The following is a 56,394-nucleotide window of genomic DNA, read 5'->3' as shown; positions in this document are numbered from 1 at the left end:
TCGCTCCCGCGATCGCCGTGCGCCGGCGTACGAGCTTGGTCTTGCCCCTGCGGATCACCTCTGAGGTGTGGATCCGCGACGCCGGCTCGTTCTCCAGCAGATCACGCAACGCGGCGAGGCCCTTGGCGGCCTGACTCTTCACCGTGCCCTCCGTCCTGCCGAGGATGCGGGCGGTCTCGGTGATGCTCAGGTCCTCCCAGTACCGCAGCACGACGACAGCGCGTTGTCCCGGAGGCAACGTGTCGAGGGCCTCGCGCAGGTCCAGGTCGGACGTCGAGTCCGCGACGGCGCGTTCGGGCACGGCGTCGACGGTGCGTTCGCGCTGGAAGAACCCGCGCCGGGTCTCGTCGATGGCGGTGCGCACGAGCACCTTGCGGGCGTAGGCGTCGACGCTGTCCTTTCGGACGCGCGACCAGGCCACGTACATCTTGATCAGCGCGGTCTGGACGATGTCCTCCGCGCAGTGCCAGTCGCCGCACAGCAGGTATGCCGTGCGGCGCATGACGAGCGCACGGGCGTCGACGAACTCCCCGAACTCGCGGTCGCGGTCCAAGTGCCCCCTCCTCGGTCGCCGCTTAGTACGCGACGACCGTCTCAGGAGGTTGCCTCAGAAACGCGGGTGGTCGCCGACGAGCTTGGCGCCGCCCTCGGCGGACTTGGTGATCTCGCCGAGCACCCACGCCGGGACGTGGCGGGCGGTCAGCACGGCCAGCGCGCGGTCGACGTCCTCCGGCGCGACGACGGCGACCATGCCGACGCCCATGTTGAACGCCTTCTCCATCTCCTCGCGCTCGACCCGGCCGCGCTGGGCGATGAGCTGGAAGACGGGCGCGGGCGTCCAGGTGCCGCGGTCCAGCGTCGCGTGCAGGCCCTCCGGCAGCACGCGGGCCAGGTTCGCGGCCAGGCCACCACCGGTGACGTGCGAGAAGCAGCGGACCTCGGTCTCGGCGATCAGCGCCAGGCAGTCCTTGGCGTAGATCTTGGTCGGCTCCAGCATCTCCTCGCCGAGGGTGCGGCCGAACTCCTCGACGTGGCCCTCCAGCGGCATGCGCGCGATCTCCAGCAGCACGTGCCTGGCGAGCGAGTAGCCGTTGGAGTGCAGGCCGGACGAGCCCATCGCGATCACGACGTCGCCGTCGCGGACGCGGTCGGGGCCGAGCAGCTTGGAGTGCTCGACCACGCCGACGCCGGTGCCGGAGACGTCGTAGTCGTCGTCGCCCATCAGGCCGGGGTGCTCCGCGGTCTCGCCGCCGAGCAGCGCGCAACCGGCCTGGACACAGCCGTCGGCGATGCCCTTGACCAGCGCCGCGATCTTGTCCGGGACGACCTTGCCGACCGCGATGTAGTCCTGCACGAACAACGGCTCGGCGCCGCACACGACCAGGTCGTCGACGATCATGGCGACGAGGTCGATGCCGATGGTGTCGTGCTTGTCGAGCGCCTGCGCGATCGCGATCTTGGTGCCGACGCCGTCCGTGGAGGACGCGAGGATCGGCTCCTTCCAGCGGTCGAGCTTGAGCTGGAACAGGCCGGCGAAGCCACCGATGCCACCGAGCACCTCGGGCCGATGCGCCTTGGCCGCCCACGGCTTGAGCTTCTCCACCGCCTCGTCACCTGCGGCGATACTGACTCCGGCGGCGGCGTAGGTGGCCTTGGCGCTGTCGGTCACGTCAACTTCTTCCACTTGGATCTGGGTGCTCAGGGACGACGCAGGGCGTCTTCGGCACCATAGCCGCTCGCCAGGACGGGAGCGGCTGAGCCCGACACGCCCTTGAGGCCCTCGAGCAGGTGCTTGCCGATGAGCGCGTCCTGCGGCAGTTCGATCGGGTACTCGCCGTCGAAGCACGCCGAGCACAGCCGCGACTTGGGCTGCTCGGTCGCCGCGACGAGCTGCTCCAGCGACACGTACCCGAGTGAGTCGGCGCCGACCGAGCGACGGATGCCGTCGTCGTCCAGGCCGTTCGCGATGAGCTCCGCGCGTGAGGCGAAGTCGATGCCGTAGAAGCACGGCCACTTGACGGGCGGCGAGGCGATCCGCACGTGCACTTCGAGCGCACCGGCCTCGCGCAGCATGCGGACGAGCGCGCGCTGGGTGTTGCCGCGCACGATCGAGTCGTCCACGACGACCAGCCGCTTGCCGCGGATGACGTCGCGCAACGGGTTCAGCTTCAGCCGGATGCCCAGCTGACGGATGGTCTGCGACGGCTGGATGAACGTCCGGCCGACGTAGGCGTTCTTGACCAGGCCCGATCCGTACGGGATGCCGCTGGCCTGCGCGTAGCCGATGGCGGCGGGCGTGCCGGACTCCGGCACCGGGATCACCAGGTCGGCCTCGACCGGGTGCTCCTTGGCGAGCCGGCGGCCGATCTCGACGCGCGTCGCGTGGACGCCGCGGCCGGAGATCGTCGTGTCCGGGCGCGCCAGGTAGACGTACTCGAAGATGCAGCCCTTGGGCTCTGGCGTCGCGAACCGGGTGGAACGCAGGCCGTCGCCGTCGATCGCGATCAGCTCACCGGGCTCGACCTCGCGCACGAAGCTCGCGCCGACGATGTCGAGTGCCGCGGTCTCGCTCGCCACGACCCAGCCGCGTTCCAGCCGGCCGAGCACCAGCGGGCGGACACCGTGCGGGTCGCGCGCCGCGTACAGCGTGGACTCGTCGGAGAACGTCAGGCAGTACGCGCCCTTGACGGTCGGCAGCAGTTCCAGCGCGGCCTGCTCGATGCCCTTGTCGGCCGCCGCGTGGGCGAGCAGGCCGCAGAGGATGTCCGAGTCGGTGGTGGCGCCGTTGCGCTCGACGATACCGAGGGACTTGGCCTTCTCCAACAGCTCGGCGGTGTTCACGAGGTTGCCGTTGTGGCCGAGGCTCAGACCGGACCCGGCGGCGGTGGTGCGGAACGTGGGCTGCGCGTTCTCCCAGGTCGTGGACCCGGTGGTGGAGTAGCGGCAGTGGCCGACGGCCACGTGGCCCTTGAGGCTCTGCAGGACCTGCTCGTCGAACACCTGGCTGACGAGTCCGAGGTCCTTGAAGACGACGACCTGCGCCCCGTCTCCGACCGAGATGCCCGCTGCCTCCTGGCCGCGGTGCTGCAGGGCGTAGAGCCCGTAGTAGGTCATCTTCGAGACGTCTTCACCGGGAGCCCAGACGCCGAAGACGCCACACTCCTCACGGGGTTCCTGTTCGGACTGGGAATGGTCGTCGACCACCGAATTGGCTCCCTCACGATGGGGCTGGCTGCAACCCGAGTGTAAGTGGAGCAGGGGGCCAACTACCCCCTCCAGACCCCTGGTGAGGTGATGAAACTCATGCCATCCGGCACTTCGAGAGCTGCAGCGGGTTCCCGTTGAGGTACTCGAAGCCCTCGGACTGTTCCTGGCCCACGCAGATGATCTCGTCGCCCACCGCCACCTGGTCGCGCACCTTCGACTCGTCCTCGAAGTCGTCCGGCTCCACGAAGGCACCCTTGAAGGAGCTCTTGTCCGGTGCGCCGCCTGGCAGGTTGCCCACGAGGTCGAGGTAGATGCGGGTCGCGCAGATCACGTCGCTGTAGCCGTCGTAGCAGTTGTTGATGCTGGTGACCTTGAAGCGAATCTCGCCTTCCCAGCGGCCGAGCCCGCAGCCGGTCAGCACCAGACAGGCCGCGAGCACCGCGATGATCTTGCGCATCAAGCCTTTTTGCAGTTCTTGAGATGCGTCACGACGTTCGAGTTCCCGAACGCGTTGCCCTTCTCCTGGTCGACGGCGCAGAGCACCTCGTCGCCGATCTGGCCGCCTTTGATCTCCGTGGTCTGCATGAAGTGCCACTTCAACTGTTCCGGTTCCAGCGCACCCTTGGGCGCGTCACCCACCAGTTCGAGTCTGAAGTACTCGGTTGGGGTGTCGTTGTCCACCGAAACGATCTTGTACCGAACCTCCTGCTGCCAGTTCGCCGCACATCCGGTGAGCAACAGGCATCCCAGCACTGCCACCGCGAGCTTGCGCATCAGTGCCCCCGTCCGACCTGGAGGACGTCCAGCACGCGGCGGTCGCCGGTCATCTCCTTGAAGGACATCCTGTTCCAGAGCCAGAAGTAGACGACCTCGGCCTCGCCGGTCACCTGCGCGTCGCCCTCCTCACCGGGGGCCGCGGCACGGACTTCGGGCACCTCACCAGCTACGAGGGAGATCAACCAGGATTCCGGTACGTCGGTGGGACGCACGACCGCGGTGCCGGTCACGGTGTTCGGCACGTCGCCGTCGAGATTGGCCGCGACGATCGTGGTCAGCACCTCGTCGATGCCGTCGGCGCAGAGGTCGGCGTCCGTGGCCACGACCTGACGGACGACCGTCTGCGCGTCGAACCGGCGCAGCACCGTCTCGTGCGCGATCCGGCGGTGCCACACCCAGGCCAGGTCGGGCGCGGCCGGTGAGAACGTCCACACCGGGCGGTTTCCCGGCACGGCCGTCAGGATCTCCGCGGCTGCGGTCAGTTGCAGGTCGAGGTACTGCAACGGCGTCAGACCGGCCTGCGGGGGCGGCGGTGCCATCGCGGTGCGGCTGCCGGTGCGCAGGTACTCGGTGGAGGTCTCCAGGAACCGCCCGAGGTGGATGACCAGGTCCTGCACGGTCCAGCCGGGGCGTGTCGGCACCGGAGCGGCAGGGTCCGCGTCTGCCACTGCCTTGCGGAACAACTCCGCCTGCTCGATGAACACAGCGGTCCACCGCTGGGCCGTCCACCCTGTCTGCACCATGAACGACATCGTGCCCGAAACCGCCCATCGATGAGTGGGGAACCGGCCATCATGTATCTGCGTCGCATTGATCGGTGACCAACAGGGGGTGGCGATGTTCGGCGTTGAGCCAGAGCTGCTGCGCACCGCGTCCAAGGAGTTCGGCAACGGCTCCGACGCGGTGCGCGAGGCAGCGGAGATGATCTCGATGCTCCAGCTCGACGCGGGTGCGTTCGGGGAGGTCGACGCCGCCGCGGAGTTCGCGGACGCGCTGTCGAGGTTCGTCGGGACCCACTCCCAGGACCTGCAGCGCGGTTCCTCCTGGTTCACCGACGCGGCAGAGGGTCTCGTGTCGAACGCCGAGGCCTACCAGCGCACCGACGAGGACCACGCGGCCGCTCTGAAGAAGCTCTTCTCGGGACTTGGGGGCGGTCAGTGAGCTACACGGATCCCGAGAGCCTGTACGGCAGGCTCGCGTCCGGCGACGTCGGCCGGATCGCTGCCGCCGCAGACCCGATCACCGGTGCGATCAGTGCGGTCGGCCGTGCAGGCGAGTCCGTCGCGAACGGTGGCAAGACCGCCGTCAGCAACTGGACCGGCGACGCCGCCTCGAAGTTCACCGCGCGCGCCCAGCTGTCCGCCACCGCTGCCAAGGCCGCTGCGGAACGACTCGGCGCCGGCGTTGACATCGTGCAGGCCGCTTCCCGTGCCTACGGCCAGATGCGCGGCGCCGCTGACCACGCGATCGGCGTGTGGCGCGGCCGTCCGCCCGGCATGGACGCCGAGCAGACCCGTCAGCTCGCCAACCAGGTCAACGAGCACCTGGACAAGGTGAAGTCGGGCTACAACAACGTCCTGCGCTCCTACGCCAATGCGCTGACCAAGATCCCGCCGGGCTTCGAGGAGTCAGCCCGCACGGACTGCGGCTGGGACCGCGCCGCCCAGCGTGGAGGTGCGGGCGGTGCTCTGCCGCCGGTGCCGCCGCCGGGCAGCGACCCGAAGGCCGTCGCCGACTGGTGGAAGTCCCTGAGCAAGGACCAGCAGGAAGCGCTCAAGAACACCAAGTACCAGGAGCTGGGCCAGCTCCGCGGTTTGCCCGCCGACGTGCTGGACGCCGCGAACCGCAAGCGGATCCCGGAGGACATGGCCCGGTTCAACGCGGAGAAGGACCAGCTCAAGCAGCAGTTGGCAGACCGTGCCCGCGAGCTCGGCGTCGATCCGAACTCGTCAGAGGGCCAGCGCGCTCTGCGCAACGACGCCCAGGGTTCGCAGCTGATGTCGCAGTACGACGAAGCGGCACGTCGCGCGAAGAACGCGGAGGACGCGAACGGGGCGTTGGGAGAAGCCAGGAAGCTGAGCGAGGAGACCGGCAAGAAGGCGTACGTCCTGGCCTGGAGCCCGGACGGTGCCGGTGCCAAGGAAGGCGCCATCGCCGTCGCGTTCGGCAACCCGGACACCGCGAAGAACCTCGCGGTGTGCGTGCCCGGCACCACGTCCACGCTCAGCAGCTTCGGCCTGGACCAGGCCTCGAACCTCAGCGCGAAGATGGGCCCGGACGGCGCCGCGATCCAGTGGCTCGGCTACGACGCACCGGAGTTCCTGCCCGGTCAGGTGAACGACCCCCAGCAGGCGATCGAGGGTGGGCAGATCCTGGCGAAGGACGTCGACGGTTACCGCGTCGCGAACCCCAACGCGCACGTCACGGTGATCGGCCACAGCTACGGCAGCACGGTCGTCGGCTACTCCGCGATGGACAACGGCCTGAAGGCGGACGACATCGTGTTCGTCGGCTCGCCGGGTGTCGGCGCGTCCAACGTCGACCAGCTGTCGGCCGGCGGCGGGCACGTCTACGTCGGTGGCACGGAGCACGACCCGGTGATCCAGGCGACGAGTGGTGACTGGTTCACCAAGGACGGGTCGTCGACCGGTCCGTACGACTCCTCGTTCGGCGCGAAGACGTTCGGCACGTCCGGCGAGTCCTGGATCGGGCACGCCCACTCGTCGTACTACGACAAGGACTCCGAGTCGCTCGGCAACCTCGCCAGGATCGCCAACGGCGATGGCGGCAGCGTCACCGAGCAGCGCTGGCAGGACGCGCCCACGCCGCGTGAGGTGCCCGGTTCGGACCTGCCCGGTGTCGGCCCGGTCATCGACTGGGGCGTCAACACCGGCAAGGAGGTCGTCGACATGGGCGAGGACGTCTGGCGCGGCGGCGGTCAGGTCGCGGACGACATCTCGAACGGCCGCTGGGGTGACGCGGCCGGGCACGCGGTGGACACCGTCGGCGAGGTCGCGAGCGATGTCGGTGACGTCGTGGTCGACACCGTGGGCAACGCGGTGGAGCTCGGAGCCGACGTCGTCGACGGTGTCGGCGGCGCGATCAAGAAGATCGGCTCGTGGTTCTAGAACCTCACGACCGGCAGCAGGTGTGAGAGGTCGGCTCGGGTCCCCGACGCGGTGACCCGGGCTCCGTCCAGCGCGTCGGCCCACGCCAGGCCGCCGGTGGCCAGTTCGAGCCAGGTGCGGGGGTCGGTCTCCACGACGTTCGGGGGCGTGCCGCGGGTGTGACGCGGCCCTTCGACGCACTGCACGGCGGCGAACGGCGGAACGCGCACCTCGACGCTGCGGCCGGGCGCGATCTGTTCGAGGGTGCGCAGGCTCAGCCGGACGGCGGCGGCGAGCACGGGACGTTCTGGCTGGTCAGCCTCACCGCGCAGCCAGGGGAGCACGGCCTGCACGGCGGCGCGCATCTCGGCGGGGTCGACGGCTTTGGCTGGCACGTCGCCCACATTAGCGAAGGGGCAGCGGCGTTCCCGGGGCTGTTGGTATATCTGGGGCGTGATCAGGAACTTCGCCGTCGTCGGTCCCGGGCAGGCGACCAGGGAACGGCTGACGGCGGCTCTCGCGGCCGCGCCGGACATGGCCGTCTACCGGATCGGGCGGGGCGCGGACCCGTTGCCCGTCTCGGCGACCTTCGACCCGGCGGACCAGCCGGGCTGCCGCAGCCTGCTGGACTGGTTCGAGCGGGGTGCGCCGTCGGGCGCGGTGCTGCTGGTGGACGACTGGGGGCTGTGCTTCGACCTCGACCGGGAACTCGACAGAACCGTCGAGTGGATCGCCGCGTTCGGTCCGGCACGGGGCGTGCAGGTCGTCGTCACGGCGCGGAAGTGGTCGGCTCTGCCGGACCGGTTGCGGCGGCACCTGCACGGTGAGGCGACGGACTTCCTCGCGTTGCACGGCATCGAGCCCGATCTGGGCAACAAGCACCAGCGCCACGATCTGAAGACCGCCATCGGTTCCAACGACCGCGGCTGGCCGGTCTACCTGGACATCGGCGTGAACGGACCGAACGGCGCGTACATCGGCGCGGCCGCTGTTCGCGAGCAGAGGCTCCTCGCCGCGCTGCTGGGCCTCATGGTCACGCACTCGTCGAAGGACCTGAACCTCGGTTTGATCGACATGAGGAACATCGGCGTGTTCGACGGACTGGACGCGGCCCCGCACGTGTCGTTCGCGCTGACCGGCGAAAGCGACAACGAGCTGTTCGAGCGGTTCCAGGACGGTCTCGCCGGCGAACTCGACCGCCGCCGGCGGCTCGCCGGGTCCGGCGAAGCCCTCACAGCACTGCTGATCTGCGTGGACAGTGCCGAAGTGCTGGTCGAACGGTTCCCAGGCTTCCAGAACGTGCTGGAGTCCCTCATCCGCGCCGACCCCGCGCTGGGCGTCCACGTGCTCTGTTCCGGTGACGTCCTCCCGGCTTCCCTGCCGTTCCAGCTCCCCGAGTGGCCGTCCGCGATTCCGCCGTACGACATCGAGGAGTGGGCGGAGGTCCTGCCGCGGGGTCTGATCGGCTCCGGCCCTGCGGCGCATGCTCTCGTGCTGCCGCTACTGCACAAGACCAACGTCGACCTCCAGCTGGAAATGCTGCCACCAGGCGGAATCGGCGTGATCGACAAGCCGTTGGAGCAACGTCGCGACGTCCTCTTCCCCGCGTTCACCGAAGAGCTCCGTCACGGCGCCATCGTCGGCAAACCAGGCATGGGCAAGAGCACGACACTGCGCACCCTCGCCACGGTCCTCGGCAACGATGTCGTTCGCTACCAACTGCTCGACGGCCCCGGCGAACCGCTCGACCCGCAACGCCACATCGTCGTGACCGCCCGCTCGTGGGACCAGGTGCCGCCGTTCATCAGGAACAGCCTGGCCTTCGCCGTCGAGTTCCGCCTGGACGACCCGGCCACGTCGCTCGTCGACCCCCGCCTGGCCGCCCGCGTGCCGGACCGGCCCGGCTTCGGTCTCTCCGTGCCCCACCGCCTCCACGCACAGATCGCGCTCCCGTGAACCACCTCGCCCTCATCGGCCCGCCCGACGCCGTCGCGTCCCGAATCGCTGCGATGCAAGGGGTTTACCGCATCGGCAAGGGTGACCTCGCGGGCGTCGCGAGGAGCTTCGAGCCCGGTGACGAGCGGCGGCGGCAGAACCTGCTGGCGTGGTTCGAACGAGGTGCGGAGCCTGGCGCGACCCTGCTGGTCGACGACTGGAAGTACTGCGCGGAGAACGATCCCGGGCTCGCGGACTCGGTCAGGTGGATCGCGGCGAGGGTGTGGAACGTGCGGGTGATCATCACCGCGCGGTCGGTGGACGAGCTGCCGGAGCGGGTTCCGGTGCGGATCGAGGTGCTGGACTTCCTCGCGCTGCACGGGTTGAGGCGCTTCACCAAGGCGCTCGCCTGGAAGGGCCGGTGGTGGAAGGTTCCGGTCGGCGTCGGCTCGGACGGCAGGCCGGTGGTCGTGGAGCTGACGCACTTCGCCGACGGCAAGTGGCGCACGGGATCGCATCTGAGCGTCACGACGCCGGAGGCGTTCCGGAGTCTGGTGCTCGGGCTGATGACCACGCACTCGCCGAAGTTGTTCCAGGCGGTCTTCATCGACGCACACGACACGGGTGCGTTCGCCGGGCTTGATCAGGCGCCGCACGTGCAGGCTCATCATCGGGACGCCGCAAGGGATCCCGCGCGGATCGCCGAAGCTCTGCTGGCCGAGTCGGAACGGCGGTTGGAGATCGTCGGCAACACCTGGACGATCTTCGACCACCGCGGCTTCGACCTGGTGCTGCCGCAGCTCCTCATCTGCGTCAGCGGTTTCGCGGAACTCGAAGCCACCGAACTCGGGGCGGCGCTCGTGACCATCGCGCAGGACGTCGGCCAGTCCGGGATGCAGTTGCTCCTCGACAGTCCGCACGACGTGGCGGACCTGCTGATCGACGACTGCGTGGCGCCGGCGAACCTCGACGAGGTGGCGGAGTCGTTGCCGCGGTCGATGCTCCAGGAGGAACCCGCGCCGGACTTCTTCGCGCTGCACGACGTGCCGAACAAGCACGTGTGGCGGCCGCGGCCGGTCAAGCTGCAGTACCGGGTCGCGGTGGGTGTGGACGAGTACGGGCAACGGGTCGAGATCGACCTGAAGTCCAAGCACCTGCAGGACGGGATGGGTCCGCACGGCGAAGTGACCGCGCCGGAGAAGCGACGGGCGGAAGGCATCCGCGCAGTGGTACTCGGGCAGATGCTGCGCCACTCGCCGGACGAGCTTCAGGTCGTCCTCATCGACTTCCACGGCAACGGCATGTTCGCGGGCCTGGACGGCGCCCCGCACGTGCGGCACGGGCTCGTGGACCTGTTGGAAGACCACGAGCAGCGCCTCAGGAAGCTGGTGGACAGCGGCAACTACCGGAACATCTGGGACTACCGGGCGGCGGGACTCGGCCCGTTGCCGGAACTTTTGGTCTGCGTCGACGGTGTGCAGGGCCTGGTGCGGGAACGCCCGGAGTTCTTGAAGGTGCTGCAGACCCTGAGCAGGGACGGGCGCACCTACGGCCAGCACCTGCTGCTGTCCGACACGACACCCAGCGAACTGGAGGGCGTCCACACGTCGTACCGGCTGGAACTCACCGACGAGGGCTGGACGCGGCGGATCGGGAGGTCGGTGGAGAGCGTCGTGCTCCCCACCGACCTGCACGACGTGGTGTGGTCGCTGCCTGTGGCGATGGCTAACTCTTGACCTCTCTCCCAGCTGAAGCAGGGAGATTCTTCCCTCGCGGGTCGAGTTTTCTGCTTCGCAACCCGTTGCCGCCTGGGTTACCAGCACAGGGACGGTGTACCGCCCACGGTCTTACACAAGCTCCACAGACCTGACATCCCACCAGCCCGGCGGTAGACCCGGCCGACTTGGCTATCGCCTGCCCCGCAGGCTCCGATTCCTCCACGGCCTGAAGGCCGGGGGATCCACGGAGGAATCCCGACTAACGGCGCAACTTCCGTTGTGCGTCATAGAGGTTGCGCGGTGTCACGGTGGTCGTGCCGTAGAGCTCCAGGCGGGAGTTCAGCTCGCCGGTGAAGTCCGGCTTGTCGATCTGACCGAAGTCGCGGACCTCGGAGATCGCGACCGTGGCGCTGCACGGCGCGACCTGGTCGATGCGGACGTTGCCGGCGCGCTGGTTGGTGACGGTGACGTTCCAGTGCGCGAAACGGGCGCCGTACAACGGACCCGCGTTCGCGCTGCCGCCGTGCGCGCCGACGTTGTTGATGGTGATCTCGGTGCGGACGTTGGCGAACGGCAGGCCGCGGTGGGTGTCGAAGACGTCGTGGTCCATGCGGCCTCGGGTCCAGACGTTGCCGCAGGACAGGCCTTCGACGTTCAGGCCGTGGTTGCCGGCGCCCGCCTGCGAGGGTTCGGACGGCGCCTCGATCACGAAGCCGTCGGTCAGGTTGTCGTGCGACTGCTCGCGCACCGCGTACGCGTGGTGGTGGCCGCGGCCGGACACGTGCGTGTTCAGCAGCGAGATTCCCTTGGAGGACACCAGGAGAAAGCCGTTGTCGACGTCCTGGACGTGCACGTCGTCGGCCCAGCAGTCCCACGCGCACTGGAACGCGAGACCGTTGTACCCCTTGTCCAGCAGGTGTTTCGGTGTCGGCACCTTGAACATCTCGATCTTGATGCCCTCGACGCCCGCACCCGTGACGACCGGAGCCATCGTGGTCAGGCGCGCCTTCCACTCCGGGCGGATCTCCAGCGGCAACGGCTGCGCGAGCTTGACCCTGTTGCCGCGCACCCACTCCACGCGCACCGGCCACAGGAACGGGAAGTACGACAGGAGCTTGTCCTTGTCGTCCCACCTGTAGGTCTGCGTGCCGGGGACGTCGCCGCACATGTGCTTGGGCAGCGAGTACTCGGAGTCGTCCAGTCGCAGCAGAACCCGCTGACCGGCGCGCAACGACCGTCCGTTCTCGACGGTCACGACGAACGAACCCCGTGCCGCGGCACCGGTCACGGCCGTCAGCGTCGAGCCCTGCTCCAGCTCGTTGCCCGTCCAGCCCTCGAACGGCCACTTGCGAGCCTTGATCGCGTCGACCAGCGGCTGGTAGCGGTCGCGGTGACAGACCCACACCAGGCCGCCCGACCAGCTCCACGCCGAGTTCTCCGAGCCGTAACGGCTGCGGTTGATGCCGACGATCTCCTCCAGCGACCGGGTCGCGTAGAAGGTCGTCTTCGCGCTGCCCGCGCCACGCAACACCACGTTGTCGTAGCCGATGCGGACGATGTCGTCGATCCGGTAGCGGCCCGGTGGCACGTACACGGTGCCGCCGCCCAGCCTGCCGACGAACTCGATCGCCTTGTTGATCGCCGCGGACGCGTCGGCCGAACCGTCGCGGCGCGCGCCGAAGAAGAGGACGTTGGCGAGAACGGGACGACGGGCGGGCTTCTCACCCGTCTTGTAGCCCGCGAACGAGATGTTCGGGATCTGAGGGTGGTTGTACGGGTTGGCAACGAACTCCTGCCACAGCGAGGCGGAGGACTGCGCGGAGGCAGTCCCCGTCAACGCTGACGACCCGACCAGTGCAGCCCCTGTAGCCAGCAGGAACTGCCTTCTGTCGATGCTCATTTCGCCGTCTCCAAGGGGTCTTGGCCACGGCGGCGGTGGTCAGATCAAACCAGACATCAGGCCCCGGCGGAACGAACCGCCTCGGAGATCAGCTCGTCCACCTGGTGCAGCATCCGGCGGCCGTCGGTCGGCGTGAACGTGCTCCACGGCGGCTGGCCGTTCGAGGAACGGCGTTGCTGCAGGTAGCGGCCCTCTTCGGTGTCGAAGAACGCGACCACGCGCTCGGGCCGCCAGCGCTTGCCGTACTTGTCCCGGGCGGCCGCGCCGAAGTTCCCGGTGTGCACGATCCCGGTGAACATCTTCACCAGCGCCTTCGCGTCGTCCTCGCGCAGCCCGATGTTGCGGAACGCGGCCTCCGTCGACTTCGGCGAGCCGTCGGTCTGCGCGATCGCCTTCTCGATGTCAGCGCTCGGCAACGTCACCGAGAGACCTGTTCCGGCGGGGTGCGCGGGAAGCTGCGACAGCACCGCCGAGGCGAGCCCGGAGCCCTCCCACGGCTGGAACGTCAGCTGGTCGTCCCGCAACGTCGCGAGCGCACCCCAGTCGCCGTTCGCCACGGCGAGGACGCGCAGGCTGTGGCCGAGCCAGAGGCGGCCGTCCGCCTCCCGCTCGGGCTTCACGAACATCCGCAGCAACCCGTCCAACTGGGACGAGAGGCCGCGCGAGTTGCCCAGGCGCCGGTGGTCCAACTGCTGGTAGACGCGGTTCTCGAGCTGGATGCGCTCGTCCCGCGTCTTGCCAGGTGTGGGAACTTTGAGCACGAGCGGCATGGGGCCGACGTTCATGCGTTCCCACAGCACGTCGAACTCCTCGGCGGAGAGAGTGATCGGCTCTCTCTCCGCCGGAGCGCCGAACAGGCTCACTCTGACAGGCCGCCAATGACCGGCGGCGCGACCATGCGCTCGTCGCCGAACACGTCGTCGGTCTCGACCAGGTAGTCGGCCGCCTTGTGCTCGATGTCGTCCTCGCCCTCGCCCTTCTGGCCGTGAGCGCCGGCGCCACCTGCACCGGCCTTGCCGGCACCAGCGCCCGCACCGGAGCCCAGGGCGCCGCCGCGCATGCCCTCAGGGCCGGAGCCCATTCCGGACATGCCACCCGGCATGCCGCCGGGCTTCATCGAGCCGGCCTGGCCGGACGCGCCGAGCGAGCCGGACATCGGCCCGAACGCCTTGCCGCCACCGAGCTGACCGCCGCGAACGCCACCGGAGCCGCCGGGACGGCCGGAGCCGCCAGGGCCACCGGGACCGCCGGTGCCGGGCCGGGTGAACACCGGACCGCCGGGGGTCGGCGTCGGCGTGGGCGTCGGGTGCGGGACGTTCGTGGGCGGCGGGGTGTACGTGGGAGGAGGAGTCGGCGTCGTTGTCGGAGGCTGCGTCCACGACGTGTGCGTGGTGTCGGTGGGCGGCGGCGTCCAGCCGGTCGAGACCTGCTGCGGGGTCGGCTGGGGCTGCGTCCACGACGGGTTGGTCGTGCCGGTGTTCGTGCCGGACGGCCCGCCGGGGCCGGTCGAGCTGTAACCGACGCGCGTGCTGCCGGTGCCCGTGTCCGCGGGAGGCGGCGTGTCGATCACGACCTGCGGCGGCGTCGGGAAGTCACCGAGCGTCGAGGAGTTCCAGCGGCTGTCCGACTGGTAGTCCTCCATGACCTGGACGGCCTTGGCGGCGGCGTTGTCCGCGGCGGCTTCCTGCCGCTCGTGGTCCACCTGCTGGCCGACGACGTGGGCCATGCCGACGGGACCGGTCAGCGCGCCGGCCGCGATGTCGAGCAGGCCGGGCTTCTCGGTCGTGATCGGGACGACCTCGGGCATCTTCTTGCGCGCGTCGGCGATGTACTCGCCCTGCAGGCGAGCGGAGCTCTCCATGGTCGTGGCGCCGGTCTCGGCGAAACCGGCCCACTGAGCCAGCGGCGACAGCGCGCCCTGGGCGGCGTCGGCGGCGTCGGACTCCCAGTCCGCGCCCATCTTCGACAGGCCGGTGTGCAGGTCGGCGTCGATCTGCGCGAGCGTCGCGGCGATCTTCTTCCAGCCCTGCTCCACCGGGATGGAGGCGGAGACGCCGGGACCGGAGTTGATCATCTTGTACAGCTCGGGGTGTCCGTACCCCTGGAAGCGGTGGTCAGTCATCGGTCAGTCCCCCTCTCAGTCCTGGTCTCGCAGGTGCTTGCCCCACATGGCCTCGTTGTCGCCCTCGGTCATGCGGTACTGCTCCTCGATCATCTTGAGCTGATCGATCACGCCGACGAGCTGCTTCTTGTAGAAGGTCAGCGCGGCGAGCGCCTTGTCGGAGGTCTGGTCGTTGAACGCCTTCGAGGTCTCACTGGAGATCGGGTCAGCCGCCCACGGCCTGGTGGGCAGGTCGGCGACCGCCGGGGCGATCTTCTCCTCGAACTCCGCCAGCGCCTGCTCGAAGGCCTTCCTCGCCTGGGGAATGGCGGACGGGTCCACCTTCAGCTTGCGCTGCCCGAACTCGGGCGGCGACGACGCGCCTCCACCACCATCCGCGAGAAACACGGCACACCCTCCTCAGTAACGGCCCCCCAGAAAATCGGGCCGTGTGTGCTTTTGGGACGACCTTAGCTCTGATGCATTACGCGAGTGACCGGTTCCCGGTACAAGGTGCGTACTTCTACTCAACTGTCATTTGGTGGCGAGAACGGCACCAGCGGCCTCCGCCAGCGCCTTCGCCCGCTCGCACGCGCCGTCCACGGTGGCACTGTCCTCACCGAGCCCCGCGATACCGCTGACCAGCAACAACTGGCCGTCGTTCGCGTCGATGTAGATCTCACACGCACCAGCGGTACCTGGCGACTCCGTCCGCGTGAGGTAGGCGGGATATCCCACTACCTGAAGTGTGGTGAGCTTGGACTCACCCGTCGTCTTCTTGAGCCTGTCCACACCGCCGTTGAGCAGCGTGTGGATGTCGGCGGTGTACTTGTGGTCCACGTAGGTCTGGTTGCATCGCTTGCTGCCCTCCCCGTATTCGGGCCGGGGGATACCCGCTTTGACGGCGTTGAAACCCAGAGCGGTCTTCTGCTCCGGCGTGATCAGGGAGCACGGGTCGAGAGTGGCGAGGTCGACGGCTTTCGGCCTGTTCACCGGAGCGGTCCCGGCAGAAGTTCCGGTCGTCGGCGCGGAGCCCGTCTGATCCCCCGCGGAGGGCTTCCCCTGCTCTGTGGACGAACACCCGGTCAGGACCGCTGCCAGCAGGAACGGGACGGCAAGTCGACGCATGGCGGCCAAAATATCGGATCGCCGGGCACGGAGGGTGGCGAACGACGTGTCCCGCGTCACCCATAAGGTCCATTGCCGCCGACCTCACAAAAAGGAAACCTTCTTTACGATACCCTGAAGCGCCGCCGCCCCGATGCGTCGAGGAGCGACATGCTGCGCAACCGACCACTACCGACTCTGGTCGTGGCGGCGGTGGGTCTGGCCCTGCTGGTGCCAGGTACCTCAGCCAACGCGGGCCCCGTGCCCGGCACCGGAGCGGCGCTCAAGGTGGCCGCCGCCCCAGGACAGACCTCCACCATCCCCGACTGGCGCATGCAGAGCAGCGCCAGCGCCACCCAGGCCGGCAGCGTGATCTCCGGCCCGGCGTACTCGGACACCGGCTGGCTGACCGTGCCCGCGCGGTCGACCGTGATGGCCGGTCTGATCGCGAACAACAAGTACGGGGACGTCAACTACTCGGAAAACCTGAAGAAGGCCAAGACCGGCGACTTCAAGGTGCCGTGGTGGTACCGCAAGGTCTTCCAGGCCGACCCGCAGCCGGGCGTGAACACGTTCCTCAAGCTCAACGGCGGCGTGATCTCCCGCGGTGAGGTGTGGCTGAACGGGACGAAGGTCGCCGGCACGGACACCGTCATCGGCGCGTACCCGACGTTCGAGTTCAACGTCACCAGCCTGCTGCGCAAGGGCGACAACGCGCTCGCCATCAAGGCGTCGCCGTCCGACCCGGCCAAGGACCTGGTGATCCACTTCATCGACTGGTCCCAGCTCCCGCCCGACCGCAACCAGGGCCTCTTCCGCGACGTCGACATCGCGCAGAGCGGCGCGGTCTCGCTGCGCGGCCTGCACGTGCTGAGCGACCTGCCGCTGCCCAGCCTGAACACCGCCACGGTCACCGTGAAGGTCGACGCGCGCAACAACACCGGCAGCGCGGTCACCACGACCGTCGCCGGCAGCGCGGCGGGCCAGAACTACAGCCAGAACGTCAGCCTGGCCGCGAACGAGACGAAGACCGTCACGTTCCCGCTCACCGTCGCCAACCCGCAGATCTGGTGGCCGTACCAGATGGGTGCGCAGCCGCTGTACGAGGCGACGACGAACGCGACGGTGGCCGGTGCCGCGTCGGACCAGCAGAAGACGACGTTCGGCATCCGCGAGGTCACCTCGAAGATGATCAGCGGCAACATCCAGTACCAGATCAACGGCAAGCCGATCCTGATCCGCGGCGGCGGCTGGGCGTCGGACCTCTTCCTGCGCACCAACGTGCAGAAGATCGCCGACGAGATCCAGCTGACGAAGTCCATGGGCCTCAACACGATCCGTCTTGAAGGCAAGCCCGAGAACGACGAGCTCTACGACATGGCCGACCGCGCGGGCATCCTGCTGATGACCGGCTGGGAGTGCTGCTCGAAGTGGCAGAACACCGGCGGGTTCTCGGCGGAGGACAAGAGGGTCGCCGGCGCGTCCGCCGAGGGCGAGGCCAAGCGGATCCGCAACCACCCCAGCGTGTTCACGTTCCTGATCGGATCGGACGAGGCCCCGGTGGCCGCCGTCGAGACGATCTACCTGGACGCGTTGAAGCGCGCCGACTGGCAGACGCCGATCGTCACGGCCGCCGCGCGTCGCAGCTCACCGCAACTCGGTGACTCGGGCATGAAGATGGACGGCCCGTACTGGTGGGAGCCGCCGGTCTATTGGTACAACAACCAGAAGGGCGGCTCGGCGGGCTTCGCGTCCGAGATCGGCCCCGGCCTCGCGATCCCGGAGATGGACGAGCTCAAGAAGTTCCTGAGCCAGGCCGAGATCAACAAGCTGACGGACTACAACGCGTCGCAGTACCACCTGTCGCCGTCCGGCAACTTCAGCAAGATCGGCTTCTGGGGCACCGCGCTCGACAACCGCTACGGCAAGCCCGCAGGCGTGGACGACTTCGTCAAGAAGTCGCAGCTGCAGCAGTACGAGACGAACCGCGCGCAGTTCGAGGCGTTCGGCCGCGACTTCTCCGACACCGGCGCGAACCAGGCGCAGGGCGTCATCTACTGGATGCAGAACGACCCGTGGCCCAAGCTGTTCTGGCACCTCTACAACTACAACCTCGCGACCGCGGGGTCGTACTTCGGCGCCAAGACGGCGAACAAGGCGCTGCACGCGCAGTACTCCTACGACGACAAGTCGCTCGCCGTGGTGAACATGGGCCTGGAAGCCAAGCAGGGTCTGCAGTTGCAGGTGACGGTCTTCAACTCCGACGGCACGCAGAAGGCGAACGAGACGCGTTCGGTTCCGGCCAAGGCCAACGGTTCGGTGCGGGTCGGCACCCTCCCGCAGCCGTCCGGGCTCTCGTCGGCGTACTTCGTGCGGCTGCTGCTGAAGGACGCGAACGGCAACGAGGTCGACCGCAACGTCTACTGGCTGTCCACCAAGGCGGACACGCTGAACTACAACGGCGGCGACTGGTACTACACGCCGCAGGCCCAGTACACGGACCTGAAGTCGTTGAGCAGCCTGAAGGCGGGCCAGGTGTCGGTGTCCACCACCACGACGCCGGGCACGAACGGCAAGCAGGCCACCAGCGTGACCATCAAGAACACCGGCACGTCCGTGGCGTTCTTCCTGCGCGCGTCGCTGCGCAAGGGCCAGGGTGGTCCCGAGGTGCTGCCCGCCGACTGGTCCGACAACTACATCACGCTGTTCCCCGGTGAGACGCAGACGATCCAGGCCGAGTACCGGACGTCCGACCTCGGCGGCGCGCAGCCGGTGGTCGAGGTGTCCGGGCACAACGTGAGCAAGCGCTAGCGCGAGTAGCGGTCCGCGACGACGGCGGGTCGTTCCACGGGACGGCCCGCGTCCAGCGACCACGCCAGCCGCACGTACTGCGCGTGCGTCCAGGCGAGTGGGGTGGCCGAGCCGGTACCTCGGCCATTCCACACCTGTTCCGGCAGCATGAGGCCGGTGTTCGCGGTCGCGGCGATCTCCCTGAGCCGCTGGGCGGCGCTGGCCCTGTCACCGGCGAGCAGCTCGTACTCGCCGCGTTCGCCGGACAGCAACGGCCACAACCTGCCGTACGTCCTGGTCGGTGTCGGCCAGTTGATGCCCCACGGCCTGCCGTCCGCGGTCTCGCCGTAGCCGTCCTGCGTGAACCGGTGCCAGTAGCCCTGTTCCTTCAGCTGCTGGTCCACGACGGTGACGGTGTTGCGGATGACCGGGTCGTCGGCACGCTTGACGCCGAGCCGCACCAGTTCGAGGAAGCTCGGGTCCACGACCGCGCGCTGGTCGATGTCGGTCGGATTGTTGTCGCCCAGGTTGTACTTGGTGCCCTGATCGGGCCTTCCGTCCTTGGTGAGCCGCAGGTAGTACGGCTTCGGCGAGTACGGCCCGGTCCGCGTCGCGGTCCAGCCCTCCACCTGCCGCTGCCACGCGTCGGCGGCCGCGAGGTAGCGGTCAGCGTTCTCCCCGTTGCGCCGCAACAGATCCGCGTAGCACACCAGCCCGGCGACCGCCGAGGCGATCGTGGCGGGCGAATAGCCGTCCTGGTTCTCCCACCGCTCCTGCTCGCTGAACGGCGAGTTCGGGTAGCTCAGCAGGTAGTCCGCCGAGCGGCGCAATGCGTCCATTGTGGACTTGTCCTGCCGGTCCAGGTGCCAGGCCAGCAGCAGCGGTGCCGCGGTCTGGTCGAGCTGGACCTTGGTCCACACCGGCGTGCCGTCGACCCGCGTGTTCTGCGGCAGGTGCCCGTCCGGTTCCTGTTGCTCGCGCAGCATGAAGTCCAGTGCGCGCTGGGCGAAGCCGCGATCTCCTGCCGCGATCATGGCCGTGGACACGTGGTACAGGTCGCGCGGCCACACCAGCGCGTACGGGCCGAGTTCCGGCGCCAGTTCCCGGTCGAACCCGAAGGCCCACGGGAAGCTCGGCGACGCGATCGACGCGCCGGGGTGGGCCTTGTCCTCCGTCGCCGCCAGCACCATGACGGACATGTCGTAGAGCCGCCGGTCCGCCGACTTCGGGCGCTTGAGCCCGTCGAGGTAGGAGTGCCAGCCCTGCGCGTACTCCCTGGCGGCGGAACGGAATCCGCGGTCCAGCGCGGCCTGGGCGACGCCCTCACCGAACCCGACCGCGAACGTGCCGTGCGCGCGTCGCACCGGCTCCGTCGGCAACGAGCTGGCCACCGAACTGGAGCCCTTCATCGGCACGTGCTCGACCGACAACCGGACCGGACGCTGAGCCGTGAGCGCCACGTCCGCGAGCACGGCGGCGCGCTGCGGATCGGTGACGTAGGTGATCTCGGCCTGCCAGCCGTCGCCGCGCAGCTTCTGCCGGAACGTCAGCGACCTGTCGTCGGCGGGCTCGGTGTACGCCCGGCCGGGTTTTCCGTCCACCAGCAACCGCGTCTCGCGGGTCGCGGGCGTGCTGAGGTCGGGGTGGAAGATCTCGGAGAGGCCCTGGTGGCCGAGGGTGAACCACACCGGGCTGGCCGCGGACCTGGCTGTGCCGAACGCCTGTTTGTCCGCGGGCAGGGGAACCACTTCGGCCGCGCGAGCGACCGGGGCCGACATGACCAGCAGCAGCACGACCAGGGCCAATGACTTCATGCCCTGGGGTGTTCCCCGAGCTAGAGATCACCACGCAGAAGACTGTCGATGTTCTCCGGCGGGCCCGGCCGCGCGAAGAACCAGCCCTGCCCCGTGTCGCAGCCCAGCCGCAACAACCGCGCGGCCTGCGCGGGCGTCTCCACACCTTCGGCCGTGACGCCCAAGGACAACGCGTGCGCGAGCTGCACCAGCGTCGCCACGATCTGCGAGTCGACCGGGTCTTCCTCGTTCTCGGCGCGCAGCCCCTCCATGAACGACCCGGCGATCTTCAACTCGTGCACGGGCAGGTGCTTGAGGTAGGCCAGGTTCGAGTAGCCGGTGCCGAAGTCGTCGATCGCGATGCGCACACCCATGTCGCACAACGCCCGCAGCGCTTCCAGCGGCTCGTCGGCGGTGCCCATGATCGCCGACTCGGTGAGCTCCAGCTGCAGGTGGTGCGGCGGCAGCGCGCACTCGTCCAGGATCTGCTTGACGTCGCGCACCAGCTCGGGGTCGCGCGACTGCCGCACGGCCAGGTTCACCGACACGAACGGGGCCGCGTCGCCGAACTCCTCCAGCCAGCGCCGGGCCTCCTCGCACGCCTTGCGCAGCACCCACCGTCCCAAGGGGACGATCAGGCCGGTCTCCTCGGCGAGTTCGATGAACCGGTCCGGCGCGAGCCGCCCGAACTCCGGGTGCTGCCAGCGGACCAGGGCCTCGACACCGGTGACGGTGGAGTCCTCCAGGCGCACCAGCGGCTGGTACTCGACGTAGAACTCACCGCGTTCCAACGCGCGTGGCATCGTGGCGGACAACGTGAACCTGGCGACCTCGCGGGCGTTGCGCTCCGGGTCGTACAACGCCCAGCGCGCCTTGCCGTCGGCTTTGGCCCAGTACAGCGTGATGTCCGCGTCGCGCATCATGTCCGCCGACGTCGTGCCGGACAGCTGCCGTTCGACGATGCCGATCGACGCGGACACCGACAGCTCGTGGCCGGCGATGCGGATCGGCACCTCCAGCTCGGTCAGCACCCTGCCCGCCACGTCGACGATGTCCTGCTCGCCGGAGGAGCCCTCGACCAGGATCACGAACTCGTCGCCGCCCATGCGCGCGACCAGCTTGCCCTCGCCGGACACCGAGTGGTCGAGCCGGCGGCCGACCTCGACCAGCAGCTGATCCCCTGTGTCGTGGCCCAGCGAGTCGTTGATGACCTTGAAACCGTCGAGGTCGAGGTAGCAGAGACCGGCCCGGACGTGCTTGGCGCGGTTGTTGAACACGCGCCCGAGGCGTTCGAGGAACAGCGCCCGGTTCGGCAGGCCGGTCAACGGGTCGTGCAGGGCCTGGTAGCGCAGGCGGTTCTGCAGCAGGTGGCGGTCGGTGACGTCCTCGATCATCGCGACCTGGTACTGCGGCTCGCCGTGGTCGTCGCGGACCAGCGACAACGTCAGGTGCGTCCACACCTGCTCGCCGTCGGCCCGGTGGAAGCGCTTCTCGGCCCGATAGTGGTCGCACTCGCCCGCGATGAGCTGGTCGTAGAGCCGCCACACGCTGCCCGCGTCCTCGGGGTGCATGAGGTCGCGCACGTTGTACTGGCGCATCTCCTCGACGCTGAACCCGAGCATGTCCTGCAACGCCTGGTTGACGTCGAGGATCCGGCCGTCGATGGCCGCGATGCCGATGCCGATCGCGGCCTCGGTGAACATCGCGCGGAACCGGGCCTCCGAGGCCCGCAGCGCCGCCTCCGCCTGGTCGCGGGCGTCCAGGACGGCCGCCCTGATCGCCTCCTGCTCGGCGAGGGTGCGTTCCCGCAAAGCGCGGGCGTAGCCGGCGGCCAGCGCGCCCTGCAGGGCCGCCAGGCGGGACTGCAGCCGCTCGTCGCCGGGGAAGCCCAGTTCGGCCAGCAGGTCGTCGCCGAGCAGCTGCACGGTGCGGCCCAGCGTGTCGGTGCCGGTGAAGTGGGCGTCGACCAGCCGTGAGCCGATCTCGTAGCCGGGGGCGGTGCGGAACGGGCTGGCGAACAGCGCCTCGACCAGCAACTCGGTGAGGTCCTGGAGGTGCTGCGCGACCTCGGCCCTGGTCATGGGCACGTAGCTCGACCCGATGACGGCCGTGGCCCAGCTGCGCGCGAACGACTCGGCACCGGCCAGTACGGCCGGGCTCAAAGGAGAGCGTTCCTCACGCACCCGCTGGTCAACCCGATCGGTCATCTTCTCGGCCCTAACCCCACGAACGCGCAGCATACGGCCGGTCGCCGTCCGGAGTCATCTCTGAGCCTTCCGGCCCAGCGCGGCGAAGCCGGGGAAGCGCATACCGGACTCCGCGACGTCGGCCGGTGACTCGGGACGCCAGGCGGGCACCCTGACCAGCCCCGGCTCGACCAGCGTGAACCCGTCGAACAGGCGGGTGAGCTCTGATCTGTCCCTGAACGTCGTGCGCGTGACGTCGCGGTTGTAGATCTTGCGGGCCTCCCGCGAGGCGTCCGTCTCCTCGTCCGCCTCGTAACCGGCGTGGGAGAGCGCGAGGAAACTGCCGGGGGCCAGGCGGTCGCGATAGCCGCCGATCATGCCCCACGGGTCGTCGTCGTCCGACACGAAGTGCAGCAGCGCGATCATCAGCACGGCGACCGGCTCGTCGAAGTCGAGCTGCTTGTCGACCTCGGGCGAGCCCAGCACGTTCGCCGGGTCGCGGACGTCGGCCTGCAGCACGCTCACGTGCCCGTTGCTGTTGAGGATCGAGCGGCTGTGCGCGACGGCGACCGGGTCGATGTCGACGTAGACGATCCGGGCCTCGGGATCGGCGGCCTGGGCGATCTCGTGCACGTTGCCGACGGTCGGGATGCCGGAACCGAGGTCGAGGAACTGCCGGACGCCCTGGCCGAGCAGGTAGCGGACGGCCCTGCGCAGGAACGCGCGGTGGTTGAGGACGACGTCCCGGATCTCCGGCATCGTCTCCAGGGTCTTCTGGGCGACGGCCCTGTCCGCGGCGAAGTTGTGCGCGCCGCCGAGCCAGTAGTCGTACACGCGCGCGACACTCGGCCGTTCCAGGTCGATGTCCCCCGGGGCCCAGTTCGGCCGCTCCACCCGCTCACCCCACCCGCGTTCGTACCGTTCGCGCCCATCATGCACCCGCCGCTTGGCAGAATGCCGACCTCGTGAGGAAAAGTTTGCTCCTGTCGACCATTCTCGCGTCCATCGGCGCGTTCGTGCTGGTCGGCGGCGTGCTCCTGCTCTTGGACCCCGGCGCGCCCAAGCACGAGGCGATCAAGACGGGTGGTCTCGCGGGCGGCGCGATCGTCGCCCTCTACGCGTTGTGGCTGAACGACCGGCGCCGCAAGGTCGAGGAGGCGCGCCAGGAGCTCGAGAGCCAGCGCATCGAGCACGACCGGTCCCGCGTGGCCGACGAACGGTTCGCACGCGCCGTGGAGCTGCTCGGCCACGAGACCGCCCAGGTGCGGGTGGGCGCCATGCACGCGCTCGCCGGCCTCGCGAAGTCCAGGATCGAGTACACGCAGACCGTGCTCGACATCCTCTGCGCGTACCTGCGCCAGCCGTACAAGAAGACGCGCAACGACCCCGAGGAGATCGAGCTGGAGGTCCGGCTCACCTCGCAGCGCCTCATCGAGGACCTGCTGCCGCGTCTGGAGGAGAAGAACCCGCCGATCTACGACCTCAACCTGACCAAGGCGCACCTCGAGTTCATGGACCTGTCGTACCGGCAGGTCGGCGACCTCTACATCCGCGTCGCCCACTTCGAGGACTCGAACTCGTTCCACCACATGAAGATCCACGGCCACTTCTACGTCACCGAGGCCACCATGAACGGCCGGTTCCACATGCACCACACGGAGATCGTGGGCAGGGCCTGGTTCAGCAGGTTCAAGGCCCAGGGGATCGCCATCTTCACGGACACGAAGTTCGGCGGCGAGACCAAGTTCGCGAACTCGGAGTGGGCCGAGGTGAAGGCGGACGGCTGTACGTTCGCCGTGCAACCCGATCTTCCCGAAGCGTGGAGGAACTGACGTGCGCTGGTTCATCGCGGTGCTGCTCGCCGCTGCCGTGACGGCGGGCACCGGCTATGCGCTGTTCCTCGTCAACGCGCCCGCCATCGAACTGGTGAAGACCGCCGGCGTGGCAGGTGGCGCCATCGTCGCGCTGTACGCGTTGTGGCTCAACGACCGCAAGCACTACCTGGAGAGCGAGAAGGTCGCCGACGAACGGTTCGCGCGTTCGGTCGAGCTGCTGGGCAACGAGGCCGACCAGGTGCGGGTGGGCGCGATGCACGCGCTGGCGTGGCTCGCCAAGTCGACACCCCGCTACCGGCAGACCGTCCTCGACGTGCTGTGCGCCTACCTGCGCCGCCCGTTCGACTACCCGCCGCACCAGAGGTTGCCGGGGGACCCGGATCAGGACTTCACCCCGGTGGAGGACGAGAAGCGGCAGGAGCACCAGGTCCGGCTGACCGCGCAACGGCTGATCAAGGACACCCTGTCGTGGGGGAAGAAGCGCAGGCACAAGTCCTTCGACCTGGACCTGACGGGCGCGACCCTGGAGTACTTCTCATTGGACGGCCGGTACGTGAACCGGTTCGTCGCCCGGCGTGCGCAGTTCTACGGCATCACGAACCTGCGGAACGTCCGCGTCAAGAGCGTGACGCTGTTCTCCGGCGGCACCTTCCACGGCAGGCTGCAGTTGGAGAACGCCACGTTCACGGGCGGGATCTCCTTCGAGGAGACGACGTTCGCCGGTGTGGTCAACCTGGGCAACAAGAAGATGGGGTTCGCCAGGGTGGGCAGGTTCTTCCACCCGTCCCCTAAACCTCCCGCCGAGCAGGACGGCGAGATGAAGGTTCTGGAGGAGACCGAGTTCCGCAGGCCCGCGACCGGCTGGCACCTAACCGGCAGCACGGAGGCGGCCGGCCCTGGCTTCGAGAACCATGTCGAGGAGGACGCTCGCGGCGGCGCCGACGGTGTTCGCGGTGACGACGACGGTCTCGGCGACGGGCACCGTCCCGCGAAGGCCGACGAAGTGCGCGCGGTCAGTTTTGAGGGCGAAGGACTGCGGGACTAGCGCGACACCTAGTCCGAACGCGACGAAGTCCAGCAGGGAGTGCACGTCGTTGACCTCGACGGCGACTTTGCGCTCGACACCGGCGGCGGCCAGCGCCCGGTCTGCCTCGTCACGCGTGCCCCAGTCGGCGTTGAAGTCGACGAACGGCTGACCGTCCAGCTCCGCCAGTTCGACGGACTCCCTTGCGGCGAAAGGACTTCCCGGCGCACACGCGAGCACGAGCGGCTCACTGGCCAAAGTGGACATTCGCAGGTCGTCGGCGATCTTCGGCTGCCTCGTGACGAACGCGAGGTCGAGCCGGCCCGCCCGGACGTCCTCGACCAGTTCGGCGTTGCCGGACTGGCGCATCCTGATCTCCACGCCGGAGTGCAGCTCGTGGAACCGCGACAGCACCGCGGGCAGGTGCACCACGTGCAGGCACTGCAGGCTGCCGACGGACAACGTGCCGCGCAGCAGCCCCTGGACGGCGGCGACGGCGTCCCTGGCCGACTCGACACTGCCCAACGCTCGACGCGCCTCGGGCAGCAGCGCCCGTCCGGCCTGGGTCAGCTCGACCTGACGGGTGGTGCGCAGGAACAGCGGCGCGCCGAGCTCCACCTCCAGCGCCCTGATCGACGCCGACAGCGCGGACTGGGTGACGTGCATCCGGCCCGCCGCCCTGGTGAAGTGGCAGTCCTCGGCGACCGCGATGAAGTACTGAAGCTGCCTGAGTTCCACGATTCATCACCGTCGCTGCTGAATGAGATCACTTCTCTGTGTTGGACAGCTTAATCGTCAGGGTCCAGAGTGGAGGACATGCAGAAGCGCCGCATCGGAGAAGTGGAAGTCAGCGCCATCGGTCTGGGCGGCATGCCCATCTCCGTCCAGGGGAGGCCAGAGCGCGCACAGGCGATCGAGACCATTCACGCCGCGCTGGACGCGGGCGTGACGTTCATCGACACCGCCGACGCCTACTCGCTCGACGACACCGACTTCGGCCACAACGAGTCGCTCATCGCCGAAGGGCTGCGCGGCCGTTCCGAAGAGGTGTTCGTGGCGACCAAGGGCGGGCACACGCGCGTGCCGGGCGGCGGCTGGGAGCTCGACGGACGGCCGGAGTACCTGTTCAAGGCCGTCGACGGGTCGCTGCGGCGGCTCGGGGTGGACCAGATCTTCCTCTACCAGTTCCACCGGCCGGACCCGAAGACGCCGATCGAGGAGTCGGTCGGGGCTCTGAAGGAGATCCTGGACAGCGGCAAGATCCGCTACGCGGGCGTCTCGAACTTCAACCCCGAGGAGATCGTGCTCGCCAACGAGATCCTCGGCGGACGGCTCGCGGCCGTGCAGAACCAGTTCTCACCGTCGTTCCGATCGAGTGAGCCCGAACTGGAGCTGTGCGACAAGCTCGGCATCGCCTTCCTGCCGTGGAGCCCGTTCGGCGGCATCGGCAAGGCGGGCGCGCTGGCGGGTCCGTTCAAGGAGGTCGGCGAGGCGCACGGTGTGAGCCCCCACCAGGTCTGTCTCGCGTGGATGCTCGCGAAGTCGGAAGTGGTAGTCCCCATTCCGGGTGCTTCTCGACCGGCGAGCATCTCGGATTCGGCCGCGGCCACCCACCTGGAGTTGTCCGCCGAGGAGTTGTCCCGCCTGGACGGGTGACCCCGGTAGCAAATTGCGACAAATGGTCGCACGATCTAACCCATGCGGACCTTGATCAGCATCGTGGCGATCGTCGCCGGCATGACGCCGGCACCCGCGTCCGCGGCGCCCTTGCCCGAGGGCTCCGCGGACCACACAGCGGGATCCCAGATCCTCAAACACGAGGGCGCCGGCACCCTTCGTGCGGAGGAGTCCCCGCCCACCGAGGGCAAAGTCCCCGGCATGGACGTGAGCAGCCACCAGGGCGATGTCGACTGGAGTTCCTCCTGGGACAAAGGCGCCCGGTTCTCCTACGTCAAGGCGACCGAGGGCGTCCACTACCGGAACCCGAAGTTCACCCAGCAGTACGACGGTTCCTACGGCGTCGGCATGATCCGCGGCGCCTACCACTTCGCGCTGCCGGACCGCGCGAACGGCGTGGCGCAGGCGAACTTCTTCGTCGACAACGGCGGCGGCTGGTCACCCGACGGCAGGACGCTGCCACCCGCGCTCGACATGGAGTACAACCCGTACGGCGACACCTGCTACAACATGAACCAGACTGCGATGACCGCGTGGGTGAAGGAGTTCAGCGACACGGTCTTCGCCCGCACCAGGCGTTATCCGGCGATCTACACGTCCACGAGCTGGTGGAACAAGTGCGTCGGCGGCTCGGTGAAGTTCGGCGACACCAACCCGTTGTGGATCGCGCACTACACCTCGAAGCTCGGGCCGCTGCCGGTCGGGTTCGACTTCCACACGATCTGGCAGTGGCAGGCGGCCGGGCTCTTCCCCGGCGACCAGAACCTGTTCAACGGCCAGTTCGAGCAGCTCCAGCGCATCGCCACGAGCTGAGAAGGGCCCCGCCGGCGACGGGGCCCTTGGTGCTCAGTCGAACAGGGCCGGGAGGGTGCCCTCCCAGGCCTCGCGGAGCTCGTCCAGCGGGAGTTCGCCGAGGCCCTGGATCTCCAGGGCGTTCGACTCCGGGTCGACCACACCGACCTTGCGCCACGGCAGCCTGCGCGCGGTGCACATGTCGGTGAAGCGCTGCTCCTCGGTGCGCGGCACGGCGACCAGCACGCGGCCAGCGGACTCGCTGAACAGCGCGGTGAACAGGTCGCCTTCGAGGAAGACCCGCGCACCCACCTCACCGATCAGGCACGTCTCGACCAGCGTCTGGGCCAGGCCGCCCTCGGACAGGTCGTGCGCGGCGGAGACCATGCCGTCACGGGAGCCCGCGACCAGGACCTGGCTGAGCAGCTTCTCGCGTTGCAGATCAGCCTTCGGCGGCAGTCCGCCCAGGTGGCCGTGGACGTGGTGCGCCCACTCCGACCCGCCGAACTCGTCGCGCGTCTCGCCGAGCAGCAGCAGCGTCTCGCCGGCCTCGGCCCCGATCCCGGTGGGGATGCGGCGCCGCACGTCGTCGATCACGCCCAGCACGCCCACGACCGGCGTCGGCAGGATCGCCGTGGAGCCGGTCTGGTTGTAGAAGCTGACGTTGCCGCCGGTCACCGGGATGCCCAGCTCCGCGCAGCCGTCCGCGAGACCCTTCACGGCCTGCTCGAACTGCCACATGACCGCCGGGTCCTCGGGCGAGCCGAAGTTGAGGCAGTTCGTGACGGCCACGGGCGTCGCACCGGTCGCTGAGACGTTCCGGTACGCCTCGGCCAGCGCCAGCTTCGCACCTTCGTACGGGTCGAGCTTCGTGTAGCGGCCGTTGCAGTCGGTCGAGAGAGCCACACCGCGGCCCGTCTCCTCGTCGATCCGGATCATGCCGCCGTCGCTGGGCTGCGCGAGCACCGTGCCGCCGCGGACGTACCGGTCGTACTGCTGGGTGACCCACTTCTTGGAAGCCAGGTTGGGGCTGGCCGCCATGATCTTGATCAGTTCCAGCAGGTTCTCGGGCCTCGGGAGACTGTCCGGCGTGTTCGCCTGCAGCTCGTCCTGGTCGGCGGGACGCTGGATCGGCCGGTGGTAGACCGGCCCCTCGTGGGCGACGGTGCGCGGAGGCACGTCGACGACGACCTCGTCGTGGTAGGTGATGACCAGGCGGTCGCCTTCGGTCACCTCACCGATCTCGGTGGCGATGACGTCCCACTTCGCGCAGACCTCCATGAACGCCTCGACGTTGGCCGGCTCGACCACCGCGCACATGCGTTCCTGGGACTCGCTGGAGAGGATCTCGGCCGGGGTCATGTTCTTCGCCCTGAGCGGGACGCGGTCGAGCCACACGTGCATGCCGCCGTCACCCGCGGACGCCAGTTCGCTCGTCGCGCAGGACAGGCCCGCACCGCCGAGGTCCTGGATGCCCGCGACGATGCCCTTCTCGAAGAGCTCCAGCGAGCACTCGATCAGCACCTTCTCCGTGAACGGGTCGCCGACCTGCACGCTCGGCAGCTTCTTGCGCTTGCCGGCGGAGTCGTCGAACGTCTCGCTCGCGAGGACACTCACGCCACCGATGCCGTCGAGACCGGTGCGCGCGCCGTAGAGGATGACCTTGTTGCCGGTGCCGCTCGCGTGCGCGAGATGCAGGTCCTCGACCCGCATCGCACCGACGCACAGGGCGTTGACCAGCGGGTTGCCCTGGTAGGACTCGTCGAACACGACCTCGCCGCCGATGTTCGGCAGGCCGAGGCAGTTCCCGTAGCCGCCGACGCCCGCGACGATGCCGGGCAGGACGCGCTTCGTGTCATCGGCGTCGGGCTTGCCGAACCGCAGCGGGTCCATGACCGCGAGCGGCCGCGCGCCCATCGCGAGGATGTCCCTGACGATGCCGCCCACACCCGTCGCGGCGCCCTGGTAGGGCTCGACGTACGACGGGTGGTTGTGGCTCTCGGCCTTGAACGTGACGGCCCAGCCGTCGCCGATGTCGACGACGCCGGCGTTCTCGCCGATGCCCGCGAGCATCTTGCTGCGCATCTCGTCGGTCGTGGTGTCGCCGAAGTACTTCAGGTGCACCTTGGACGACTTGTAGGAGCAGTGCTCGCTCCACATGACCGAGTACATCGCCAGTTCGGCGTCGGTCGGGCGGCGCTGCAGGATCTCCTTGATGCGCGCGTACTCGTCGTCCTTGAGGCCCAGCTCCTTGTAGGGCTGCTCCTGGTCGGGCGTCGCCTCGGCGTTCTTGACGGTGTCGATCACGCGTTCACCACCGTGTCGAGCAGGGACAGGAACACGCCCAGACCGTCGTCCGTGGGGCCGGTGAGCGCGTCGATGGCGTGCTCGGGGTGCGGCATGAGGCCGACGACGTTGCCCCTTGCGTTGGTGATGCCGGCGATGTTGTTGCGGCTGCCGTTCGGGTTCTCACCGACGTACCGGAACACGACCCTCTGGTTGTCCTCGAGCTCCTTGAGGGTGTCCTCGTCGGCCTGGTAGCCGCCCTCGCCCGACTTCAGCGGCACGAGGATCTCGGCGTTCAGGTCGTACCGGCCGGTCCAGGCCGTGGTGTTGTTCTCGACCTTCAGCCACTGGTCGCGGCACACGAAGTGCAGCTTGTGGTTGCGGGTGAGCGCGCCGGGCAGCAGATGGGCCTCGGCGAGGATCTGGAAACCGTTGCAGATGCCCAGAACCGGCATCCCCTTGTTCGCGGCCTCGATCACTTCCTGCATGACGGGCGCGAACCGCGCGATGGCGCCACACCGCAGATAGTCGCCGTAGGAGAACCCACCGGGCACGACGACGGCGTCAACGCCCTTCAGGTCGTGATCCCCGTGCCACAACGGCACGGCTTCCCCGTCGGCGTATCGGACGGCCCGCTGCGCGTCGACGTCGTCGAGAGTGCCGGGGAAGGTGATGACACCGACCCTCATGCCTCGACCCTGCGCACGGTCCAGTCCTCGATCACGGGGTTGGCGAGGAAGGTCTCGGCGATCTTGGCGAGCGTGGCGTCGTCGACGTCGTCGGCGACCTCCAGCTCGAAGTGCTTGCCCTGACGGACGGCGGTGATGCCGTCGAAGCCGAGACGAGGCAGCGCGTTCGCCACCGCCTGGCCTTGGGGGTCGAGAATTTCGGGCTTCGGCATGACGTCGACGACGACTCGGGCCACGACAGACTGCTCCCGGGATCAGAGGGGCTGGCGGTACCTCGAGAGCCTATCTGACCTGTGCGTTCATCCTCCCGACACGTGTTCGGGGGCACATCGTCACCGGTCCACCTTCGGGTGAACGAGCTTGTCTCGGCGGTGGGGTTTGGTACAGTGGTATCAGCCGAGGCCCGTAAGCCGAGGAAGTGTACCCAGCCCACGTCCGGACGGTCGACGGCTGGGTATCGCGCTTTATAGGGGTAATCCAGGTCGACGATCGACTCGACGACGGGCATCACCCGCTCCCGCCACTCACCGCCGGAGCCGTAGCACCAGGCCACGAAATCAGCGATCCACAGCAGCTCCTCGTTGCTGCTGCGGCAGTGCTCGTAGACGAGGTTCGTGGACAAGGCGACGCGGCCGAGGGACGTGCGGATCGTCAAGAGGTCATGCAGGTCTCGTTGGGCACGAGAATCAAGGACGAGCCGATGAGCGCCGGCCTTCAGCAGATCCTCGACGAGCCGCCGGACGCACGTTTGGCGCGCCTGCTCGTCACCCTGGTCACAGCTGCGCTTGTACAGCCGCACGGAGACCTGCGCGTCCACCATTCGGGACGCGATCGCTTTGCGACGGCTGGAAGTCTCCTTCTTGCAATGCAGCTCCCGCTGTCCTGGCATCAGCAGACAGCGCAGGGTCTTGCGGAACTTGTGGAGCTGGCCGGGCGGCACCAGGGCCACCGCCAGCAGGTACGTGTTGTTTCGTCGCGACTCGTCGACGAAGGCGTGCAGACTCACGGAACGTCCATCGGCAGAACCTGAACAACAGTTCATCAAGTCCAACTGATCGGATCCGAACGACCCGATATTGGACCTATTCCAACAAGCTATTTCGCCGAAAGCGAGACCTGTGGCAGCCGAGCCCGATCGGACGGATGCTGGAGATCATGAAGATCCTCGTGCTCGGCGGAACCGTGTTCCTCAGCAAGGCCATCACGGCGGAGGCCGTCCGCCGCGGCCACGACGTGGTCTGCGCTGCCCGCGGTGCCTCCGGCGGGGTGCCCGAGGGAGCCACGCTCGTCCCGGTCGACAGGAACAGGCCCGGTGCGTTCGACGCACTGGCCGGCGAGCAGTTCGACTCGGTGATCGACGTGTCGAAGTACTCGGTGAACTGGGTTCGGGACGCGCTGGAGGCGTTCGGGGCGACCACGCCGCACTGGACGTTCGTGTCCAGCATCTCCGTCTACGCGGACCATTCGACGGGCAGTGACGAGCTGTTGCCGCCGTTGGAGGACGACCCGGCCGAGGAGTTCACGGCCGAGCGGTACGGCAGCGTCAAGGTGGCCAGCGAGATCGCGGTGCGCGAGGCCGTGGCGAGCCGCGAGTTCATCGTCAGAGCCGGGCTCATCACCGGGCCCGACGACCCGAGCGACCGGTTCGGGTACTGGCCGGGGCGGATGGCCCAGGGTGGGCGCGTGGTCGTGCCGGACAGCCCCGACCTGGGGTTCCAGCACATCGACGCGCGGGATCTGGCGCAGTGGATCGTGTTCGCGGCCGAGGAGCGGGTGACGGGCACGTACGACTCGACCGGTCCGGTCATGCCGTTCCAGATGGCCATCGGCGAGATCGCCGGGGCCACCGCACAGCCGGGGACGCAGCTCGTACCGGTGCCGGAGAGCGTGTTGAAGGAGCTCAACGTCAACCCGTGGGCCGGGCCGCGGTCGCTGCCGCTGTGGCTGCCGCAGGAGTGGGCCAAGATGGTCGGCCGCGACGTCAGCAACGCGCTGGCGAACGGGCTGCGCGTCAGGCCGCTGGCCGAGACCGCGCTCGACTCGCTGAAGTACGAGCGCGGCCTCGGGCTGGACCGGCCCCGCAAGGCGGGACTCACCCAGCAGGAAGAGCAGGAAATCCTTACAGCAGTGAGTTGATCTGCGCGGCGACGAGGTCGATGCGCACGCCCTGGTTCGGGCAGCCGCCGAAGTGGTGGAGCCCGATCACCTTGTGCGTGCGCCTCGACAGCACCGGCGAACCGGACGAGCCGCCTTCGGTGTCGCACATGTAGCTGATGTCGGACTGCGACGAACTGCCGTTCACCCGCACGGCACGCACGACGCAGTAGCCGCCGCCGTTGTTGTTGTCGCGCAACGACAGCTTCTTCAGCTTCCCGGCCGGGTGGCCGACGATGTACATCTCCTCATCCACGGCCGGAACGCGCGCGTCCAGTTCGAGGTAACCGAACGAGCTGATGGACGCGAAGTTGTTCACGGTGAAGAGGGTGTAGTCCAGCGCGGCGTCGGTCTTGAGGACCTGGGCCGCCAGCACCTTGGTGACGGTGGCCGTAGCCGTGCCGCCGCAGGTCGGGCACTGGTAGTTGAACCACACCTCGATGCCGCTGACGCTGGTGAAGCAGTGGTTGTTGGTCAGCAGGCGGTTGTTGGGGCCGACGCGCCACGCCGTGCACAGCGAACTGCCGTTGCGCAGCAGCTTCGCCACGGACGCGGTCTTGCCCCACTCGGTGGGGTTGCTGGACTGGTAGCAGACCGCGTCCTTGTAGTCGTTCGTGCCGCAGATGCTCTGCACGGACGGCTGCGAGGACATCTCGGCGTCGGTGTAGCCGCGCGTGAGCTTGTCGATCCGCACGCGCGACAGCGGGTTCGTCACGGAGACGACCGCGCGGTCGCCCGTGATCGACATGGCCCAGAAGCCGGACGCGTCGAGCGTCGCGGTCAGCGAGGACTTCAGATCTCTCGTGTACGTGTACTTCTCGGTGCCGTCAGGGTTCGACACCGTGAGCACGTCGCCGGGCAGGATCCGCAGGTCCGTGAAATGCAGCTTCACGTAACCGGACCCCGGTCGTTCGATCGACGTCGAACGATTCGCGCCACCCACGCGGACTGAGACGTTTTCCTCAGTTCCGATCTCCTGCGTCTGCGGCGACGAGGCCTCAGCAGGTGTAGAGGTGGTGATAGCAGGGACGATGGTCGTCATCGGCAGGGCAAGCGCCAGTGCCGTGAGGAGTTGCAGGGTTTTCCTCATGCCTTTTGATACTTCCGACGTCACCTGACTGTGTCAGCCCGCCAAAAGTCGGTAATGGAGGAATCCGTGCAACTTGTCCATTTCGGCCATGCCTGTGTGCTTCTGGAGTCGGGATCGACGCGAATCCTGATCGACCCCGGCACGTTCTCGGCCGGGTTCGAAGAGGTCCGCGACCTGGACGCCGTGCTGGTCACCCACCAGCACCTCGACCACCTCGACGAGGAACGGCTGCCGGCGCTGCTGAAGGCCAACCCGCAGGCGCAGCTGATCGTGGACGAGGGCAGCGCGCCCAAGGTCGAGAACCCGACCGTCGCCCGGCCGGGTGACGTGCTCAAGGTCGGCGACATCACCGTGAAGGTCGTCAACGGCACGCACGCGGTGATCCACGAGGACATCCCGGTCATCCCGAACGCCGGTTACGTGATCAACGACGGCGCGTTCTACCACCCCGGAGACGCCCTGTTCGTGCCGGACGAGGACGTCGACGTGCTCGGCCTGCCCACCATGGCTCCGTGGATGCGCCTCGGCGAGACCGTCGACTTCCTGCGCGCTGTCCGCCCGCGGGTGGCCGTGCCCATCCACGAGAAGCTGCTGGCCATGCCCGCGTTCGCCTACGGCATGATCTCGAACCTCAAGCCGGAGGGCACCGAGTTCAGGCCGCTGACGCCAGGCGAGGAGACGGCAGTTTGACGTAGGTGGTCGGCGCGGCGTCGTGGGCGAGTGCGATGTCCACGGCGTCGAGCACGGCCTGCCGTGCACCGGGCCGGTGCAGGTCGCGCGCGTCGACGGTGATCCGGGTCAGTCCACCGCGGCGCGCGGACCTGGCGGCCGCGTAGACCAGCGCGAGCGACCGCAACTCACCGAAGCTGGTGCGCTCGGTCAGCGCGTGCAGGCGGCCCAGGGTCGCCAGGCCGCTGCCGACCTCACGGACGGCGTGCGCGTCGGCGCAGCGCTGGAACCTGTGCTTGGCCAGCGCGATCAACGTCCCGGGCGACGCCACGCAACGCCGTGGCGCGAACGTGTCGACGTTGAGCCCGATGGCGTCCATCTGCAGACGTGCGCCCGTCAGCAACAACCCGGCTTCGTAGGCCGGCAGCCGCCGTTGACCGAGGCCGTGCAGCACGACGGCGTCGCCGTGCGAGGCGCGCTGCCGCACCCATTCCTGTGCCCTGCCGAGCTCGCGAGGTGCTACGAGCAGCGACAACGGCACCTGCCGCGGATCAAGGGCCGCGGCTAGATCAGCGCATCGGTCGAGTGTCTGCGGACCGATGCCGGACAGAGAGACCACGAGCTGTGAATGCACCGTATGAGTGCGCCATGCCGTGGTGACATCCGCGTGAAAGCGGCGCTAACTCACGCCAGCCAGTCAGCGAAAGACCGGCCGGTGAGCCGCTCGTACGCCTCGACGTACCGCTGACGGGTCGCCTCGACGACGTCCGCGGGCAGCGCGGGCGGCGGAACGTCGCTCTTGCGGTCCCAGCCGGACGCGGAGGACGTCAGCCAGTCGCGCACGTACTGCTTGTCGAACGACGGCTGCACGCGACCGGGCTCGTAGCCCTCGGCCGGCCAGTAGCGCGACGAGTCCGGCGTGAAGACCTCGTCCGCCAGGATCAGCTCACCGGAGGCGTCCAGCCCGAACTCGAACTTCGTGTCCGCGAGGATCAGACCGCGCGTCAACGCGTACGCGCGCGCCTCGCTGTACAGCTCGATCGTCCGGTCGCGCAGCTTCGACGCCAGCTCGACACCGTGCTTCTCGGCGATGACGTCGAACGACACGTTCTCGTCGTGCGCGCCGATCTCGGCCTTCGAGGCGGGCGTGAAGATCGGCGGGTCCAGTTCGGACGCCTCGACCAGACCGGCCGGCAGCTCGATCCCGCAGACCGCACCGGTCGCGGTGTAGTCGGCCATGCCCGAGCCCGTCAGGTACCCGCGCGCCACGCACTCGACGTCGACCATCTTCAGCTTGCGCACCAGCAGCGCGCGGCCGCGGACCTCGGCGGGGATGCGCGGGTCGTCGTACGCGACCAGGTGGTTCGGGGCGAGCCGCTCGAACCAGAACACGCTCATCGCGGTGAGCACGCGGCCCTTGTCGGGAATCTCCGTGCTCAGGATGTGGTCGTACGCCGAGATGCGGTCGGACGCGACGAACAACAGCAGCTCGTCGTCCACGTCGTACAGATCGCGAACCTTGCCGCGGGCGACGTGCTGGTAGTCAGCGAGCGTAGGCACGCTGGTCAGCCTACGTGGCCCGAGTTTCGCAAACCGACGTACACCCCCGCACCACTACAGATCAAGGCAAAAGAAGCTTAAGGTGCACCCGTGCTCCCTAGAAAGGCCCTGTGGATCCCGGCTTTGGCAAGCTTGGGACTGCTCATCGTGCTGGGCGTGGCCGGGTGGAGCTTCGACTCCAGCCCCATTTCGTCTCCTGCCGCAGGAGGTTCGCTCACTTCGAGCACGCCCCAGTCGGTGACCATCGTCCCGACTCCGGACGGTGTCGAGATCACGGTCAAGGGGTCGTCCTCAGCGGCGACGACGACCACCACCACGAAGACCACGCAGCCGAAGCCGCCGCCCACGCAGACTCCTCCCGCCGTGCAGCAGCCGACGACCACCGAGCCCCCGCAGCAGGGACTCCTGGTCAACGAGGGCGCGCGCTGCGATCCCGAAGGCGCGAACGGCATCGGGCTGATCGGCGAGAAACTGGTGTGCCGCAAGGATCCTCAGCGTGGCGACCGGCTGCGCTGGCAGAAGGCCTAAGCCCACTCCAGCACGTCGATCTTGTCACCGACGCTGATCGTGCCGGTGCGCACGACCTGTGCCTTCATGCCGAACGTGACGCCGCCGTCGGGGTCACGCCGGTACGTCGCCAGCGAACGAATCGGCTCTGGGCCGTCCTTCAGCCCGGTCCCCTGGTCGACCATCGGCACGGCACAACGCACGCAGTCCTTGGCGTAGGCCAGTTCCACGTCACCGATCGCCGCGCGCCGAACCCGGTCCTCGGTGTGCGGTTCCGGCCAGCCGGACACGACCACGTTGGGGCGGAAGCGGTTCATCGGCACCGGTTCGCCGCCGCGTTCCAGGATGCGCTCGTTCAGGCCGTCCAATGAGGACAGCGAGAGCACCAGCAACGCGTTGCCGTCCGCGTATCCGACCACTCCGGTGGTCTCGCCGGTCGTCTCGCGGCGCAGGTCCGATGGCGTCCGCACGAGCCGCACGGACTTCCTGAGAACGTGGGAGAAGTACGCCGCGGCAGCGTCTCCCTGGTCGATTCCGGAGCCCTGCCAGGTGTGCACGACCACCGGAACCCGGGGCCCGTCGACGACGACCGGGAAGGATTCGCCGCCGATCGACAGCGAGGAGTCCACGAGGGACGGACGCAGCGCGGCCATCTCCGGAATCTTGCGCTGCGACAGGAACACGCCTTCGTCGTCGACCAGCATCATCATCCGGTCGCCGCGCAGGCCGGTCGGCTCCACGGCGGAGGATGCGACGGAGTGTCCACCGCATCCCTTGACCGGGTGGACGACCAGCTCGGACACGATCACAGAATGGGCTCCGGCTCGTAGGCCGGGTACTTGTCGACGACCGCGGCGACCTGCTCCACGATGGACGCGACCTGCGCCGACGCCACGCCGGTGAACGACAGGCGGTCGGCCAGCAGCGCGTCCAGGGCGGCCTTGTCGAGCGGCAGCCGCTCGTCCGCGGCGAGCCGGTCGAGCAGGTCGTTCTGCGCCAGGCCCTGCTCGCGCATCGCCAGCGCGACGGCCACCGCGTTCTCCTTGATGGCCTCGTGTGCGGTCTCCCGGCCGACCCCCGCGCGCACGGCGGCCATCAGCACCTTCGTCGTGCCGAGGAACGGCAGGTAGCGGTCCAGCTCACGGGCGACGACGGCCGGGTAGGCGCCGAACTCGTCCAGCACCGTCAGGAACGTCTCCAGCAGCCCGTCGAACGCGAAGAACGCGTCGGGCAGCGCGACTCGGCGGACCACCGAGCACGACACGTCGCCCTCGTTCCACTGGTCGCCCGCGAGCTCGCCGACCATCGACAGGTAGCCGCGCAGGATCACCGCGAAGCCGTTCACGCGCTCGCACGAGCGGGTGTTCATCTTGTGCGGCATCGCGCTGGACCCGACCTGGCCGGGCTTGAAGCCCTCGGTCACCAGCTCGTGCCCCGCCATGAGCCGGATGGTCTTCGCCACCGAGGACGGCGCCGCGGCGAGCTGCACGAGCGTCGAGACGACGTCGAAGTCGAGCGAGCGCGGGTAGACCTGGCCGACGCTCGTGAGCACGCGCTCGAAGCCGAGGTGACCCGCGACCGTGCGCTCCAGCTCCTCCAGCTTCTCGGGCGTGCCGAGCAGGTCGAGCATGTCCTGGGCCGTGCCGACCGGGCCCTTGATGCCGCGCAACGGGTAGCGCGAGATCAGTTCGTCGAGGCGGGAGAACGCGACCAGCAGTTCGTCGGCGCCCGTCGCGAAGCGCTTGCCCAGCGTCGTCGCCTGGGCGGCCACGTTGTGCGAACGGCCGGCCATGACGAGGTCGGAGTGCTCGGCCGCGAGGCGCGCGAGGCGGCCGAGGACGGCGGCGACCTTGGACCTGATCAGCTCCAGCGACCGCAGCACCTGCAGCTGCTCGACGTTCTCGGTCAGGTCGCGCGAGGTCATTCCCTTGTGGACCTGCTCGTGGCCCGCGAGCGCGTTGAACTCCTCGATGCGCGCCTTCACGTCGTGCCGCGTCACCCGCTCACGCGCGGCGATCGACTCGAGGTCGACCTGCTCCAGCACGCGCTCGTAGTCCGCGACCGCGGTCGCCGGGACGTCGATGCCCGCGGCCGCCTGCGCCCTCAGCACCGCGAGCCACAACTGGCGCTCCAGCACGATCTTGTGCTCGGCCGACCAGAGCGTCGCGAGCGACGTGGAGGCGTAGCGACCTGCGAGGACGTTGGCGATGCGGGGCTTCGTCACGCACTCAGATTAGTGCACCCCGCACTCACTCCCAGTTGATGGCCGGGTCGGTGACCAGGGCTGTGAGCACCCCCACGCGCACCGGCACGGTCTGCCGGAGACCGAGTTGCGTCGAGACGTTGTAGTTGTAGGCGCCGATCTTGACCGTGTACCCGCTCCGGAACGTCCGCACCACGATCGACGACGAGATGTCGGCGCCCTCGGCGAGCTCGATCTCGGTCACGACCGATCCGTCCGGCTGCTGCACCTCGTGGCACAGCACGGCGCTCTGGCAGAAGGCCGTCGCGATCGGCTGGTTCTTGCCGGCGACGACCTCCATCGAGGTCGGCCCGAGCAGGTCGGTGAAGTACACGAAACCGGAGAGCTCCGGCTCGTCTGGCCGCTTCTGCGCGTTCGACGTCGAGTACGGCGGGTACGTGCGACCGCCGGAGTGGAAGCCCGCGCCGATGTCCTTGAAGTCCGGCACCTGCTGCTCGAGCCGCTGCGCCAGCTGGTCGCCGATGCGCTGGGCCTTCTTGTCCACCGACAAGGTCGGCGGCGCGGAGGAGTTCGTCGTGGTGTCGGCGCCGAGCTGGCTGTCCCGGTCACGCGGCAGCAGGCCGGGCAGCGCGAGTGACGCGACGGCGATCATCGCCGTAGCCACGCCCACAGCGACCAGCGCTCGTCGACGACTTTTTTTCTGCTCGACCCGCCTGATCAGGGTGTCGGGGTCGAAGTCGAGCGGCGGCTCGTCCCAGACGGCCAGCAGCATTCCCTCGCGGATCTCCTGCTCACTCACGACGCGACCCTCCCCGAACTGTTGTCGAGCTTCTCCACGATGGTGCGCAGTGTCGCGAGACCGCGCGCCGTCTGGCTTTTGACCGTTCCCTCGGTGCATCCCATGGCCACCGCCACCTCGGCGACCGGCAGGTCCTCGAAGTACCGCAGCACGAGCACCGCCCGTTGCCTCGGCGGCACCTGCAGCAGCGCGGTGTGCACGAGCTCGCGCGCCCACAGCTTCGCGCTGGTCGTGTCGGGATCCACGGTGGCGTCCGCGGCGTCGGGCAGCTCCCCGTCCCGCTGCTCGGCTCTGCGCCAAGGCCTGCGCTTCTCGTCCAGCCAGGTGCGCAGCAGCACCTTGCGGGCGTACGCGATCAGGTTGTCGAGGTCCTTGATGCGCTTCCACGCCACGTACATCTTCATGAGGCTCGACTGCATCAGGTCTTCGGCTGTGTGCCAGTCGCCACAGAAGAGATACGCAGTACGTCGCAAAGACGCGGCGTTGGCTGCCGCGAATTCACGAAAGCCCTGTTCATCGGCCTTGCGCATGCGTTCCCCTCTCGCGTCCTCAACCAGGGGAACGCATGGGAGGAACGCGAGGTTGCATCAGGCGTGACGCGAAAGAGCCGAACGGAGCATCCTGGCCGCCACGCCGCGAGGGTCCGACTTCAGCTCGATGAACGAGTTGACCACAGATCCGTCCACCAATGCGATCAGCTCCTCGACCCGGTCGCTCCCGATGTCCCGGCCCGAGCGGGCGAAGACGTCGGCGATCAGCTCGCGCAGTTCGGTCGACAGCACGCGCATCAACGGCCGCAGGTACGGGCGGCGGCCGGTCGCGACGAGGCGTTCGTAGCGCAGCAGCACGGCCTCGATGTCGGTCGCGTCCTCGCCGACCAGCAGGTCGAGCATGAACTCCACGAGCACGTCGTCGGTCATCTGCTCGGGCAGCGACGAGAGCCGTCCCCGGAAGCTCGCGAGCTCGCTGCGGCCGTGGAACTCGACGGCCGCGATGATCAGCTCGTCCAGCGAGTCGAAGTAGTACGTGGTCGACGCGAGCGGCAGACCTGCGCGTTCGGCGACCGCGCGGTGCCGGACCGCGTCGAACCCGCCCTCGGAGAACAGGCCGGACGCGGCCTCCACGAGCGCCTGCCGCCTGCGCTCACCCTTGGGAGTTGCTGCCGTCATAGTCGAGCCAGAGTACTGGGCGGACGATCAGAACCTGGGGGCCAGTGCGTCCGCGAACCGCTTGGCCTGGCCTTTCAGCTCCCCGTCGCCCTCGGTGAACACGTAGAGGTCCTGGCCGCTGCCGGTCCGCACCTTCTCCGCACCGGCGGGCGCCTCGAAGGGCTGCGGCGTGACGATCGCGGTGATCGTCAGCCCGTCGATCTTGTACGCGGCCGAGCGCGAGTCGGGCGAGCAGGTCAGCGTGGGCGACACTGCGAAGTCCGGTGAGACCGAAAGCTCGTCGGCGAGGGCGTCAGCGAGCTCTCGGTCCACACCTGCGCAGCCCTGCACTGCGCTTTCACTGGCCGAAGGGCCAGTGCTTCCCGGCGTCTGCGCGTCCCCCTGCGTGGACTTGCTTTCACCGGAGAAGCCTGTAGACGGTTTCACCTCGAGTGCGGTCATCGGGGATTCTGCCGCGTTGTCACGATTCTGCCCAGAACCCGCGCTGTTCAAACTGCTCGAGTCCTGACTCACCCAGCTGTTGGCGGCGAAGACTCCGCCGAATCCGAGCACCACGACCAGGGTGGTGCCGGCGGCGATCGAGTTGCGCCTTCGCAGCGTGGCGCGGCGCGAAGCCGTGCGGACGTCACCCGCGTCGAAGGACGCCGGTGGTGCGTCCTGTGCTGCGTCGCGGAACAGGTCCGCGAGCTTCTGCTCGTCCATCTACGTCCTCCTCTCGCTGGTCACGACGCCGGTCGCAGGTCGTCGATGGCGTCACCCAGAGCTTCCCTGAGCGCTGCCAGCCCGCGCGCGGTCTGACTCTTCACAGTTCCTTCCGAGCACTTCAGCGCCTCGGCCGTGGCCGTGACGTCCAGGCCCTCGAGGAACCTGAGCACGAGCACGGCCCGTTGCCTGGGCGGAACTCTGCGCAGGCCCTTCAGCAACGCCTCGCGCGTCGCGACCGTCTCGCCGATCTCGTTGTCCGTCGTCGGCGACTCGGGCATCTCGTCGGTGAACTTCTCGCGACGCCACGGACGACGTGACTCGTCGATCACCGCGCGCACGACGGTGCGGCGGACGTAGGCGTCAAGAGCCTGCTTGTCCCGAATCTTCCGCCACCTCCTGTGCACCGCGACGAAGGCCGTCTGCGCGAAGTCGTCAGCGCGGTGCCAGTCGCCGCACAGCAGGTATGCCGTTCGGCGCACAGCCTCACGGCGAGCCACGAAGTACTCCGCGAACTCCTGCTCGTCGCGCTGATCCACGCGGACTGCTCTCCGCTCGTTCCTCGAGTTGCACTGACTGGACGGAAACTGAGGCACCAACGGTTGCACGAACCACCGGCGAGAGCTACATCACCCCCTCGGTCGTTCACCGGATGTGATGTGATCGAGCTCGTGACCCCCATCGACCTGCGCTCGGACACCGTCACCAAGCCCGACGAGGCCATGCGCCGCGCGATGGCCGCGGCCGAGGTCGGCGACGACGTGCTGGACCACGACCCGACCATGGCCGCTCTGGAGGAGCGGGTGGCCGGGTTGCTCGGGGTCGAGGCCGCGCTGTGGGTTCCCTCCGGATCCATGGGCAATCTCATCGCCTTGTTCCTGCACCTGGATCGTGGTGACCGGTTCCTGGCCCCGCTCGGCGCGCACGTGCTCGACGCCGAGCTCGGGACCGCCGCGTGGCTGGCCGGTGGGATGCCGCACGCGCTTGCCTCGATGACTCCTGAGGCCGTGGTCGCCACCGGCGGTGGTGAGTCTCCTTATTACGGGCTGCGGACCACGTTGTTGTGCCTGGAGAACACGCACAACGCTTCCGGCGGCACGGTGACCTCGGTCGACGAGCACGCTTCGCTGGTGGCGGCGGCTCGGTCGATCGGGCTGGCGGTCCACCTCGACGGGGCCCGGCTGTGGAACGCGTCCGTCGCTCTCGGGGTGCCTTTGGCGGATCTGGCCGCGGGGGTGGACACCGTGCAGGTGTGCCTGTCCAAGGGGCTCGGTGCCCCGGTCGGATCGGTGGTGGCGGGGTCCGCGTCGTTCGTCGTCGAGGCCCGGCGGGTGCGGAAGATGCTGGGTGGCGGGGTTCGGCAGGGCGGAGTGCTGGCCGCGGCGGGTCTAGTCGCCCTCGACCGGATTAATCGACTGGCCGACGATCATTCGAAAGCCGATGAATTGGCTTCCGGACTGCGGACGCTGGGCTGGGAGGTGGCCGAGCCCGCCACGAACATCGTGCTGGCGTCGGTGCCCGACCTGGACAAGACGCTGTTGTCGTTGCGCGAGGTCGGGGTTTTCGCCAGTCCCATGTCAGGCAAGGTTCGGTTCGTGACGCACGGCGACGTGGACTCGTCCGACATCGCCGAGGTGCTGCGCCGGCTTCGAGAGGACGTCTGAGATGCGCTGGATCGTGTTCGACTTCGGCGAGGTGATCAGCCAGCGGAACCCGGCGCGGCCCGCGATGGCGGCGAAGCTCGGGGTGACGCTGCAGGATTTCGAGGCGGCGTACTGGGACCGTGACGCCTACGACCGCGGCGGGTCGGACGCCGAGTACTGGAGCCGGATCGGTTCGTCGTTGGGACTGACCCTCGACGACGCCCTCGTGCGCGAGCTCACCGCCATGGACAACGCGGGCTGGCTCGACGACCCGGTGGTGGAGACCGTCGCGTTGATCGAGGACCTGGCGGCTTTGGGCGTACCGCTGGCGTTGCTGTCGAACGCGCCGTCGACGTTCGGCCGGCTGGCCGAGAAGGTGCCGTGGGCCAAGCACTTCCGGCACCTGGTCTTCTCCGGCGATCTCGGCTGCGCGAAGCCGGACGCGGCCATCTGGAAGCACACGTCGGACGTGATCGGTTCGTCGGACGTGATCTTCTTCGACGACCGCCTGTCCAATGTGGAGGGCGCTCTGATCGCGGGCTGGGACGCGCGACTGTGGACGTCAGCCGCTGTTGCGCGTGCCGAGCTCCGCACGGAGTTCGGCGATCTCGGCGCGTAGGCTCCGCAGCTCCTGCACGGTCTCGAGCTCGGCTTCCTCGACACCGCGCAGCTTCTCCACGAGCCAGCTGGCGATCGTGCCGGTGATGACACCGAGCAGCGCGATGCCACCGACCATCAACAACCCCGCGACCAGCCGCCCCTCACCCGTGACGGGATAGCGGTCGCCGTACCCGACCGTCGACATGGTGGTCAGCGTCCACCACAACGCGTCACCGAACGTGGTGATGCTGGCGTTTTCCGCGTGCCTTTCGGCGTCCAACACCGCGAGGCTCGCGCAAAACGCGACGATTACCGTCACGCCCGCGACGTAAATGCTGACCCGTTGCCTGATCTTGTGCTGGAACTTCTTGTTCAGCAGCTTCATGACCGTGATCAGCCGGAGCACCCTGAGCTGCCGCACCATCGGCAGAACAACCGCCGCAAGATCGAAGATGTGCGTTCTGAGGAATCTGATCTTGTTCTGCGCCAGGGTCAGCCGCGTGACGAAGTCCGCCGCGAACAAGGCCCAGACCAGCCACAACACGATCTCCAGAGGCACGTGCATGGCCCCGTGATCATCAAGAACCTGCCACGCGTAGGCCCCGAGGAACACCGCGGCGAGTGCCGTCAACGGCCACTCGACCTTTCGCTCCCACCGCTCAAGGCGGGCCTCGTTGGCTAACAACACCGCCCCATGGTGAGCGGTGCGTAGTCATTAATCCAGAGTCAGCGCTTGGATTTGATCGCACCGTAAGCCGCGGTGCCTGCGAGGAGTAGTCCTCCAATCACAGCGAGCCAGAAAAGGCCTTTCACCACGGCCCCGACGACGGCCAGCACGATCCAGATCGCCACCAGCCACCCGATGATCGCCCACATAGGACTCCCCTTCCTCCACCCCGTGAACGTCCGGCCGGCCGGTTTTGTTGCTTGCCGGTCGCGCCGGTCGTCCCGCTGCTGCTCGCCCGGCGCTTGATCGGTCGTCCGGCTCGGCTGCTACCCGATGCTCAGAGCCAGGCCTTCAACCGCCTGAGCGCTTCCTCGATGTCCTGCGTGGCGCCGGCGAACGACATCCGCACGAAGTGGTGCCCGTCCACGGGGTCGAAGTCGATGCCGGGCACGATCGCGACCCCGGTGTCGTCGAGCAACTTCTTGCAGAACCCCATCGAGTCGTCAGTGAGATGCCGGACGTCCGCGTACACGTAGAACGCCCCGTCCGCCGGCGCCAGCTTGTCGATGCCGAGATCCGTCAGCCCTTCGAGCAACAGGTCCCGGTTCACCCTGTACCGCTGAAGATGCTCGGCCGTCTCCGCGTACGCGTCCTCGTGAAACGCCTCAACCGCCGCGTACTGAGCCAGCGCGGGCGGACAAAGCGTGAAGTTGCCAGTCAGGCAGTCCACAGCCCTGCGCAGCCGCTCCGGCAACAACATCCACCCGAGCCGCCACCCGGTCATCGCGAACGCCTTGGAGAACGAGTTCACGACGATCGCGTCCCGCGACGTCTCCCAGGCACACCGCAGGGGCTCGCCGTAGCTGATCCCGTGGTAGATCTCGTCGCTGACCAGCTGAACCCCGTTGGCGGCACACCAGGTGGCGATCGGCTCGACGTCGGCCGTCGTCCCGGTCGGATTGGCCGGACTCGCCACGATCACACCCTTGAGCCTGGGATCGAGCATCTCGACCGTGGGCTGGAACCGCGTCTCCGGCCCGCACGGCAACTCGACGACCTCACACCCCAACGCCTTGAGGATGTTCCGGTAAGCCGGATATCCCGGCCGCGCCAGGGCAACCCTGTCGCCCGCGTCGAAAGCCGCCAGAAAGGCCAGCGTGAACGCCCCCGACGACCCCGTGGTCACCACCACGTCATCGGCCGTCACGTCCAGGTCGTACTGCCGCTTGTAATGCCCGGCGATGGCTTGCCGCAGCTCGGGAATCCCCAACTGCTCGGTGTACCCCAGCGCGTGCTCGCCCAGGGCTCGCGCCGCGGCCTCTCGCACCGGTCGCGGCGCGGGGCTCGACGGCTGTCCGGCAGCCAGGGAGATCACGTCCCCGTGCGTGCGCTGCCTCTGCGCGGCGGCGGACAGCACGTCCATGACGTGGAAGGGCGGGACGTCGGCACGGGCAGCCACGGTCAGCATGCCGCCAGGCTAACTCCCCATCACCTCTGCCCACCCTGCCTGTTCCACACCTCATCTTTCGTTCGCTCGCACCTCACCTCGGGCTTCTTCCTCCGAGGCTTCTCCACCTCAGGCTTCTCCACCTCAGGCCTCGCCACCTCAGGTCCCCACGCCCGTTCTGGCACGCCCAGATCTCCACGCCCCAGGTGCGTTCCGGCACGCTCCAAGTACCCACGCCCCAGGTCACCACGCTTACGTCCCGCGCCCCGGCCCCACATCCCGGCCCTCACACCGGGGTCGCCACACCGGGGGTCGCAGCGCCCCAGACGCCACACCTGATTCACAGCACCCATGTCTCCACACCTGGGTTGCAGCAGCCGGTCGCCACACCCGGATCGGAGCGTCTGGGTTGCAGCACGTCTGTCGCATCCCCCCGCGCTTCCGCAATATGCGGGCGCAGATAACAGTGTTTCAGGACATTCGTTACCCGTGTGGGTGTGGATAACTGAAACCCGGCACATTTCCGTCACGACATACCTGACGAAGAAGTGCCGGGTTCCGGACAAATCTCACCCGATCGAGCAGGGCTAATACCCTTGGTAGCCGCCGCCCTGGGACATCGCCTTCAGGCCGGGGTGGCCTTCGAAGCCGCCGTAGCGCGAGAACGTGTAGCGGACGCCGGCGATGATGTTGTCTACCGGATTCCAGATGTCGTCGTGGCCGGGCAGTTTGTGGGCGTTGAACGTCGAGTCGATGCATTGCATGAGGCCCTTGGAGGGCGTTCCCGCCTGGGCGTTGGAATCCCAGAGGTTGATGGCGTGCGGGTTGCCGCTCGACTCCTTCTCGATGATCTTCCAGATCTCGTCGATGTTCTCCTCGGTGACCGGAATGCCGTTGGCCTGCAGGATCTTGATGGCCTCGCGGATCCATTCCTCGACGTTGCCGGGAGGCGGGCTGCCCGAAGGCGGGCCGCCGCTGGAGCCGAGGCCGCCCATGCCGCCGCCCTCACCTCCACCGCCACCGCCGCCTCCACCGCCGGAAGCGCCGCCACCACCGCCGCCGTGGCCGGAAGCCGCGGGCGTCGAGGTGGACGTGGGCTGCGGGTCCGATGTGGACGAAGCCTTGGTCGAGTCGTCGGGCGGTGCGGTCGGGGCCCACTCGACGGGCTTGCCCGGCGCGGGGGTGAAGGACTGGATGTTCGGGTCTTCGAGCGACGAGAACTTCGGGGTCAGCGCGCCGGAGCGGCCCTTCAGGGTTCCTGCGGCGGCGTTGACTGCGCTTTCCGCTTGGGAGACAACGAGTTGGGCGTCGCTGACGGCCTCGGCGCAGTAGCTGCGGATGACGCTGTCGACGTCCTCCTGCGGCTGGCCGTGGAGTTGCTGGCGCGTCTGGCGGGCGCGGCTCAGGAGGTCTTCGCAGATGCGGCTCATCGAGGTCTTCGCGGTTTCCAACGCGTTCGCGGCCGCCTCCAGGTCGGTCGCGGCGCCGTTGAGCGCGTCGGTCATCGAGGTGCCGCACTTCGTGACGTTGCCCATGTAGGCGACGAAGCCGTCCGCGGACTTGCCTTCCCAGGCGCCGTCGAGCTGGGTCACCGACCGCTGCAGAACGTTCGTCTGGTCGCCGCATTTGCCCGCTGCCTGCTTCCAGCGGTTCGCGATGTCGCGCACGGCCTGGGGTTGCGCGGTCTCGATCTTGTCCGCGAGCGCGGCCAGGTCCGCGCCGCCGGGCAACGCCGCGACTTCGTCCATCGCGCTCACGTCACACCGCCCTCAGGGAGTTCTTGTTGACTTCGTCGACGTCCGCGACATTGGTCTGGATCGTGTCGAGCGCACCTTCGACCTTGCGCAGCACCTTCTCGGCCGCTTCGAACTCCTGAGCGCCCGCCTGGTCCATTGCGGACACCGCGCCCGAGATCGCACCGGAAGAGCCGAGTTTCCCAAAAATGTCCGGATTGCCGTACTGGCCGGAAAAGCCGTCACCGATCGCGCCGAATTGTCCGGCCTGACTGCTCACGGTCGTTCGGCACTGTTCCATGGCTTCAGTGTTGAACTTCATCGCAGCCACGCGCGCCTACCCCCTCAACGTCTACTCGCCGACCTTAGAACGAATTGCGTCAAGCGGTGCGCCGATTCGCTCTTTCGAACGACGATGCCCGCCCATCAACTTCGACGGGCGGGCACGAACGAGGGTTCCACGATCAGACTTCTTGCAGGAGCTCCCAGATCGAGGCGGCGAGCCGATGATTGTCGACCGGCGTGATGGTGCACCAGTTGCGCCCGTCGCTGCTCGGCTTGAGCTGACGGAGGTAACGCCCGTTGTGCGTGTCGTGGAAGGAAACGACGCGGCCGGCACGCTGTCCGTTGCGCTGCACGCCGAACTGCCCGCGCGTTGACATGCCGTCGAGCATCCCGGCCAGTTCCTGCGCGTCGCCGAGCCGCATTCCGCGACGCTCCAGCGTGGTGATCATCCGTTGCGCGTCCAGCCCGACGTCCTTGGCAGCGGCCACGAGTTCGTCGTAGGGCGCGCTGATCGACCGTCCGAAACCGGCGGGCATCTCCCCGGCGACCGACACAGCGGCCTCGGCGAGCGCCGTGCCCCGAGCCTCGATCAACCACATCTCGTCGCGATCCCGCACCGCCAGGATCGCTTCATCTCCGATGGCCGCAGCCAGTCCGGTGATCTGCCGGTCGGCCCAGATCCACAGGTCGATCGCCACCTGGTGGTTCGCCAGCAACGCGAACCCGTCGGCGAGCTCGGGCACGACCCGGCCGTTGCGGGCCAGGCCGCGCGCCTCCAACGACTCCCAGGCCCTCTTCACCACCTCGGACTTCTCGGTGTGGGTGATGGAGGGAATCCGCGTGTCGAGCGCGACGTGCGCGGCCGGGAGGCGCTGCGCCTCCCAGACCACGGCGAACTCCACTGTGGACAGAACCACAGAACCTGGTGAGCTCAAGGGATCTACTTGTCCTTCGGGTCTTCGCCGATGACGGACTGAACCACCATGCGGTCGTCACCGAACATCTCGTCGGAGTCGACGCCGTACTTGCGCACGTGCTCGCCGTCCTCCTCTTCCTCGCCCTTGGCAGCACTGGCCGCGGGCGACATGAGTGACCCGGCGCCCTTGCCACCGACGCCACCCTTGCCGGCAGCGGCACCGGCACGACCGGCCTCAGGCCCAACGCCACTGGCGCCACCAGGCGTCATCGCGCCACCGGGCCCCTTGCCGGCGGCCCCGGTACCTCCGGCACCAGCACCTCCAGCACCGGACTTGCCGCCACCGATAGTGCTCGGCGCACCCTTCGGCCCGGTGGGCGCGATGGGCGTCTTCGGAGCCTGGCTGGGACCACGTCCACCGCCCACGACCTGCGCGCCGCGCGCACTGGCCGTGCCACCGGCGAGACCGGCGGCCGCGGCGGTGGCGGCGGCGACACCGATCGGCGGAACACCGAACGGCTTGGGCAGGCCGGGGCCCGCAGCGAGCGGGGTCGGCGTACCGCCGCCGGGAAGGATGCCCGTGGCGTTGCCGGGAGTGCCCGGAGTGGGGCCGACAGGTACGCCGGAGAAGCCAGGGGAACCTGGGCTGCCAGGCGAGCCGGTGAAGCCCGGTCCGCCGCTGACGCCGGGAGTACCACCCTGCGGCAGGCCGCCGACAGGAGGACCGACAGGGGTGCTGACCGCGCCGCTGGCGACCACGATGTCCGGCGGCGTGTTGGGCGCGCGGAAGCTGTCGAGCGAGCCCTGGCTGCCGGTGACGTAGCCGTTGAGGCTGTCGATGGCCTGCTGACGAGCCGCGTTGGTCGCCGCGACCTCCTTGGCGTGGTCGGTCTCGACGCCGAAGAAACCTCCGACCTTGTCTCCGAAGTTCTTCTCGGTGTCGCCGCGCAGATCTTGCGGCGGAGGCGTGCTGTAGCGGGCCTGACTGGTGCTCTCGCCCTGCTGCGTCATCGCCTGCGAGCTCTCGTTGGACGCCTGGCTGCTGTCGTCGAGACCTGCGGCGACCACGTCCGTCTTCGAGTGGCTCTTCTCGGCGGTGGCACCGCCCCACTCGATCTTGAGCGTCCTGAGCTGGTCCCGGATCGTCTTGTCGACCGATTCAAGGGTGTTCGCGAGGTCGCGGAGCGCAGCGGACGCTTCGCCGAACTTCGAAGCGACCGAGGTGCCCGAGAGCTTCTGGACCTCGTTCGCGAGATCCCCGTTGGACCAACCCTCGAAGTTCCAGTCAGTGAGCTGCCGATATCCCGACATGACTCCCCCTCACTTCAATGTCTTGAGCGTCGCAAGCGCGAGACCAGCGGCCTTCTCGGCCTTACCGCAGAGAACGGACTGGTCCTTCTCACCGGTCGTCAGCGGGATGTAACTCACCATCAACTGCTGACCGTCGGCAACGTCGATCGCCACAGAACAGTCGAAACCACTACCACCGGACAGTTCGACTTTCACGGCGCCATAATCGGCAACCTTGATCACGTTGGTGGTGAGGTTCCCGCCACCCATGAGCCAGTAATCGACTCCCTTGTGCGTGACCGCACCGATCGTGTAGTTGTACTTGGCATAGTTCGAGTAGTGGCAACTCGCCGATTGCTGCCCGTCCACCAGATCAAGTTTGTCGGGCTCCGCAGCCAGTGTGTCGACCTGCTTCATCTGATCTGCGGTCAGCAGCTTGCAGGTGTCCACCGAGTCGACCTTCAAACTCGCCGGGCGCGGCGGCAGCTTGCCGGCAGAATCGTTCCCTGACGATCCGCTCGACGGCGGCGAAGCGGTGGGGTTGCCCTTCTCGCCGCTGGTGCACGCCGACAGTGCCGCTGCAAGAAGGACCACAGCAGCTATCGTGGAAATACGCATCGTCACTCTTTCAGCCTGAACGTCGCCTGGATCTCTTCCTCGCTGAAGCCGTACTGTTCGGCCGACGCCTTCAACTGCTCAGAAAGATTCTCGAGGACCTTCACGTAGGCCTCGATCCGTTTACCGTACGAGTCGTCGCTGAAAAGCAGCCGATCATTCCATGCGGTAACGACGTCAGAGGTTACTTGGCCGTCCATCGTCACAATTCGCAGCTTGGGCGCGATGTGACGGTAAGCCCGGTTGAGGATCATCATCTGCTCGTGGACGACCTTGCCCGCCTGCAGGACGGTGTCCTTCTCGACGTGGAACTTCTGGGTTCCCCCACCCGCGAAGCTCTCCGAGACTCGGTCCATGACCGAGGAGGCGGCCTTCAGGGCGCTGAACGCCACTCCTGCCACACCGCCGGCCGCTCCCGCTGCAGCACCGAGAACGGCATCCGCCCCCGCGTTCTCCTGTGTCACGACGTCCTACCCCCGTACGGTTGGTAACGGTTCGGTCCCGCTTCGCAGGCTACCAACGCCTGCGTAAGACGTACCTGTGGTTGGACGAAGACCACCCCTCGCCGGTTCCACATCACCCTCAGTGTCATCCATGGTGCAGCACGCCGCAGGCGATCGAACAGGGCACAGCTAGTCGGGTGTGAAGGCGTCGAGCCCCATAGCGTTGACCACGTGCTGGAACGACTCAACGAGGCCATGGCCCGCATCGAGGACGACCTCGAAGGCGAGGTGGACGTCAAGGTGCTCGCGCGGATCGCGGGCACCAGTGAGTACCACCTGCGCCGGATGTTCAGTGCGCTCGCCGGGATTCCGCTGAGCGAGTACATCCGGCGTCGGCGGCTCACCAAGGCGGCGAACGAGGTCCTCAGTGGACGGGGGTCGTTGCTCGACGTCGCTGTCAGGTGGGGTTACGGGTCCAACGAGGCCTTTGCGCGGGCTTTCAAGGCCATGCACGGGGTTGGGCCTCAGGAGGCTCGGGCCAGCAAGAAGGTGTTGCAGTCGCAGCAGATTCTCACGTTCAGACTGGTTGTGGAGGGGAGTACGAGCATGGAGTACCGGGTGGTCGAGAAGGAGGCGTTCCGGGTTGTCGGCCGGGGGACGCGGGTGCCATTGGTGCATCTTGGGATGAATCCCGCGATCGTCGAGTTCGTCAAGGGCATCGGGATGCCTGCGCTGGACCGGATGAAGGCGCTCAGTGACGGGGAGCCGGGAGGGATGCTGGCTCTCACCTTCAACCAGGAAGGGGTCGAGGAGGGCGACATGCTCGACTACTTCCAGGGGGTGGTGACGAGCGCAGAAGCGCCGGAGGACATGGAGACCCTGCAAGTACCGAAGAACACGTGGGCTGTGTTCACGGCTGAGGGGCCCTATCCCGAGACGATTCAGCACATGTGGCGGGACGTGTACACGCAGTGGTTCCCGTCCAACAGCTACGAGAGCGTTGAGGGGCCGTCGATGTTGCGCACGCAGATCAACGGTGACCAGGCGACCGCGGAGTTGTGGATTCCCGTCACCAGCTGAGAACGAGGCGTTCCATCACGTCTCGTAGTTCCAGAACGGCGAGCCAGTCGGCGGGGATGACGGTGACGCCGTCACGGGCGCCGAGGATGTTGCCGCAGATCGAACCCGTCGAGTCGCTGTCGCCCGAGTGGTTCACGGCGACGCGCAGAGCGGTGGGGAAGTCCGGCGCCACCAGTGCGGCGTGCAGGCCGATGGCCAGGGCCTCTTCGCCCACCCAGCCGCCGCCCAGTTCGGACTCGATCTCCTCCGGGGTCAACGGGCCCAGGCCCATCACCTTGTCCAGCAACGAGGTCTGTTCCTCGTGGCCGTCCCAGCGGACCAGTTCGGCGCGTGCCACGGCTACGGCCGCGACCAGGTCCGAGCCGGACAGCAAGGCGTGGACGATCGCCGCGAGGGCGCCTGCGGACAGGTAGCCGCTCGGGTGGTGGTGCGTCATCTTCGCCGTGCCGACGGCGAGCTCGAAGACCTCGCGCACGTCTGACGACCAGACGGCGACCGGGGCGGCGCGCATCACGCCGCCGCAGCCCTTCGAGTTGTTCTTTTCGTTGTGCTTCAACGCGGTTATGCACGTGTGGCCCGGCGCCCGCCGTGAGTGCAGGCGCTGGTCCGCCATCAGCCAGCCGTCCGAGGTGACCGCCGGGCCGCCCTGCGTGTGCAGCCAGCGCGCGTAGGCGGCCCGCACGGTCAGGTGCGGGTCGATGCCCAGATTCCTCGCCAGCAAAAGACCTTCGAGCGTGAACAGGACCATCTGGGTGTCGTCGGTGATCTCCAGCACCGGCAGGTCGACGACACCCGCGGGGCCGTACTGGCGACGGATCGTGTCGATCGACGAGAACTCGATCGGCGCGCCCAAACCGTCGCCCACGGCACCACCCAGCACACACCCGAGCAGGCTCACGGCAGCGTGATCTTCCCGTCGATGGCCTTCGCGGCGATGTCCGAACGGTGGTGCGAGCCGGTGAGGTGGATGTCCGCGATGCGCTTGTAGGCGCGGTCACGGGCCTTCGAAAGCGACTTGCCTGTGCCCACGACCGACAGCACGCGGCCACCCGCCGAGACCACGGCGCCATCTTCACGGCGGCGCGTGCCGGCGTGCAGGACACCCTCGGCCTCCGAGCCGGTGATCACGTCACCGATGCGCGGGAGATTCGGGTAGCCCTCGGCCGCCAGCACGACGGTCACGGCGTAGCCGTTCTCCCACTCCAGAGCGGGCAGCGACGACAGCGAACCATTGGCCGCCGCCAGGAACAGGGCGGAGATCGGCGACTTCAGCAGTGCGAGGACGGACTGCGTCTCCGGGTCGCCGAAACGGCAGTTGAACTCGATCACCTGCACGCCGTTGGACGTCAGCGCCAGACCCGCGTACAGCAGGCCGACGAACGGCGTCTCCCGCGCGCGCAGCTCGTCGACGACGGGCTGCACACAGCGCGAGACGATCTCGGACACCAGGCCGTCCGGCGCCCACGGCAGCGGCGCGTAGGCACCCATGCCGCCGGTGTTCGGGCCGGCGTCGCCGTCGCCCACGCGCTTGAAGTCCTGCGCCGGGATCAGCGGCACCACGGACACGCCGTCGGTGACGCAGAACAGCGACACCTCGGGGCCGTCGAGGAACGACTCCAGCAGGACCGGGTGGCCGCCGTCGAGCAACGTCATCGCGTGGGCGCGGGCCGCGGCCAGGTCGGCCGTCACGACGACGCCCTTGCCGGCGGCCAGGCCGTCGTCCTTCACGACCCACGTCGGGCCGAACCGGGCCAGAGCGGCGTCCAGACGGGCCGGGTTGTCCACGACCTCGCTGTGCGCGGTCGGCACCCCCGCGGCGTTCATGACGTCCTTGGCGAACGCCTTGGACCCCTCGATGCAGGCAGCGGCCTTCGACGGACCGAAGCACGGGATGCCGAGCGCCCGGACAGCGTCCGCGGCCCCGACCACCAGCGGTTGTTCGGGGCCGATGACGACGAGGTCGGCCTTCCACTCCTTCGCGACGCCGGCGACGGCCGAGGCATCTGCGACGTCGACGCCGTAGAGCTCGGCGTGCCCGGCTATGCCTGCGTTGCCCGGCGCGCACGCCAGGGCAGTCAGCTGCGGGTCGCGTGACAACGCGAGGACAAGGGCATGCTCACGGGCTCCAGACCCGATGACCAGGACGCGCACGAGGGCTCACAGTAGTTCAGCCGAGCGCCTGCTTCGCCCCAGGGTGCAGCGGGACCGGGTCGGTGGCCGAAGCCTTGTCCTTCGCGATGTCCTTCACGGCCGGGTGGACCTTCTCCAGGTCAGCCTTCTTGTCGAAGATCAGCTTGGTGACGGCGCAGGCGTTGTTCGCCGCGAAGTCCTCGCGCACGAGCAGCAGGTTCGGCACCACGATCGTGGGAACCTCGGCCACCCCGTAGGTCGCCGCGGGGATCGGCGCCGTGTCGTACACCGGGCTGATCTTCTTCATCTCCGGCAGCAGCGGGGTGATGTCGATGAACTTCACCTTGTCCTTCAGGGACGTCGTGATGTCCGTGATCTGCGGCGTCGGCAGCCCGCCCGACCAGATCAGGCCGTCGATGCTGCCGTCCTTCATGCCGTCCGCGGTCTTGGTGAGGTCGAGCCGCTGCGCCTGGACGTCGGAGTCGATGTTGAGCCCGGCCGTCTTCAGCAGGCGTCCGGCGATCACCTCGGTGCCGGACTTCGGCGAACCGGTCGAGATCCGCTTGCCCTTCATGTCGGCCACGGAGTTGATCCCGGAGTCCGCCCGGACGAGCACCTGCGTGTAGTTCGGGTAGATCCGCGTCAGCGCCGCGATCTTCTCCTTCTTGCCGTTGAACGCCCCGGTGCCGTTGACGGCGTCCGCGGCGGTGTCGGCAAGCGAGAACGCGATGTCGTACGTGCCGGCGACGAGCTGCTGGATGTTCTGCACCGACGCGCCGGTCTCGGCGGACGAGGCCTTCAGTTTCGAGTTGTCGGAGATCAGCTTCGCCAGACCGCCGCCGACCACGAAGTACACGCCACCGGAGTTGCCGGTCGCGATCGTGATCCGCCCGTCCGACGCCTCACAGGACGCGCCGCCACCCGACGCGTCCGGCGTCGTGGGTGTGCGCTTGCCGCCACACCCGGAAACCACGAGCGCCAATGCGATCGCACCGATCGCGTACCTACGCAGCATCACGAACCCTCCCACGGGAAACCAGGTGTACCGCCACGGCCACCACGAGGAACCCGGCCCCGATGGCGATCGTCAACGGCTGCAGATAGAGCAGGAACAACGCGGCCGGCACGCACAGCAGGCGTTCCGGCCAGCGGGCGGGGCCGAACAACCAGCCACCCGTCAGCACGGCGAGAGCGGCCACCCCCAGCGCGGACGCGCCGAACGCCCACACCGAGTCCAGCAACGGGCCGCGCAGCAGCAGAGCGGCACCGCCGTCGGTCAGCACGAACGCCAGCGGCACGAGGAACGCCGGCAGCGTGTACTTCCACGTCTGCCACATCGTCTTCATCACGTCGCCGCCGGTCAGCGCCGCGGCGGCGACGGCAGCGAGCGCAGTCGGCGGTGTCACCTCGGACAACACCGCGTAGTAGAAGATGAACATCGCGGTCTCGGCGGGCTCGACGCCCAGCGTGATCAACGCGGGCCCGATGACGACCCACGAGATGATGAACGACGCCGTCACCGGCACGGCCAGCCCGAGCACGGACACCGCCACGGCCGCGAGCACCGCCGTGAGCATCAGCACCACGACGGGTTCCGAGGTCAGCGCCGAAGCCAGGTCCACCAACGACCCCGCAAGCGCTTGCCCCAGCCCGGTCTTGGTGATCGTCGAGGTCACCACACCGGCCGCCGCGCACACCGCGATCACCGGGAACGCCGACCGCACGCCGACCGACAGCGCGTCGGCGATCAGCCGGACCCACTCACGCC

At 68.3% G+C, this 56,394-nt stretch carries 57 protein-coding genes and 1 pseudogene (2 of these 58 only partly in view); 16 read left to right on the top strand and 42 right to left on the bottom strand.

The window, feature by feature from the left end; genetic code table 11:
- The 6 genes from ACIRG5_RS13965 to ACIRG5_RS13940 all read right to left on the bottom strand — a co-directional run.
- Positions 1-553, bottom strand: partial view of a SigE family RNA polymerase sigma factor gene (locus ACIRG5_RS13965; protein ID WP_402904578.1) — the beginning only. It extends 605 nt beyond the left edge of the window; only the first 553 of its 1,158 coding nucleotides appear in the window; its start codon is at positions 551-553; its stop codon lies beyond the left edge, outside the window.
- 54 nt (positions 554-607) lie between these two features.
- Positions 608-1,669 carry a phosphoribosylformylglycinamidine cyclo-ligase gene (purM, locus tag ACIRG5_RS13960; protein ID WP_402904577.1) on the bottom strand — a complete coding sequence of 354 codons (1,062 nt, stop codon included), beginning with the start codon at positions 1,667-1,669 and terminating at the stop codon, positions 608-610.
- A 29-nt stretch (positions 1,670-1,698) separates the two neighbouring features.
- A complete protein-coding gene (gene purF / locus ACIRG5_RS13955; protein ID WP_090066113.1) occupies positions 1,699-3,204 on the bottom strand; it encodes an amidophosphoribosyltransferase in 1,506 nt (501 codons plus the stop codon).
- A gap of 97 nt (positions 3,205-3,301) precedes the next feature.
- Positions 3,302-3,664, bottom strand: a complete 363-nt coding sequence (locus tag ACIRG5_RS13950) for a hypothetical protein (RefSeq protein ID WP_402904575.1) — start codon at positions 3,662-3,664, stop codon at positions 3,302-3,304.
- Positions 3,664-3,981, bottom strand: a complete 318-nt coding sequence (locus ACIRG5_RS13945) for a hypothetical protein (RefSeq protein ID WP_402904573.1) — start codon at positions 3,979-3,981, stop codon at positions 3,664-3,666. The genes ACIRG5_RS13950 and ACIRG5_RS13945 overlap by 1 nt, the downstream gene beginning before the upstream one ends.
- Positions 3,981-4,727 (bottom strand): maleylpyruvate isomerase N-terminal domain-containing protein, encoded by a 747-nt coding sequence (locus tag ACIRG5_RS13940; RefSeq protein WP_402904571.1) that lies wholly within the window; start codon positions 4,725-4,727, stop codon positions 3,981-3,983. Before ACIRG5_RS13940 ends, ACIRG5_RS13945 begins: the two co-directional genes overlap by 1 nt.
- Positions 4,728-4,821: 94 nt before the next feature.
- Here ACIRG5_RS13940 and ACIRG5_RS13935 point away from each other — a divergent pair, with 94 nt between their 5' ends.
- Both ACIRG5_RS13935 and ACIRG5_RS13930 read left to right on the top strand, forming a co-directional pair.
- The gene (locus ACIRG5_RS13935) at positions 4,822-5,145 is read left to right on the top strand and encodes a DUF2563 family protein (RefSeq protein ID WP_402904569.1); all 324 of its coding nucleotides are present in this window, start codon (positions 4,822-4,824) and stop codon (positions 5,143-5,145) included.
- Positions 5,142-7,112 carry an alpha/beta hydrolase gene (locus tag ACIRG5_RS13930; protein ID WP_402904567.1) on the top strand — a complete coding sequence of 657 codons (1,971 nt, stop codon included), beginning with the start codon at positions 5,142-5,144 and terminating at the stop codon, positions 7,110-7,112. The genes ACIRG5_RS13935 and ACIRG5_RS13930 overlap by 4 nt, the downstream gene beginning before the upstream one ends.
- Here ACIRG5_RS13930 and ACIRG5_RS13925 read toward each other — a convergent pair.
- A complete protein-coding gene (locus tag ACIRG5_RS13925) occupies positions 7,109-7,456 on the bottom strand; it encodes a sterol carrier family protein (protein WP_402904932.1) in 348 nt (115 codons plus the stop codon). The genes ACIRG5_RS13930 and ACIRG5_RS13925 overlap by 4 nt on opposite strands.
- An 88-nt stretch (positions 7,457-7,544) precedes the next feature.
- Here ACIRG5_RS13925 and ACIRG5_RS13920 point away from each other — a divergent pair, with 88 nt between their 5' ends.
- Both ACIRG5_RS13920 and ACIRG5_RS13915 read left to right on the top strand, forming a co-directional pair.
- Positions 7,545-9,047, top strand: coding sequence for a hypothetical protein (locus tag ACIRG5_RS13920; RefSeq protein WP_402904565.1), 1,503 nt, complete (start codon positions 7,545-7,547; stop codon positions 9,045-9,047).
- Positions 9,044-10,762, top strand: coding sequence for a hypothetical protein (locus ACIRG5_RS13915; RefSeq protein WP_402904563.1), 1,719 nt, complete (start codon positions 9,044-9,046; stop codon positions 10,760-10,762). The genes ACIRG5_RS13920 and ACIRG5_RS13915 overlap by 4 nt, the downstream gene beginning before the upstream one ends.
- A gap of 241 nt (positions 10,763-11,003) precedes the next feature.
- Here the strand turns inward: ACIRG5_RS13915 and ACIRG5_RS13910 are convergent, their stop codons facing one another.
- The 5 genes from ACIRG5_RS13910 to ACIRG5_RS13890 form a co-directional block, all read right to left on the bottom strand.
- A complete protein-coding gene (locus ACIRG5_RS13910; protein WP_402904561.1) occupies positions 11,004-12,644 on the bottom strand; it encodes a glycosyl hydrolase family 28-related protein in 1,641 nt (546 codons plus the stop codon).
- Between the two features lie 56 nt (positions 12,645-12,700).
- Entirely contained in the window at positions 12,701-13,507 is an 807-nt protein-coding gene (locus ACIRG5_RS13905; RefSeq protein ID WP_402904559.1) for an ESX secretion-associated protein EspG, read from the bottom strand.
- Positions 13,504-14,766 carry a PPE domain-containing protein gene (locus ACIRG5_RS13900; RefSeq protein WP_402904557.1) on the bottom strand — a complete coding sequence of 421 codons (1,263 nt, stop codon included), beginning with the start codon at positions 14,764-14,766 and terminating at the stop codon, positions 13,504-13,506. The genes ACIRG5_RS13905 and ACIRG5_RS13900 overlap by 4 nt, the downstream gene beginning before the upstream one ends.
- Before the next feature lie 15 nt (positions 14,767-14,781).
- Positions 14,782-15,153 carry a transcriptional regulator gene (locus tag ACIRG5_RS13895; protein ID WP_402904556.1) on the bottom strand — a complete coding sequence of 124 codons (372 nt, stop codon included), beginning with the start codon at positions 15,151-15,153 and terminating at the stop codon, positions 14,782-14,784.
- A 126-nt stretch (positions 15,154-15,279) separates the two neighbouring features.
- Positions 15,280-15,873, bottom strand: a complete 594-nt coding sequence (locus tag ACIRG5_RS13890) for a DUF3558 domain-containing protein (RefSeq protein WP_402904555.1) — start codon at positions 15,871-15,873, stop codon at positions 15,280-15,282.
- Positions 15,874-16,023: 150 nt separating this feature from the next.
- On the opposite strand from ACIRG5_RS13890, the gene ACIRG5_RS13885 reads away from it, so the two are divergent.
- A complete protein-coding gene (locus tag ACIRG5_RS13885; protein ID WP_402904553.1) occupies positions 16,024-18,663 on the top strand; it encodes a glycosyl hydrolase 2 galactose-binding domain-containing protein in 2,640 nt (879 codons plus the stop codon).
- Here the strand turns inward: ACIRG5_RS13885 and ACIRG5_RS13880 are convergent.
- From ACIRG5_RS13880 to ACIRG5_RS13870, 3 genes are read right to left on the bottom strand one after another with little or no spacing between them, the layout of a single operon-like run.
- Positions 18,660-20,456 (bottom strand): glycoside hydrolase family 15 protein, encoded by a 1,797-nt coding sequence (locus tag ACIRG5_RS13880; protein WP_402904552.1) that lies wholly within the window; start codon positions 20,454-20,456, stop codon positions 18,660-18,662. The two genes, ACIRG5_RS13885 and ACIRG5_RS13880, sit on opposite strands and share 4 nt — an antisense overlap.
- Before the next feature lie 20 nt (positions 20,457-20,476).
- Positions 20,477-22,642, bottom strand: a complete 2,166-nt coding sequence (locus ACIRG5_RS13875) for a putative bifunctional diguanylate cyclase/phosphodiesterase (protein WP_402904550.1) — start codon at positions 22,640-22,642, stop codon at positions 20,477-20,479.
- A gap of 54 nt (positions 22,643-22,696) precedes the next feature.
- The gene (locus ACIRG5_RS13870; RefSeq protein WP_402904549.1) at positions 22,697-23,515 is read right to left on the bottom strand and encodes an SAM-dependent methyltransferase; all 819 of its coding nucleotides are present in this window, start codon (positions 23,513-23,515) and stop codon (positions 22,697-22,699) included.
- Positions 23,516-23,586: 71 nt separating this feature from the next.
- On the opposite strand from ACIRG5_RS13870, the gene ACIRG5_RS13865 reads away from it, so the two are divergent.
- Together ACIRG5_RS13865 and ACIRG5_RS13860 are read left to right on the top strand one after the other, a co-directional pair.
- On the top strand, positions 23,587-24,453 hold the full coding sequence (locus ACIRG5_RS13865) for a hypothetical protein (RefSeq protein ID WP_402904548.1): 867 nt from the start codon (positions 23,587-23,589) through the stop codon (positions 24,451-24,453).
- 256 nt (positions 24,454-24,709) lie between these two features.
- Positions 24,710-25,159 (top strand): annotated as a pseudogene (locus tag ACIRG5_RS13860) (pentapeptide repeat-containing protein); the annotation flags it as partial.
- Positions 25,160-25,324: 165 nt separating this feature from the next.
- On the opposite strand, the gene ACIRG5_RS13855 reads toward ACIRG5_RS13860, so the two are convergent.
- Entirely contained in the window at positions 25,325-26,218 is an 894-nt protein-coding gene (locus ACIRG5_RS13855; protein WP_402904546.1) for a LysR family transcriptional regulator, read from the bottom strand.
- A 78-nt stretch (positions 26,219-26,296) separates the two neighbouring features.
- On the opposite strand from ACIRG5_RS13855, the gene ACIRG5_RS13850 reads away from it, so the two are divergent.
- Positions 26,297-27,136 (top strand): aldo/keto reductase, encoded by an 840-nt coding sequence (locus ACIRG5_RS13850; protein WP_402904544.1) that lies wholly within the window; start codon positions 26,297-26,299, stop codon positions 27,134-27,136.
- 42 nt (positions 27,137-27,178) lie between these two features.
- A complete protein-coding gene (locus ACIRG5_RS13845; protein ID WP_402904542.1) occupies positions 27,179-27,970 on the top strand; it encodes a lysozyme in 792 nt (263 codons plus the stop codon).
- Positions 27,971-28,003: 33 nt separating this feature from the next.
- Here ACIRG5_RS13845 and purL read toward each other — a convergent pair whose 3' ends face one another.
- Genes purL through purS form a run of 3 tightly spaced genes read right to left on the bottom strand, consistent with a single transcriptional unit; the run spans position 28,004 to position 31,160 of the window.
- Positions 28,004-30,256, bottom strand: coding sequence for a phosphoribosylformylglycinamidine synthase subunit PurL (gene purL / locus ACIRG5_RS13840; RefSeq protein ID WP_402904540.1), 2,253 nt, complete (start codon positions 30,254-30,256; stop codon positions 28,004-28,006).
- Complete coding sequence (gene purQ, locus ACIRG5_RS13835) at positions 30,253-30,924, bottom strand: phosphoribosylformylglycinamidine synthase subunit PurQ (protein ID WP_402904538.1); 672 nt, start codon at positions 30,922-30,924, stop codon at positions 30,253-30,255. The genes purL and purQ overlap by 4 nt, the downstream gene beginning before the upstream one ends.
- A complete protein-coding gene (gene purS, locus ACIRG5_RS13830) occupies positions 30,921-31,160 on the bottom strand; it encodes a phosphoribosylformylglycinamidine synthase subunit PurS (RefSeq protein ID WP_030465889.1) in 240 nt (79 codons plus the stop codon). The genes purQ and purS overlap by 4 nt, the downstream gene beginning before the upstream one ends.
- A 182-nt stretch (positions 31,161-31,342) precedes the next feature.
- Between purS and ACIRG5_RS13825 the strand changes: the two genes are divergently transcribed.
- Positions 31,343-31,954: a hypothetical protein gene (locus ACIRG5_RS13825; RefSeq protein WP_402904536.1), complete on the top strand. Its 612-nt coding sequence runs from the start codon at positions 31,343-31,345 to the stop codon at positions 31,952-31,954.
- 125 nt (positions 31,955-32,079) lie between these two features.
- Positions 32,080-33,060 (top strand): NAD-dependent epimerase/dehydratase family protein, encoded by a 981-nt coding sequence (locus ACIRG5_RS13820; RefSeq protein WP_402904534.1) that lies wholly within the window; start codon positions 32,080-32,082, stop codon positions 33,058-33,060.
- Here ACIRG5_RS13820 and ACIRG5_RS13815 read toward each other — a convergent pair.
- Positions 33,044-33,970, bottom strand: coding sequence for a trypsin-like serine peptidase (locus ACIRG5_RS13815; protein WP_402904532.1), 927 nt, complete (start codon positions 33,968-33,970; stop codon positions 33,044-33,046). The genes ACIRG5_RS13820 and ACIRG5_RS13815 overlap by 17 nt on opposite strands.
- Before the next feature lie 264 nt (positions 33,971-34,234).
- Here ACIRG5_RS13815 and ACIRG5_RS13810 point away from each other — a divergent pair, with 264 nt between their 5' ends.
- Positions 34,235-34,858 (top strand): MBL fold metallo-hydrolase, encoded by a 624-nt coding sequence (locus ACIRG5_RS13810; RefSeq protein WP_402904530.1) that lies wholly within the window; start codon positions 34,235-34,237, stop codon positions 34,856-34,858.
- Here the strand turns inward: ACIRG5_RS13810 and ACIRG5_RS13805 are convergent.
- Positions 34,821-35,471: a DUF2334 domain-containing protein gene (locus ACIRG5_RS13805; RefSeq protein WP_402904528.1), complete on the bottom strand. Its 651-nt coding sequence runs from the start codon at positions 35,469-35,471 to the stop codon at positions 34,821-34,823. The two genes, ACIRG5_RS13810 and ACIRG5_RS13805, sit on opposite strands and share 38 nt — an antisense overlap.
- Before the next feature lie 50 nt (positions 35,472-35,521).
- Complete coding sequence (locus ACIRG5_RS13800; protein WP_402904527.1) at positions 35,522-36,397, bottom strand: phosphoribosylaminoimidazolesuccinocarboxamide synthase; 876 nt, start codon at positions 36,395-36,397, stop codon at positions 35,522-35,524.
- A 90-nt stretch (positions 36,398-36,487) separates the two neighbouring features.
- On the opposite strand from ACIRG5_RS13800, the gene ACIRG5_RS13795 reads away from it, so the two are divergent.
- On the top strand, positions 36,488-36,925 hold the full coding sequence (locus ACIRG5_RS13795; protein WP_402904525.1) for a hypothetical protein: 438 nt from the start codon (positions 36,488-36,490) through the stop codon (positions 36,923-36,925).
- Here the strand turns inward: ACIRG5_RS13795 and ACIRG5_RS13790 are convergent.
- From ACIRG5_RS13790 to ACIRG5_RS13760, 7 genes are read right to left on the bottom strand one after another with little or no spacing between them, the layout of a single operon-like run.
- A complete protein-coding gene (locus ACIRG5_RS13790; RefSeq protein ID WP_402904523.1) occupies positions 36,922-37,707 on the bottom strand; it encodes an MOSC domain-containing protein in 786 nt (261 codons plus the stop codon). The genes ACIRG5_RS13795 and ACIRG5_RS13790 overlap by 4 nt on opposite strands.
- 2 nt (positions 37,708-37,709) lie before the next feature.
- Positions 37,710-39,128: an adenylosuccinate lyase gene (gene purB, locus ACIRG5_RS13785; RefSeq protein WP_402904522.1), complete on the bottom strand. Its 1,419-nt coding sequence runs from the start codon at positions 39,126-39,128 to the stop codon at positions 37,710-37,712.
- 25 nt (positions 39,129-39,153) lie between these two features.
- Complete coding sequence (locus ACIRG5_RS13780) at positions 39,154-39,906, bottom strand: hypothetical protein (RefSeq protein WP_402904520.1); 753 nt, start codon at positions 39,904-39,906, stop codon at positions 39,154-39,156.
- Positions 39,903-40,436: a SigE family RNA polymerase sigma factor gene (locus tag ACIRG5_RS13775; RefSeq protein ID WP_319976610.1), complete on the bottom strand. Its 534-nt coding sequence runs from the start codon at positions 40,434-40,436 to the stop codon at positions 39,903-39,905. Before ACIRG5_RS13775 ends, ACIRG5_RS13780 begins: the two co-directional genes overlap by 4 nt.
- A 57-nt stretch (positions 40,437-40,493) precedes the next feature.
- Positions 40,494-41,075, bottom strand: a complete 582-nt coding sequence (locus ACIRG5_RS13770; RefSeq protein WP_319976609.1) for a TetR family transcriptional regulator — start codon at positions 41,073-41,075, stop codon at positions 40,494-40,496.
- Positions 41,076-41,102: 27 nt separating this feature from the next.
- Positions 41,103-41,777, bottom strand: a complete 675-nt coding sequence (locus ACIRG5_RS13765; protein ID WP_402904518.1) for a hypothetical protein — start codon at positions 41,775-41,777, stop codon at positions 41,103-41,105.
- A 20-nt stretch (positions 41,778-41,797) separates the two neighbouring features.
- Positions 41,798-42,316, bottom strand: coding sequence for a SigE family RNA polymerase sigma factor (locus ACIRG5_RS13760; protein ID WP_093595689.1), 519 nt, complete (start codon positions 42,314-42,316; stop codon positions 41,798-41,800).
- A 183-nt stretch (positions 42,317-42,499) separates the two neighbouring features.
- On the opposite strand from ACIRG5_RS13760, the gene ACIRG5_RS13755 reads away from it, so the two are divergent.
- Both ACIRG5_RS13755 and ACIRG5_RS13750 read left to right on the top strand, forming a co-directional pair.
- Complete coding sequence (locus tag ACIRG5_RS13755; RefSeq protein ID WP_402904930.1) at positions 42,500-43,441, top strand: threonine aldolase family protein; 942 nt, start codon at positions 42,500-42,502, stop codon at positions 43,439-43,441.
- Between the two features lies 1 nt (position 43,442).
- Positions 43,443-44,039: an HAD-IA family hydrolase gene (locus ACIRG5_RS13750; RefSeq protein WP_402904516.1), complete on the top strand. Its 597-nt coding sequence runs from the start codon at positions 43,443-43,445 to the stop codon at positions 44,037-44,039.
- Here ACIRG5_RS13750 and ACIRG5_RS13745 read toward each other — a convergent pair.
- From ACIRG5_RS13745 to ACIRG5_RS13705, 9 genes are all read right to left on the bottom strand, one after another.
- Complete coding sequence (locus ACIRG5_RS13745) at positions 43,983-44,708, bottom strand: potassium channel family protein (RefSeq protein WP_402904514.1); 726 nt, start codon at positions 44,706-44,708, stop codon at positions 43,983-43,985. The two genes, ACIRG5_RS13750 and ACIRG5_RS13745, sit on opposite strands and share 57 nt — an antisense overlap.
- A 38-nt stretch (positions 44,709-44,746) precedes the next feature.
- Positions 44,747-44,896, bottom strand: coding sequence for a hypothetical protein (locus tag ACIRG5_RS13740; RefSeq protein WP_166049133.1), 150 nt, complete (start codon positions 44,894-44,896; stop codon positions 44,747-44,749).
- 128 nt (positions 44,897-45,024) lie between these two features.
- A complete protein-coding gene (locus ACIRG5_RS13735) occupies positions 45,025-46,155 on the bottom strand; it encodes a pyridoxal phosphate-dependent aminotransferase (protein ID WP_402904512.1) in 1,131 nt (376 codons plus the stop codon).
- A gap of 566 nt (positions 46,156-46,721) precedes the next feature.
- A complete protein-coding gene (locus tag ACIRG5_RS13730; protein ID WP_402904510.1) occupies positions 46,722-47,882 on the bottom strand; it encodes a transglycosylase SLT domain-containing protein in 1,161 nt (386 codons plus the stop codon).
- Between the two features lie 10 nt (positions 47,883-47,892).
- Positions 47,893-48,198: a hypothetical protein gene (locus ACIRG5_RS13725; protein ID WP_402904508.1), complete on the bottom strand. Its 306-nt coding sequence runs from the start codon at positions 48,196-48,198 to the stop codon at positions 47,893-47,895.
- Between the two features lie 133 nt (positions 48,199-48,331).
- A complete protein-coding gene (locus tag ACIRG5_RS13720) occupies positions 48,332-49,069 on the bottom strand; it encodes an ESX secretion-associated protein EspG (protein WP_319976602.1) in 738 nt (245 codons plus the stop codon).
- A 23-nt stretch (positions 49,070-49,092) separates the two neighbouring features.
- Positions 49,093-50,379 (bottom strand): WXG100 family type VII secretion target, encoded by a 1,287-nt coding sequence (locus ACIRG5_RS13715; RefSeq protein WP_402904506.1) that lies wholly within the window; start codon positions 50,377-50,379, stop codon positions 49,093-49,095.
- Between the two features lie 9 nt (positions 50,380-50,388).
- Positions 50,389-50,976, bottom strand: coding sequence for a DUF3558 domain-containing protein (locus ACIRG5_RS13710; RefSeq protein ID WP_402904928.1), 588 nt, complete (start codon positions 50,974-50,976; stop codon positions 50,389-50,391).
- A gap of 2 nt (positions 50,977-50,978) precedes the next feature.
- On the bottom strand, positions 50,979-51,437 hold the full coding sequence (locus ACIRG5_RS13705) for a hypothetical protein (protein ID WP_402904505.1): 459 nt from the start codon (positions 51,435-51,437) through the stop codon (positions 50,979-50,981).
- A gap of 210 nt (positions 51,438-51,647) precedes the next feature.
- Here ACIRG5_RS13705 and ACIRG5_RS13700 point away from each other — a divergent pair, with 210 nt between their 5' ends.
- Positions 51,648-52,496 (top strand): AraC family transcriptional regulator, encoded by an 849-nt coding sequence (locus ACIRG5_RS13700; RefSeq protein WP_319976596.1) that lies wholly within the window; start codon positions 51,648-51,650, stop codon positions 52,494-52,496.
- Here ACIRG5_RS13700 and ACIRG5_RS13695 read toward each other — a convergent pair.
- The 4 genes in view from ACIRG5_RS13695 to ACIRG5_RS13680 are tightly spaced (at most 16 nt apart) and all read right to left on the bottom strand, a layout consistent with a single transcriptional unit that may run on beyond the window.
- Positions 52,486-53,376 carry an ADP-ribosylglycohydrolase family protein gene (locus ACIRG5_RS13695; RefSeq protein ID WP_402904927.1) on the bottom strand — a complete coding sequence of 297 codons (891 nt, stop codon included), beginning with the start codon at positions 53,374-53,376 and terminating at the stop codon, positions 52,486-52,488. The two genes, ACIRG5_RS13700 and ACIRG5_RS13695, sit on opposite strands and share 11 nt — an antisense overlap.
- 14 nt (positions 53,377-53,390) lie before the next feature.
- Positions 53,391-54,647, bottom strand: a complete 1,257-nt coding sequence (gene purD, locus ACIRG5_RS13690; RefSeq protein ID WP_402904503.1) for a phosphoribosylamine--glycine ligase — start codon at positions 54,645-54,647, stop codon at positions 53,391-53,393.
- A 16-nt stretch (positions 54,648-54,663) separates the two neighbouring features.
- Complete coding sequence (locus ACIRG5_RS13685) at positions 54,664-55,641, bottom strand: TAXI family TRAP transporter solute-binding subunit (RefSeq protein WP_402904501.1); 978 nt, start codon at positions 55,639-55,641, stop codon at positions 54,664-54,666.
- Positions 55,631-56,394, bottom strand: partial view of a TRAP transporter permease gene (locus tag ACIRG5_RS13680; RefSeq protein ID WP_402904925.1) — the 3' portion only. Its footprint extends 1,126 nt past the window's final position; only the last 764 of its 1,890 coding nucleotides appear in the window; the start codon falls outside the window, past its right edge; the stop codon is at positions 55,631-55,633. The genes ACIRG5_RS13685 and ACIRG5_RS13680 overlap by 11 nt, the downstream gene beginning before the upstream one ends.

This window comes from Lentzea sp. NPDC102401 (assembly GCF_044765805.1).
Lineage (GTDB): Bacteria > Actinomycetota > Actinomycetes > Mycobacteriales > Pseudonocardiaceae > Lentzea > Lentzea sokolovensis.
Note: the sequence above shows the minus strand (reverse complement) of the source record. Positions and strands in the feature narration are given on the sequence as shown.

What these genes read in the sequence shown, in the direction of transcription:
- ACIRG5_RS13950 (WP_402904575.1), bottom strand. Translation starts at nt 3,664, where the DNA reads ATGCGCAAGATCATCGCGGTGCTCGCGGCCTGTCTGGTGCTGACCGGC.
- ACIRG5_RS13945 (WP_402904573.1), bottom strand. Translation starts at nt 3,981, where the DNA reads ATGCGCAAGCTCGCGGTGGCAGTGCTGGGATGCCTGTTGCTCACCGGA.
- ACIRG5_RS13940 (WP_402904571.1), bottom strand. Translation starts at nt 4,727, where the DNA reads ATGGTGCAGACAGGGTGGACGGCCCAGCGGTGGACCGCTGTGTTCATC.
- ACIRG5_RS13935 (WP_402904569.1), top strand. Translation starts at nt 4,822, where the DNA reads ATGTTCGGCGTTGAGCCAGAGCTGCTGCGCACCGCGTCCAAGGAGTTC.
- ACIRG5_RS13925 (WP_402904932.1), bottom strand. Translation starts at nt 7,456, where the DNA reads ATGCGCGCCGCCGTGCAGGCCGTGCTCCCCTGGCTGCGCGGTGAGGCT.
- ACIRG5_RS13910 (WP_402904561.1), bottom strand. Translation starts at nt 12,644, where the DNA reads ATGAGCATCGACAGAAGGCAGTTCCTGCTGGCTACAGGGGCTGCACTG.
- ACIRG5_RS13900 (WP_402904557.1), bottom strand. Translation starts at nt 14,766, where the DNA reads ATGACTGACCACCGCTTCCAGGGGTACGGACACCCCGAGCTGTACAAG.
- ACIRG5_RS13890 (WP_402904555.1), bottom strand. Translation starts at nt 15,873, where the DNA reads ATGCGTCGACTTGCCGTCCCGTTCCTGCTGGCAGCGGTCCTGACCGGG.
- ACIRG5_RS13885 (WP_402904553.1), top strand. Translation starts at nt 16,024, where the DNA reads ATGCTGCGCAACCGACCACTACCGACTCTGGTCGTGGCGGCGGTGGGT.
- ACIRG5_RS13880 (WP_402904552.1), bottom strand. Translation starts at nt 20,456, where the DNA reads ATGAAGTCATTGGCCCTGGTCGTGCTGCTGCTGGTCATGTCGGCCCCG.
- ACIRG5_RS13875 (WP_402904550.1), bottom strand. Translation starts at nt 22,642, where the DNA reads ATGACCGATCGGGTTGACCAGCGGGTGCGTGAGGAACGCTCTCCTTTG.
- ACIRG5_RS13850 (WP_402904544.1), top strand. Translation starts at nt 26,297, where the DNA reads ATGCAGAAGCGCCGCATCGGAGAAGTGGAAGTCAGCGCCATCGGTCTG.
- ACIRG5_RS13845 (WP_402904542.1), top strand. Translation starts at nt 27,179, where the DNA reads ATGCGGACCTTGATCAGCATCGTGGCGATCGTCGCCGGCATGACGCCG.
- purQ (WP_402904538.1), bottom strand. Translation starts at nt 30,924, where the DNA reads ATGAGGGTCGGTGTCATCACCTTCCCCGGCACTCTCGACGACGTCGAC.
- ACIRG5_RS13820 (WP_402904534.1), top strand. Translation starts at nt 32,080, where the DNA reads ATGAAGATCCTCGTGCTCGGCGGAACCGTGTTCCTCAGCAAGGCCATC.
- ACIRG5_RS13775 (WP_319976610.1), bottom strand. Translation starts at nt 40,436, where the DNA reads ATGCGCAAGGCCGATGAACAGGGCTTTCGTGAATTCGCGGCAGCCAAC.
- ACIRG5_RS13770 (WP_319976609.1), bottom strand. Translation starts at nt 41,075, where the DNA reads ATGACGGCAGCAACTCCCAAGGGTGAGCGCAGGCGGCAGGCGCTCGTG.
- ACIRG5_RS13765 (WP_402904518.1), bottom strand. Translation starts at nt 41,777, where the DNA reads ATGGACGAGCAGAAGCTCGCGGACCTGTTCCGCGACGCAGCACAGGAC.
- ACIRG5_RS13755 (WP_402904930.1), top strand. Translation starts at nt 42,500, where the DNA reads ATGCGCCGCGCGATGGCCGCGGCCGAGGTCGGCGACGACGTGCTGGAC.
- ACIRG5_RS13750 (WP_402904516.1), top strand. Translation starts at nt 43,443, where the DNA reads ATGCGCTGGATCGTGTTCGACTTCGGCGAGGTGATCAGCCAGCGGAAC.
- ACIRG5_RS13740 (WP_166049133.1), bottom strand. Translation starts at nt 44,896, where the DNA reads ATGTGGGCGATCATCGGGTGGCTGGTGGCGATCTGGATCGTGCTGGCC.
- ACIRG5_RS13735 (WP_402904512.1), bottom strand. Translation starts at nt 46,155, where the DNA reads ATGCTGACCGTGGCTGCCCGTGCCGACGTCCCGCCCTTCCACGTCATG.
- ACIRG5_RS13730 (WP_402904510.1), bottom strand. Translation starts at nt 47,882, where the DNA reads ATGGACGAAGTCGCGGCGTTGCCCGGCGGCGCGGACCTGGCCGCGCTC.
- ACIRG5_RS13715 (WP_402904506.1), bottom strand. Translation starts at nt 50,379, where the DNA reads ATGTCGGGATATCGGCAGCTCACTGACTGGAACTTCGAGGGTTGGTCC.
- ACIRG5_RS13710 (WP_402904928.1), bottom strand. Translation starts at nt 50,976, where the DNA reads ATGCGTATTTCCACGATAGCTGCTGTGGTCCTTCTTGCAGCGGCACTG.
- ACIRG5_RS13685 (WP_402904501.1), bottom strand. Translation starts at nt 55,641, where the DNA reads ATGCTGCGTAGGTACGCGATCGGTGCGATCGCATTGGCGCTCGTGGTT.